Here is a 57,671-nt window from a genome sequence, read left to right on the forward strand (position 1 = left end):
TGGCTGACCGTGGCCACCCGGGCCAGCTCGGCATAGTGCTCATCAGATCCCTCGGCCGCCCCATGCGCGATCACCCCCACCTGATCCAGCGACAGCCGGCCCTCCTTCATCCCCTGCGCGCAGCGCGGGAACGCCTCCAGCCGCCCCGCCACGGTCGCAATCGTCGCGGCGTTTCCCGGCGACACCCCCGTCTTCCAGGCCACCAACGCCGCCACCGACCGCGCACCGGTAGACCCCCACAGCTCCTGGCGATCCACCTCGGCGACGATCTCCACAATGCGCCCATCAATCGCATTGCGCTGACCCGTCAACTCCGCCAACTCTTCGAACAACACCTCAAGATGCTGATCAGGGCGCAACCCCGCAGTGCCACACGATGCGGTCGAAGACATAACCGCATCATTACAGCCACCTACGACAAATCCGGGCCGCCTCGTCCGCACCAGCGGATACGCTGCCCGCCTCGGCGAAAGATGCCTGGCAGCGGCCAGAGGCGGCCTGCACGGTGCGCACCTGGCACCCGGTCACCCTCGACCACCGATCAGTGGGCACATGCCTGCAACCCAGCGCCGCAAAGCGACCGCGTTCGGCTCGAACACATTACGGCCGAACGGGAGGAAGAAGCGTGGGAATGGCTTGGCCGACACCACTTTCGCGCTGATGCGAAAAAGACCCTGCACAATGCCTACGGCATTCGATGAAGATTTCGGTGCAGCTGGATTTGTTGAACTGCGACCCTGAGCGTCTAGATGTGGCGTGCTGCCTCTTGCGCAAGCTGGACGCGGGAAGCGAGGCCAAGCTTGGTGTAGACGTGGGTGAGGTGAGTTTCGACGGTGCGTGGTGAGATGAAAAGCCTTGCGGCGATGTCCTTATTGCCCAAGCCCTCACGGACTAACCGGACAACGTCCAGCTCGGCCGGCGTCAGCGAGGCCCAGCCGGTCGACGGGCGTTTGCGTTCGCCTCGGCCGCGCTGCGCGTAAGCGATCGCCTCTTCGGTGGACAGTGCGGCGCCCTCGGCTCGAGCAGCCTCGAAGTGGTCGTGACCCATGGCATCTCGTAGCGATGCGACCAAAGCTTCGTGGTCGGCGCGGTAGATCTCGTACGGGACCTCGCCGGTGCGCTCCCGAACGGCATCGGCCGCCCCGACGAGTCGAGCGGCTTCGGGATAACTCCCGGCTTGTGCGGCAAGGAGAGCGAGGCAGTCGAAGGCGTCGGGCACCCCAACCTGTGCCTTGATACCGGCAGCACATGCGAGCGCGTCGTGCACGCCACGCTCGGCCACCTCCACCTCACCATCGGCCAACGCCACGCGGGCACGAGCAATCAGCGCCTTCATCCGAAAGAATCCTGTGGTTGATGACACGGCTTGATCGGCATACGGACGAGCCGCCTCGGCATCGCCTGCCGCGAGCTCGGTTTCGGCTCTCCATAGATTGTTCGTCGTCACAAAGCCGACGTCCGGTATGCGGCTATAGGCCTGTGTGAGTGCATCCTTCGCGGCGCCAACGTCGCCCGCCGCCAAATGTGCACTACCCAAGGTCAGATAGCCGAGTCCCTCGATCACCACGCTGAGATCGGCCGCGGTCTCGATGGCCGTTTCGGCGGCGGCTCTCGCCGCGATCGTCTTGCCCTGCCATCCCAACACAAAGCTTTGCGTCATGAGGGCGTTGAACCTACACAATGCGTCGCCGGCTGCGTCGGCGTCGGCGATTAACGCTCGTATTTCTGCATCGGCGCCCGAAAGGTCGCCCAACACCGCCCGCCCGCCGGCGATACCCCATAGGCGGCACTGGCCGGACGCGAATCGGTCACCGATCGCGTCCGCGAGGTCGCGCCCTTCCTCGGCCGCGCGCTCGGCTATCGGCTGGCCGGCCATCATGGCCGCGTACGCCTGGAAGCCCAGCAACTGGCTCAGTCTCCATTTGTCGCCCAGGTCGCGTGCCAACTCGATGGCCTCGGCGAAGTACGTTGCCGCTTCTTCGGGTTGGAACGCGGCCGTGCCAAAGCAGGCGGTGAGGGCGCGGACTAACAGGGATGGGTCGTCGAGTCGGCGGGCGATCACCAGCGCTTGGTTGGCCTGCTCTATCCGTTCCGGCACGCCGACCCAGCCGTCGAGTAGGGCCGCGTCGGCCAACGTCCGCGCCAGCACCGCCGGCGCCACCTCGCGGTCGACATTGTCAAGGTCGGCCAGCGCGGCGTCGATCCAACTCAGGCCCTCGTTCAGCCGGCCCCGAGTCAACCACAGGGGCTGCAGCGACGACGCGATCTGCAATGCCAGCTCGACGTCGCGATTTTCGCGGCTCCAGGCGAACGCCGCGCGCAGGTTGTCGATCTCGGTCTCCATTTGCTCGACGCGCTGCTGGTGACCGGTGGCCGCCGGGGCGTCAAGCAGGGCGGCCATCGCGGTGTAGTAGTCGCGGTGACGGCCCCGCACGATATCGGCTTCACCGGACTCGCCGAGCTTTTCCAAGGCGTATTGGCGCACGGTTTCAAGTAACCGATATCGCATTCGGCCGCCAGTATCGTCGGCTACCACCAGCGACTTGTCCACGAGCAGGCTGAGTTGGTCGAGGACCTGGTAGCGCTCGACGTCGGTTTCGCCTGCGACCGCACGTGCGGCGGCGAGGTCGAAGCCACCGACGAATGCCGCGAGCCGCCGAAACAGGACTCGCTCGGGCTCAGTCAACAGCGCATGCGACCAGTCCACCGACGCATGCAACGTTTGCTGGCGGCGCACCACCCTGCGGCCACCGCCGGTCAATAATCGAAAGCGGTCATGCAGGCTGTCCACGATCTCGTCCAGCGACAGCGCGCGGACCCGGGCCGCGGCCAACTCGATGGCCAGCGGCATGCCGTCCAGGCGACGGCAGATCTCCTTTACCGCGGGAAGGCCGTCGTCGGTGGCGGTGAAATCTGATCGTGCCCGACGGGACCGGTCGACGAACAGCTCGATGGCATCGTCGTCCAGAGAGAGCGACGGCACCCGCCAGGTCACCTCGCCGGCCACCCCGATCGGCTCGCGGCTGGTCGTCAGCAGCGTCAGCCCCGGGCAGCCGCTCAGCAGCGCGGTGGTCAGTGCGGCAACCGCGTCGAGCAGGTGTTCGCAATTGTCCAGCAACACCAGCATTCGCCGGTCCCCGACGAACCGGATGAGCGTTTCCGTTGTCGAACGGCTGGGCTGATCCGGCAGGCCGAGGGCACCAGCCGTGGCGACTGGCACCAGGTCGGGCTCGGCGATCGGCGCCAGGTCGACATACCACACGCCCGCGTCGAAATCTGCGGCCATCTGGCTCGCGACCTGGACGGCCAGACGGGTCTTGCCGGCACCACCAGCGCCGGTCAAGGTGACGAGCCGGCTGGCGGTGAGTGTCTGCCGCACGTCGTCGATCTCGGCGTCACGGCCGACAAAGCTGGTGAGTTGCACCGGTAAATGGTCAGCCGCAACGGGTTTCGCGGTACGAAGCGGCGGAAAGTCGTTGCGGATGTCAGGGTGGCACAGTTGCATCACTCGTTCGGGGCGTGCGACACCGCGCAGTTCGTGACTGCCCAGATCCGTCAGCCACGCATCGGCCGGAAGCGCATCGACGACCAAATCCTCGGTCGTACCCGAGAGCACCGTCTGACCACCGTGCGCCAGATCGCGCAGGCGTGCCGCCCGATTGATTGTCGGGCCAATGTAATTGCTTTCGTCGCGTAGTTGCACCTCGCCGGTGTGCACACCGATACGCAGCCGGATCGGCGATAGCGGTGCACGCTGCAACTCCAGGGCGCACGCGGTCGCCTCGGTCGCGCGGGTGAACGCGACCACGAAGCTGTCACCCTCGCCCTGCTCGACCGGACGCACCCCGCGGTAAGTGGCAAGCAGCTCGCTAAGCGTGCGGTCCAGGCGTGCGACGGCGGCCGTCATGCCCTCTGGCTGGGTCTCCCACAGCCGCGTCGAGCCCTCGACATCGGCGAGCAGCAGTGTCACCGTTCCGGTTGGCAGCTCGCCCACGCCTAACTCATCCCAGTTCATCGGCGGCATGTCCGCGCGTGGATCCGTTTCGGTCATGCTAGCCAGCATCTCGGGGCGAGAAGCCGCAAACATCAGGGAAATCCCGTACTTCTGCCTCGCTGAGCGATCGGTTCGATGCCACATCGCGGACACCCCGTATTTCGAACGGGCGTGTTTAGTTCCGTGTTCTCCCCGATGGTCTGACGCTGTTGAAAAGCCACCCTCGAGTGGACAACCCGACCGAGGAGGCCCACCATGACTGCAACCGTCGACGGATCCACCTGCCCGAGCGTTTTCGACGCCGGACTCCCGACGCTCCATTACGAGCATGCTCAGCACCCCGACGAGGCCCACGCAATCATCAGCCAGGCCCGCGAGAAGTCGCCGATAGCGATCGGCTCATACGGTCCTGAGCTACTGACGTACGAGCTTGTTCGCACTGTGCTCCGCGACCCGCGATTCAGGGTGCCGCAAGGGATGTTCCTTGCCGCGCAAGGCATCACCTCTGGCCCGTTGTGGGACCGCGTCGCAACCAACATTGTCAGTCTCGACGGGGACGAGCACCGCCGGCTACGGCGACTGGTATCCAAAGCCTTCACGCCGAAAGCGACCGCGCGGCTGCGCACGGTGATCACCGACATCATCACGGCACTGGTTCACCGCCGCATCCCCGTCGGACGCTGCGATGTGGTGAGCGACATTGCCCGCAGATACCCGATCGCAGTCATCTGTGCGCTGCTCGGAGCGCCGCCTGAAGATTGGGAACTGTTCTCTGGCTGGGCGGATGACATCTTGGAGGCCTTCGGCTGGAACGCCGCCAACCAAACGCCGACGATCCTGGCTGCATGGGATGCCCTGGACACCTACATCGACGAGATGGTCGCGCGGCGGCGTCACGCATTGACCGACGACCTCATCTCCGAGCTAATCCGTGCCGAAGACGATGGCGATCGACTCAGCGCCGGCGAGCTCCGTATGCTCGTCGCCGCGCTTCTGCTGGCGGGAACCGACACCACCCGCCTGCAGCTGGGCGCCGCGGCCCACGTGCTGTGCGATCACCCTGACCAATGGGCGCTCTTGGGCCGCAATCCGGAGCTCGCGGTCAATGCCGTCGAGGAGCTGATTCGTCATTCCCCGATCACCTTCGTCACGTTGCGGGCGGCCGTCGAGGACGTCGACCTCGCCGGCGTCACGATTCCGGCCGGCGCCATCGTCGTCGTCAACACCGGTGCGGCCAACCGGGATCCCGCGGTGTACGAGGATCCCGACCGTCTCGACATCAGTCGGGCAGGCGCACCGCCGATCCAGACCTTCGGCGGCGGCATGCACTACTGCCTCGGCGCCCATCTCGCCCGTCTTGAGCTGGCTGAAGCGCTGGCAGTCATGACACGGCGCATGCCCAACGCCCGCCGCACCGGTCCTGCGCCGTGGAAACCGGTGACCGCCCTGGGCGGCCCGATCACTGTGCCCATCGAATTCGACGCCGCCACTGACTCCACGCGCGCACTGCGTCCTCGTCCCTTGGGTGCGGCAGGCAATCATGTTCCGGCGGCGCCTGATCCGACTTCAACCAGGCTCACTCCGAGCTGCAAATCCACGTCGAACCGGTATACATCACTAGATGTATGATGATGTATGATGATGTCATGCGCACGCAGATCATCCTCAGCGATGAAGAGGTCCAACTCCTTGAGCAGGCCGCCAGGGCAAGTGGCGCGTCCAGGTCAGAGCTGATTCGCCGGGCAATTCGCACCACCTACGGAAGCCGAAGCAAGAATGAGCGGGCGGCGGCCCTGAAGCGCAGCGCGGGCTCCTGGCGGGGACGGGACTTCACCGGCGCCGATTACGTCGACGCAGTTCGCGGCGACCTCAACGAGCGTTTGAGCCAACTCGGTCTGGCGTGAAGCTGATTGATACCACGATCGCTGTTGACCACTTGCGGGGCGAGCCCGCAGCCGTCGATCTGCTCGCGGCGTTGATCGACAACGGCGAGGATATAGCGGCAAGCGAACTGGTCCGATTCGAGCTCCTCGCCGGCATACGAGACAGGGAGCTCGGCGCTCTTGAGGAGTTTTGTTCCGCCTTGCATTGGGCTGACGTGACCGAGGACGTAGCCCGCATCGCTGGACGACTCGCCCGGCGATACCGAAAGAGCCACAGCGGAATCGGTGCTGTCGACTACCTAATCGCCGCGACTGCGATCGTCGTCGGCGCTGACCTGTTGACGACAAATGTGCGGCACTTCCCGATGTTTACCGAGCTTGAGCCTCCCTACTGATTGGTTGGCGGCGCGACGGCGCCCGGGGCCATTCCCGAAGAGGACCAGGAACGCATCTTCCTCGCCGACTGTGACTACAACGGGCCGCCCGGCCATCTGCTGAGATTGCGGAACCGCGATACTGGTAACCATCGCTAGAACGCCAGGCCCGTCAACACCTGAAGCCACGGGAGAATCGCCAATGAGCGACGAGCAGCCGACCATCATCTACACGCTGACCGACGAAGCGCCGTTACTGGCGACTTACGGTTTTCTGCCGATTCTGCGGGCTTTCGCCGAACCGGCCGGCATCAAGATCAAAACCAGCGACATCTCGGTGGCCGCACGCATCCTGGCGGAGTTCCCCGACTATCTCGATGAAGACCAGCGCGTGCCGGACAACCTCGCCGAACTCGGCAAGCTGACGCAGGAGCCGGACACCAACATCATCAAGCTGCCCAACATCAGCGCCTCGGTGCCGCAGCTCGTGGCCGCCATCAAGGAACTGCAAGGCAAGGGCTACAAAATCCCGGACTACCCGGAGAACCCGAAGACCGACGAGGAAAAGAAGATCAAGGAGCGCTACGCCAAATGCCTTGGCAGCGCGGTGAACCCGGTGCTGCGTGAAGGCAACTCGGATCGTCGTGCGCCGAAGGCGGTCAAGGAGTACGCGCGCAAGCATCCGCACAGCATGGGCGAGTGGTCGATGGCGTCGCGCACTCATGCGGCGACGATGAAGCACGGCGACTTCTATCACGGCGAGAAGTCCATGACCCTGGACCGCGCCCGCAAAGTGAAGATGGAACTTGTCACCAAGAGCGGCAAGACCATCGTGCTCAAACCCGAAGTGTCGCTCGACGAGGGCGACATCATCGACAGCATGTTCATGAGCAAGAAGGCGCTGGTCGAATTTTACGAAGAGCAGATGGAGGATGCCCGCAAGACCGGCGTGATGTTTTCACTGCACGTCAAGGCCACGATGATGAAGGTCAGCCATCCCATCGTGTTCGGCCACGCAGTGAAGGTCTTCTATAAAGACGCCTTCGAGAAGCACCAGGCGGTGCTCGACGAGCTGGGCGTCAACGTCAACAACGGGCTGGCCGACCTCTACGACAAGATCGAGACGCTGCCCGCGTCTTTGCACGACGAGATCCTCCGGGACATGCACGCCTGCCACGAGCATCGCCCAGAGCTGGCCATGGTCGATTCGGCCAAGGGCATCTCGAACTTCCATTCGCCCAGCGATGTGATCGTGGACGCGTCGATGCCTGCGATGATCCGCGCCGGCGGAAAGATGTACGGCGCCGACGGGCGCCCCAAGGACACCAAGGCCGTAATGCCGGAATCCACATTTTCCCGGATCTACCAGGAGCTCATCAACTTCTGTAAGACCAATGGCGCCTTCGATCCCACGACAATGGGCACGGTACCCAACGTCGGGCTGATGGCCCAGAAGGCCGAGGAGTACGGCTCGCACGACAAGACGTTCGAGATTCCCGAGGACGGCGTCGCCAACATCGTGGACATCGACACCGGCGAAGTCCTGCTGACACAGAATGTCGAGACCGGCGACATCTGGCGCATGCCCATCGTCAAGGACGAACCGATCCGCGACTGGGTCAAGCTGGCCGTCACCCGCGCCCGCAACTCCGGCATGCCGGTGCTGTTCTGGCTGGATCCCTACCGGCCACACGAGAACGAGCTGATCAAGAAGGTCACCACCTACTTGAAAGATCACGACACCGAGGGGCTCGACATCCAGATCATGTCGCAGGTGCGTTCCATGCGTTACACGCTCGAGCGTCTGATCCGGGGTCTGGACACCATCGCCGCCACCGGCAACATTCTTCGCGACTATCTCACCGACCTGTTCCCGATCTTGGAGTTGGGCACCAGCGCCAAGATGCTTTCCATCGTTCCCCTGATGGCCGGCGGCGGAATGTACGAGACCGGTGCCGGCGGTTCGGCGCCCAAGCACGTCCACCAACTGGTGGAGGAAAACCATCTGCGCTGGGATTCGCTCGGCGAGTTCCTCGCGTTAGAGGCATGTTTCGAGGACGTGGGCATCAAGGCCGACAACCCGCGAGCCAAGATTTTGGGCAAGACGCTGGACGCCGCGATCGGCAAGCTATTGGAGAACAACAAGAGCCCGTCGCGTAAGACCGGCGAGCTGGACAACCGGGGCAGCCAGTTCTATCTCGCCATGTACTGGGCGCAGGAGCTTGCCGAGCAGACCGATGACAAAGAACTCGCCCAGCACTTCGCCCGGCTCGCCGACACCTTGGCCAAGAACGAAGAGAAAATCATTGCCGAACTCAACGAGGCCCAGGGCGAAGAGGTCGACATCGGCGGGTACTACTTCCCGGATCCCGACAAGCTCGCGGCGGTGATGCGGCCGAGCAAGACGTTCAATGACGCGCTGGCGCACGCCAACGACTGACGCCGGGCTTTGGCTGTGAATCCTTGGCTTTCGGTGTGAATCCTTGGCTTTGGGTGGGTAGCCTGGGCGGAAATTCGCGCCGATTCCCACCCTAGATTCACACCGAACGCCATCAGTTCACGCTCAAACCCCTCAGGTCGCGTTCAACGCCGTCAGTTCGGGGCGTACGCCGACTGCCGTGAACGAGCTCTGGTGTGCGGGATTAACCGCAGGGATAGAACGCGCCGGCCTGGAAGTTCAAGTATCCGAGTGATACGATCTCGAATCGTGTTCGAAGTTCAGGCACTGGGCCCGACGGGCCGATCGGCGGTGGTGCAGCGCCGCGGCGTGGAGCGCTTGCAGGCCATCCTCGATGCCGCCGAGAAGCTCCTTGCCAAGCAAGGCTACGAGGCTGCGACCCTCAAGGCGATTGGCGAGCTGGCAGGTATCCCGACTGCGTCGCTCTACCACTACTTCGCTGACCGGCATCAAGTCGACGCAGAACTCGTACGGCGCCATCTTTCTGCGCTCGATGCCCGACTGACTGCTGCGGCGACCAAATCCAAGGCGCGCACTCTGAACGATGCCATCGACGTAATCATCGACGAGTACCTTGCCTACTTCCGTGAGCACCCAAGTTTTGTCCAGCTGTGGTTCGCGGGGCGCAGCCCCGCACTCGAAGCGATGGCGCTTGCGTTCGATGAGGCACAGGCGAAGCGGTTCTGGGAACTACTAATCGAGCAAAAGCTCATCGGTAGCGATACCCCACAACTCGTCGTGCAGCTCGCATTCGAGGCCGGTAACCGCTTGTTCGATGTCGCCTTCCGGCGCTCACCGAAGGGCGACGACACCACGATCGGTGAGGCGCGCCGGCTGATCACCGCCTACCTTCTCACCTACGCGACACCAGCTTCAAAGCGAGGCAAGCGCAAGTAGCGGTGTGGTTCTCGTCGTCGCTCGGGATGTGATCTCGTCAGTGGCGTGCCAACCGGTCAGATACGCGGTCGCCGAACCAGCCCAGCGTCAATGCCGGTGAGCTGACCAGGCTGGGCCAAAATCCGCCACGGCCGTGCCAGATGGCCTCGAGGTCGGCGGGCATAGGTTCGCCGCACAGTCTGCCGGCGAGCATGTGGCCGACATACTGGGCTTGCGCAAAGCCATGTCCGTTGCACGCCAACGAATACAGCACATTTGACGACGCCTCCCCCGCGGCCGGCAGCCAGGTGGAACTCATGCCGATCCAGCCGCCCCACGCCCGTTGCGGCGCAACATCGTGCAAGCCGGGGAAGCGTTCGCGGAAACCAAGAAGTAGATCGTTGACCACGAGAGTCGAAGGCGTGCGCGGGATTAGCGATCTTTTCGTTGTCTCGAGACGCCGGGTGCCGAAAACAATCGTGTTTCGCTGGGTGACCCGATAACTCTCTAAGATCATGTGTGCGGTCACCATCGGCGCGCGACTGGTCCAGCCGATAGCATCCAGGCGTTCGGGGGCGATCGACTCGGTTTCCACTAGTGAGGTCCACACCGGGGACACCAACCGGCGCGGTGTGATGGCGAGGTCCTTGCTGTAGGCGTTGGCGGTGAGCAACGCCTGCTTGGCATGCACCCGGCCATCGGTCGCCGCGATGGTCACCCCGGTACCGCTGTCGGTGACATCATGCACTCGAGTGTGCTCGAATACCCTTGCCCCCGAAGTCAGTACAGCGCTGCGCAGCCCGAGCACATACTTCGCCGGATTCAAGGTTCCCCCGACACCTTCTCGCATGCCGCCGAGGAAACCTTCAGGAAGGCCCGCGTCTGTTCCGTCGACGAACTCGGCCGACGACCCTGCTTCGGCCATGATTTTCGCGTTTCGTCGCGTTTTGCGCAGTTGCCCCTTCGACACCGCCGCTTGCACGATGCCCACCTTTTCGAACTCGCAATCGATAGACCGTTTCTCGATGGCATTCTGCGTGAATTGCACTGCAGCCTCGGCGAACTGGAACAGTGCGCGGACCTTGCTGCGCCGGAGCAGCAGTGCCAGCAACGCGGGGTCAGCGGCGATCGAGTTGGTCACGTACCCCGCGTTACGCGAGCTCGCACCCCACCCGCAGGTTTCGGCCTCGAGCAGCACGACGTCTGCACCGGACTCGGCGAGCCGCAGCGCTGCGGTCATACCCCCGACGCCGCCGCCGATGACGGCGACGTCGCACGCAGCGTCCTCGGCGAGCGCAGGCTCACCCGTGGTGGGCAGCTCGGCCCAACCGGTCGTCGTCAAAATGTCCATATCTTGCTCGGCCCTAAGAGCTCAAGCTGCTCGCCCGCTGCGTCGTCACTGCTGTGCTCGGTGTGACCACTGCCTCGACGACCTCGTTGAGAGGCGATCCGCCGGCGGCTGCGAGCGCCGTGTAGAAGTTCTCCGGGTTGGCCCAGTCCTCGGGCGCCAAGACCCCCGACTGTGCGCCCAGTTCGCCGATGGCCAACACCATGAACGCCGCGGTTGCGGAACCAGTGAGCGATGCCATCGTGGTCCATGCGGTGCCGGGCCCACTCACAGGCGCCCGACGCACCGAAACCACTTGCATCCCATCGCGTTTGCCGGTCACCCGCACATAGTTGGTTCCGCGGAACGGGGGATGCTTGCGAGCAGCCGACATCGCAAGGAACTTCAGGACCTCGGCCGCGCTGATCTCACCACGACGAATCGTGCCCCACAGCCCCGACAACGCATGCCTCCACACCTTGAGTGAGCCGGTCTTGTCGGTCAGCAGGTCGTTGATGAAGTCGATGGCCTCGTCCATCGAGATCTGGCCTTCCTGCACGGCCACTGCGACGCCACGCATGATGCCGTTGGTAGGGGGCGGATCGAGTGCGCCCAGCACTCGAATCCGGTCGGCGCCCGGCCAGCGCCGTGGCATCGTCACCGGCTCCGGGTGCGCACACTCGTAGAGACGGTAGTTATCACCGAGGGTGTTGCCCAGCGCGAACACATCCGTCTCCAGAAAGGTCTGATGAGTCACCGAGCGACCGTGCTCCCACGTTTGACACGGTCCGGCAAAACCGCGGATCGCGTGATCGAGGACGGCACGCCCAAACGGGACCGGACCCTCGTCACCAGTCACCCAGCACACATCGATGCGTTCGACAGTGTCCATATCGCGGGCCGCATCGGCCGCCATCACATTGGTAAATCCGGGAGACGCACCGCATCCGATGAGGATCGGCACGCCGGCGGCCTTCGCCTGGGCATCGAGTGTCAGCGCCGCGCGCGTGCTTGCCTCATCATCGTCGAGGTCCAGATAGGGCACCTTCTTCTCGATGCACGCCTCCATGACCGGCTCGGCGGTGCGGTTGTACGGTCCCGCGCCGAGCACGACGAGCGCGGCACCGTCGATCGCGTTACGCAGCGCCGCCGCGTCGAACAGGTCAAATGAGCCGGCCGTCGCTGACCCTGCGGGCAGACTCGCGACCAGGGCGTCAAGGGATTCCGGCCGGATGTCGTAAAGCTCCAGCTTCCAGTCCTGGTCGCCTGCTGTCTTTGCGAAACGATCGATCGCGACGCGACACATGTCGCCGGCCGCCCCGATGAACACGATCCGCTTGGCCGTGGTTTGGTTGTTGCTCATTTTCCGCCCGCCTGCGCTTGTTATTAACTCGAACTCGATTCGTAATCGACAATACGCGAAGCCGTCGGATATGTCAACGCCCGCCGTGGCCGCAGGCATGGTCGAAGCGACGTTGACGCCGTTCGGCAAGCAATTTGAAGCCGATTACGATTGATTCGATCTACGGCTGGCAGCGGGCGTGTGGACCCGGGGTATCTCGAAGGCGCACAAGGCGGCCCGCCTGCTGAAGGTGGCTACAAGCAGTGCGGGTGGGGACGGGAAACTGGGCTCGTCGGCTCTCGACGTCTAGACCCAGACCAAGGCCGTCAACGTCTCGCCGGCGGGGAGTCGATGATCATGAAACCAGCCATGGAAGCTTCAAGACCAAACGGCCAGTCCGCCGCCGCTCGGCCTGAGATCGGAGATGAATATCGGCTGCCCGCGCGGGATCGAGGACGCGCGTGAGGAATTCGAGCTGATCGCCCAGCACCTGCTGCCGCCATGGGTCTTGGAAGACATCCAAGTGGTCGATGGGGTATTCGCGCAGCAGTGCCCAGTATCCGGCCTTCTTCGCGGCGCGGCGCGCCGCACTGGGTGGTACGACAGCGTCGTTTGTGCCGACCTGCATGAGCATCGGGCAGCCCAGACGGCTGGCAGCGGTGGTGGGCCGGTTCGCTGCCACCTGAAGCGCGTGACGGGCGCAGATTTCGTTGCGCGCGGTTGGGCCGGCCATCGCGTAGTAGGCCTCTTCGAGGCCAGGAGCGGTGATAATCGCCGTCGATCCAGGCTTCCCTACCACGGGTACGTCATGCGGTGCCCGCTTGGTGAGGGCGCGAGCCATGTCTTGCAATCCGCGTCCGGTCAGCCGCGCCAGTAGACCGCCTTCTCCCCGACGTACCATCCGCGCCAGCGTGGCCAGCCCGTCGGCGGCGGGATTCATCGAAACGATTGCCGCGACACCTGGATCTTGCGCTGCGACCGCGATGACATGGCCACCGGCATAGGAGAATCCCCACAACGCGATCCGGTCGCGATCGACGCCGGGCAGGTGCCGGGCCGCCGCGATGGCCGCGTGATAGTCCTGCCGTTGACGACGGACCGAAACATCTTGGCGGGGAACGCCTTCAGAATCGCCGAAGCCGCGGTAGTCGAATACGAACGCGTCGATACCGGCATCGGCGAAGGACTCGGCGAAGTCCAGCAGCCCGCTGTCCCGGGTGCCGCCAAAGCCGTGTGCCATGACCACGCACGGCCGACCGGCAGCATCGGCCAGCGCGTCGGTGCTGGCCGGGAGATGCCAGGCGGCGCAGCGCACGCCGTGGCTGGGGAAGGTGAGTTCTTTCGTCATCGCGCGCTCACTTCGATGCCGACGCCAGCGCAGCCGGCTTGGCGGGGGTGAATTTCAGCGCGTCGTCTTCGACCGGGCCCTCGCGCAGCCGTTCGGCGTCGAGTTCGTAGGCGTGCTTGAACGCCCACGGCCCGCGGGTGCCTCCCCGGGGGAACTTCGCGATCGCCCGCTGGACATAGCCCGAACTCATGTCCATCGCCGGCACCCGCTCCATATCCGGCTCGTTGAGCACCGGTTCGACGGTTCCGTGGCCGTGGGCGTCCATGTAGTCGAGCAGGCGGCAGAAGTGCTCGCACACCAAATCCACCTTGAGCGTCCAGGAGATGTTCGTGTAGCCAACGGCGAACGCCAGGTTGGGCACACCGGAGAGCATCATCGCCTTGTAGATCGTCGTGTCCGGCAGATCCACCGGTTCCCCGTCGACACGGAGCTGGATCTTGCCGAACGGCACCATGTTGAGTCCGGTTGCGGTCACGATGATGTCGGCAACCAACTCCTGGCCCGACTCCAGCAGGATGCCAGTCTTGGTGAACCGCGCGATCCGGTCGGTGACCACCGAGGCCTTTCCGGACGAGAGCGTCTTGAACAGATCGCCGTTGGGCACCATGCACAATCGCTGGTCCCACGGGTCATACCGCGGGGTGAAGTGGGTGTCGACGTCGAAGTGCTTCGGCAGCTGCCGGCGCACGTTGGCGATCAGCAGTCGGCGCATCAGCTTCGGAGCGCGCTTGCAGGCCTTGAACAAACCGCGGCCCATCGCGATGTTCTTGCGTCGCACGATCCGGTACGCGCGCTCATGGCCGAGCACCCTGTTCAGCGTGTTGGCGATCGGGTCCTCCGCCGGAATCGAGAACACATAGCTCGGGGAGCGCTGCAGCATCGTGATGTGGCCTGCCTTGTCGGCCATCGACGGAATCAGCGTGACTGCCGTGGCGCCGCTGCCGATCACGACAACCCGCTTGCCGGTGTAGTCCAGATCCGCCGGCCAGTGCTGCGGGTGGATCAGCTCGCCCTGGAAGTCCTCGGCACCGGTGAACGTGGGCGCAAAACCCGCCTCGTGGTCGTAGTACCCGGTACCCAGGAATAGGAAGCGGGCGGTGAAAGTCGTTGACCTACCGGACCTGTCGTGGTCAGCCGTGACCGTCCACAATCCCTGTTGCGAGTCGAACTCTGCGCTGAGGACCCGGTAGCCGAAACGGATGTGCTCGCCCAGGCCGTTCTCGGTGACAGTCTGCTGAAGATAGTCCAGGATGATGTGCCCGTCGGCGATCGACTTGCGGTGTGTCCATGGCTTGAAGCTGTAGCCGAAGGTCGGCATGTCCGAGTCCGATCGAATACCGGGGTACTGGAATAGATTCCACGTACCGCCGATCGAGTCGTGAGCCTCCAAGACTGCGAACGTGGTGCCCGGACGGCGGGTCTTGAGGTGATACGCCGCGCCGATACCCGAGATCCCGGCGCCGACGACCAACACATCGAAATAGGTCGCCTCAGTCGGACTGTCGGTCGTCGTCATGGATGCCTCCTGTGGGGTGATCGGCCACCAGAAACCGATCCCGAGTCGGGTTTGATGCTAGGGTGTGCCGCCATACCTGTCAACAACTGATACGATCTCGAGTCGTGTTCGAAAAATCGCATTCTCGCCAAGCGGCCGCGCGTAGGATCGCCGTGCAGCGCCGCGGGCTTGCACGCATGCGAACCATCCTCGACACCGCGGAGTTGCTTCTCGCCGACCAAGGCTACGCGGCTGCCACCATGAAGGGGATCGGCGAACACGCCGGCATCCCGACCGCGTCGCTGTACCACTACTTCGTCGATCGCCAACACATCGAAGTCGAGCTTGCGCGCCGCCATCTTCACGTGCTCGACGAGCGCTTCGCCGCTGCACTGAACCATCCAGAGGTGCTGACCATACGCGACGCCGTCGAGGCGACGATCAGTCCACTACTCGCCTACTTCCGTGAGCATCCAGGCATCGTCCAGTTGTGGTTCGCGGGCCGGAGCTCACCGCTCAGTGAGCTGGCGGACGGCTTCGACGAGTCGTGGGCAGAGCAGCTCTGGCGCTTCCTGATCGCACGATGCCGTATCCGCCGCGATACCCCGCTCGTCGTCGCCCAGCTTGCCGTCAAGGTCGGCGATCGAATCTTCGATATCGCGTTTCGGCAGTGCCCGACAGGGGATGACGCCACGATCGATGAAGGGTGCCGAGTCCTCACTGCATATCTCGAGACCTACGCGCCGAGTTAGGAGCCGTTGCGCCGGCAGGATGTTGGCCACCTTTCGACGCGGCTCCGAGGGAGTTCTGCCATCGCGCATTGACATCGTTGATTGCCGAGCCTATATTCGATTACGATTCGAGTTCGGATTAGACCATGAGCGTGGTACCCAACGGCGACCGCAATAGATCGGAGAGACTAGTGGCCAAGCGCGTGGTATTCATCGGAGCCGCCGGCGAGATGTGTCGACTGGCCATCGAGCGGTTCGTCGTTGCCGAGGGCGACTGGGAGCTGGCGCTCTACGACATTCGTCCCGAGCTGCTCGATCCGCTGCTACAGCGGCTCCCGGTCGGCCTGGCCACCGCAGCACGGCTCGACCTGTACGACGCCGAGGGGCTTCGAAACGCCATAGAGGGGGCCGCGCTCGTCGTGCTCGGCGCCGGGCCGTACAACCGCACCGCCGGCCCGGTGATGGAGGCGTGCCTCGAGGCCAAAGTGCCGTATCTCGATTTCGACGACGATATCGAGAGCACCCTGCACGCGCTGACTCTGCACGAAGAGGCCCGGACGGCCGGGGTGCCGATGTACGTCGGCTGCGGTGCGTCGCCCGGCATCACCAATGTGCTGGTCGCCGACGCGGTTGGCGAACTGGACAGTGTCGAAAACATCGATGTGTATTGGGTAGTCGGCGATGAGCGCGGATCCATCGGCCGCGCGGTCCTCGACCACATGCTGCGCGTCGCCGCCGGCCCCTGCATGACCTGGCAGGATGGCGGACCGGTCATGCACCAGTCGTGGCTGGAGACCCGCTGGACGGAGTTGGGTGGCGGGCTGGGGCTGACCATGGTGCACGAGACCGCTCACCCGGAGCCGGTGACCTTGCCACGAAAGTACCCGAATGCCAAAAACATTCGCTGCTTCGGCGGTCTGGATCCGGCACCCTACAACGGCCTTGTCCGTGGCGTCGGCCTGGCCGTGCAGAAGGGCACGATGCCCATGGAGGAGGCAGTGGACTTCTTGGAGGCTCTGCTGACAAACAAATTCGGCAGCGTGAAAGGCTGGCGCCACGCACTATCCGGAATGCGCAACCTCGTGCGCACCGGGGAGGCGACCCGCACCGAGCTGATCAAGTTTCTTGCCCTGGCGGCGGCGGGTCATACCTTCCCCTACAAGGCGGGCCTGAAGGTCGAGGTGACCGGGCTCCGGAATGGCATACCCGCCGTGGTCGGCCGCCGTACCCCGGTGAGCGGCCCTGGCACCTACCTGTTCACCGACATGGCAGCGGCGACAGGAACGGCGTGCGCCGCGTTCATGGTTGTCGCACTCGACGACGGGTCCAAAGCCCGCGCAGGGGTCTTCACGCCTGAAGAATGGGCCGAGCCGCAGCGCTTCTATAAAGCACTCGAACGTGTCGGCACCCCGCGCGACGAAATCCTCGACGCCGCGCACTAGGCGCCGGTTCATCGACACGCCAATTACCAAGCCTCGACACAAGGTTGACCATGGATCTCAAAACCGCACTCTACGCACTCGCCGATCTCTTCATGATCTTCGCCGGGCTTACTTACGGCTGGAAGTTCATCCGCAACTATAGAAACTACTTGCTCGGCCTCGAATGGATCATCGTCGGAACGTCTGGGACCAACTTCCTGGTGTACGGGCTCATCGGCGCCAACGAAACCAGTCCGATGTATCACCTGGCTTTCTTCTTGGATGCGTTCTCCCGGTCAATCGGGATCACCGTGATTCTCGTCCTGGGTCTGATGAAGGTCACCCACGGGTTCAAACCGTCGCCGGCCTTCGATATCGGCGTCTTCGCTCTCGCCATCGTCGCGGGACTGGTCATGTTGTTCTTCGCCCACGATCTCGGGCTGACCGCAGCGGTCTTCTATGTCGTGATGAATGCGCTCACCACCTTGTTCCTGCTCTATTTCGCGTGGCGGCTATGGAGAATCGGCGAATACGGTAACGCGATAGCCGTAACGGTCGTCACGGCCGCAGCGGCCGCGATCGCAGGGATGTACGACTTCTATCACATACCCGGCGACGATCAACACCACACGATCTTCTACATCTTGGCCCTCACCACCTGGGCCGCCCAGCTGACCGTGTACTACTTCGGATATCGCGCGCTGCATAACAGCAACGAACGAATCTCGGCTGTTAATGCACCCGCTTCACAAATGCCCACACGACCATCGCCCGCATGAACCAACTCGATCTCACCGGCCGCACAGCCATCGTCACCGGCGCCTCACGAGGCATCGGTTTGGCGGCCGCGCAGGCGATCGCGACAGCCGGCGGCAACGTTGTACTGACCGCGCGCCAACAAGAATCCGCGGATGCCGCGGCGGATGCTGTGTCCGGCAACGCGATTGGGGTCGGTGCGCATGCCGTCGACGAAGAAGCCGCCCGACGCTGCATCGAGCTAGCTCTCGAACAGTTCGGTAGCGTCGACATCCTCGTGAACAATGCCGGCACCAACCCGTCGTTTGGTCCAGTCATCGATCAAGACCATGCCCGCTTCACCAAGACCTTCGACGTGAATCTCTGGGCCCCCATCCTGTGGACCTCGTTGGCAACGCGCGCGTGGATGGGCAAGCACGGCGGTGTTGTCGTCAACACCGCCTCCATTGGTGGGATGGGGTTTGAGGCCAATCTCGGGCTGTACAACGCTTCGAAGGCGGCGCTGATCCACCTCACCAAGCAGCTAGCGCTCGAACTGTCCCCGAAGATACGGGTCAACGCCGTCGCGCCAGGTGTCGTCCGCACGAAACTGGCTGAGGCGCTGTGGAAATCGCATGAGAAGCAATTGACTTCGGCTACCGCGCTGGGCCGCATCGGCGAGCCGCAGGACGTCGGCGCGGCCGTGGCGTTCCTCGTCTCGGATGCGGCGAGCTGGGTAACGGGCGAGACGTTCGTGATCGACGGCGGACAACGACTCGGGAATGCCGAGCTGTTCCGGTCAGTCCCCGACATGAGCGCAGCGATAGTGCGGTCGCACTACTCGCCGTAGTCACCGAATGTGGGTGATATGGATGAATCCTCCACGTTCGACGGATAACTGGGGGACGTAGTCTCGCGGCTCACGCCATGCGTGCCGTGACCTGGATCTCGACCAGTGCTCCGGGAGCGGCCAATTCGGAAATCCCGACGGCCGTCCACGCCGCGTACGGAGCGGGCATGAACTCGTCCTTGACGGCGGCGAACGCCCGCAGGTGCGCCTGCAGGCCGACGTGGTAGGTGGTCATCTCCGTCACGTTCGCAAACGTCAGACCCGCCTCTTGCAGCAGTCCGCGCAGGTTCTCGAAAGCCAGGGTGAACTGTGCCGTCGGCTCTTCCGGGACGCTCAGGTCAGGTCGAAAACCGATCATTCCCGAGCACCGCAGATAGTCGCCGTCGATCACCGCAGGCGCGAAATGATAGGCGTCGTATATCGGCTTCATCCACTCCGGGATGACTTCTTTCATGGCAACGTCTCCAGATCAGCGCAGTTGGGCAAAGTAGCTGGACCGGTAGGGCTCACCCGGTTTCAGCGACGGGTCGTTGAGCGCGCTTGCGTCGGTCCCGTAATTCGGCTTCGTATTGGGGAGCGGCCGGTAGAACAGCTTGTCGCCGAAGAATCGCAGAACCAGAGTGTGGCGAGTCGTGCAATCCGGCGTCACCGGAGCGCCACCATGCAAGGTGCCGGAGTGGAACACCAGCGCATCGCCCGGCTCGATGTCCCACGAAATGACGTCCCACGACTTTGGGTCTTTCTTACGATCAGCCTCGATATCCGGGAGTCGCGGAAAGTATTCGCCACCCCAGGCCGGCGCCGTGGGGTCGGACGGATCGAGGTAGGAAGTGCCGTCGTACTGGGTGCCGAGATGCGAGCCTCGGACGATTTCCAGCGAATTACGTTTGGGCAGTTGCTCAAAGCTGATCCAGATGTTGACCAGATGCGGCCCGTTGGCCGGCATGTAGGAGGTGTCTTGGTGCCAGGGCGATCGCCCGGCCTTCCCGCCCGACTTGATGAACAGTTCCTCGCCGAGGAACCAGACGTGCTCCGAATCCCACAGGGATGCAACGAAATCGTGGAGTCTTAGCTCATCGATCAAGGCACAGTACTGGTCCACGTTCGCGGGATTTCCGTATTCATTGAAGTGCTCGTCGGGTGTTCCTTTGTACACCTTACTGGGCTGGCCCGGGTGGGCGATTCCGTAGTCGAAGCACTGCCGAACGCGCTCGAGTTGCTCGGGTGTGAACATGCCCCGGATGAGTACGGCACCGTCGTTCGCATAGTCGCGCTTCATCTGTTCGGTCACCACCCGCATGTTCGCCCTCCTCCCCTCACTAACCGCGTCTGTTCAGCAGGAGCCATTGGCCAACGCCGTGGCGACGTTGCGGGCGGCGTGCGCGCCCGTGTCCATCGCACCTTCGATCGCGCCAGCTTCTACGCCGGCAATGTCGCTGCCGGCGAAGTGAATTCGTCCGTGCGCCCGCCGCAGTTGCCGCGCGCCATTGGTGAAATGACCCGGCCGATGCAGCATGAACCCCCCTTTTGAGAACTCGTCGCTGACCCAGTCATGGCAGGCGGTCTCGAGCACTTCGATGTCGGGGGCGAACCCGCAGCGCACGCTGCACCGCTTGACGATCGGCCGCGTCGATATCGGCGCTGTTGGAGCACAGGCACATGATGAATGTGTCACCGTCGGCGTGGTATTCGACGCGTGCGGCGTTGACCGGGTTCTGGCCGACCGGCGTCATGATCTGAAAGGGTTCTAGCTCGCCCCTGGCCCGCACCCAGATTTTGGAGCCCATGATCGGGTTCTTCTCGTCGATCATGGTGCGCGCCGCCGGCGGGACGTCCGGAGTGATCATGATGTCGCCAAGCGTATTCAGGGGTAGTGCGATAACGGTTGCGCGAGCCCGGATGGTTTCGCCCGCCCGGGTGGTCACGGTGACGGCCGAGTCGCCGTCCGCGACGGACGCGACGGGTGTGGACAGGCGCAGTTTGGCGTTTGATTCGGCCAGGATGGCGTCGACGAGCCGCTTGGTGCCACCCTCGATCGGCCACGTCCCGGCGCTTTCGAAGAACGCCGCCCAACTGCCGAAGTAGGTCGCGACACAGGAAAGGAATTGCGCGACACCGTGTTCCCGGTAGTCAGTGACCAGCCCCGCCATTGCCCCGTCCAGCAGATCGCGCTCGTACGGGGAAAGCTTCAGCGAGTTGAGCCGGTCCGCGATCGTCTCCTTCTCGACAGCGCTGGTGTCGACCACCTCGATGTCAAAGGGCTGCGGGAAAGCTTCCCGCGCATCGGCGAAGAATCGATCCATCAACGGCGCGACCGCCGCGCCGTATTCCTCCGGCGTGCCCGAATGCACAGCGCCCTCGGCGAGCCAATACGCCTTCGTCGGCACGACGGGCAGCATCAGCGGAATGTCGTATCGCTGCAGCTCATTCCAGATGTTCGGCTGGGTCCAGTGCACGTAGGTGCCGCCGAACTCGACCTGGCGACCGAAAGCCTCGCCCGTATATGTGCGGCCACCCACCCTGTCGCGCGCTTCCAATAGCACCACCGAGTGCCCCTTAACGCTGAGGTCTCGTGCCGCGATGAGCCCCGCGAAGCCGGCACCGACCACCGCAGCGTCATAGCTTTTCGCCAAGGTCTTCTCCGTCAGATTTGGGATGGTCGGATTTGTAATCAAAGTCGAATCGTGTTTGAGTTTATGCATGGCAGTGGCTCCTGTCAACGCGCGATCGCCACGTGTTCGTCACTGAACGCATTCACAAGGCAATATGGTTGACCGCATGGCGGCAGACGTCGATATCGAAGCGTCCGGCCTGCTCGATGGCCTCGAGGGTGCCGCTCGCCAGGACCGCGTGGAGCTGATCAACTGGTTGCTCGACCGGGGCTTCAGTCTCGACCACATTCGTGAATCCGGCGCCGCACCCATGATGCTGCCCGCCTACCGTGTGCTCGGCGACGATGGAACGCTGGTCTCTGCACGCGAAATCTGTGAGTCAACGGGGATCGAGCTCGGTGTGCTGCAGCGCATGCAACGTGCCATTGGCCTGCCCCGGATCGACGACCCGGACGCGACCGTATTGCCACGAGCGGACGCCGAGGCAGTGAAACACGCCAAGGTCTTTCTGGATATCGGCTATGACCCCGAGGACGCGGCTGCCGTAATGAGGGTGCTCGTGGAAAGCCTGGGACATGCCGCAGCGATGATGCGCGAGGCAGCCCTCAAGACCTTGTTGCGGCCGGGTTCGTCCGAGATCGAGCTGGCCCAGGCAACCGAGCAACTGGCCCATGTGGCGGTGCCGTTACTGGCACCGATGATGGACGACCTGATGCGTCTGGAACTGCGTCATTCGGTCGAGAACGAGGCCGTCAACGCGGCGGAACGAGCCGCCGGGACGTTGCCTGGCGCGCGTCCTGTCACTATCGCGTTCGCCGATGTGGCCGGCTTCACCCGGCTCGGCGAAGCGCTGCCGCCCGAGGATCTGGAACGCGTGGCCAGCCGGCTCGCCGATTTGGCCCATGACGTCGTAGCAACACCGGTCCGGTTCGTCAAGTCGATCGGCGACGCGGTGATGTTGGCCTGCCCGGATCCCCGGCCACTGCTGGACGCGGTACTGGATTTAGCCGCTGCGGCGGCGAACGACTTGCCGCCCTTGCGGATTGGTGTCGCTTCGGGGTCAGCCGTCACCCGGGCGGGCGACTGGTTCGGCAGTCCCGTCAACCTGGCCAGCCGAGTCACCGCCGCTGCACAACCCGGGACGGTTTTGGCCGCCGAGTCGACGCGTGATGCGGTGGGCAATGTCGGTGACTTCGAGTGGTTTTCGATCGGCGCACGACGGCTGAAAGGTGTGCGCGCCGAGGTCAAGCTCTTCCGGATCCAACGCGCCGACAGCTGACCCGAGCTTATTGACAACGCCGTATTCGACAGCTTAATATCAAACCCGATTTGAGATCGAGTCGCTGTCACGTCGCCCTCCGAGCACGTCCCAGTGCAGGTATTCCAAGGAGGTCTGGGTGAAGACAACAGCCGCAGTGCTTTTCGAGGCGAGCAAGCCGTTCGAGATCATCGAACTCGACCTCGACGGACCCCGTGAGGGCGAAGTTCTGATCAGTTATACGGCAGCTGGCCTTTGTCACTCCGACCTGCACCTCACCGACGGGGATCTGCCACCGCGTTTTCCTATCGTCGGCGGGCATGAGGGCGCGGGGATCATCGAGGACGTCGGTCCGGGCGTCACGAAGGTGAAGCCTGGTGACCATGTCGTGTGCAGCTTCATCCCGAGTTGCGGTCATTGCCGGTATTGCTCCACCGGTAGGCAGAGTCTGTGCGACATGGGTGCGACGATCCTCGAGGGGTGCATGCCCGACGGCTCCTTCCGGTTCCACAGCGGGGGCCAAGATTTCGGCGCGATGTGCATGCTGGGAACCTTTGCGAAGAAAGCCACCATCTCACAGCACTCGGTCGTCAAGATCGATGATTGGCTGCCGCTCGAAACCGCGGTCCTGGTGGGCTGTGGAGTGCCGACCGGGTGGGGTAGTGCCACCTACGCCGGTGACGTTCGCGCGGGCGACATCACGGTCATCTACGGCGTCGGTGGTATCGGTATTAATGCCGTGCAGGGTGCGGCGCATGCCGGCGCCAAGTACGTCGTCGTAGTCGACCCGGTAGCGCTCAAGCGTGACACCGCGCTGAAATTCGGTGCGACACATGCTTTCGAGAGCGCGGCCGCGGCGGCCGCGAAGGTCACCGAATTGTCCTGGGGCCAGGGCGCGGACCAGGCGATTGTTACCGTCGGCATCGTGGACGAAGCGGTTATTTCGGCTGCGTTCGACGTGGTTGGCAAGGGCGGCACAGTCGTCGTGACGGGCTTGGCCGACCCGGCGAAGGCAACCATACATGTCTCCGGCGCCATGCTCACCCTCAACGAAAAGACCATCCGAGGAACTCTTTTCGGGTCGGCGAACCCGCAGTATGACATCGTGCGGTTGTTGCGGCTCTACGACGCCGGACAGCTGAAGCTCGATGAGCTCGTGACGACGAAGTACCGCCTTGAGGACGTCAACCAGGGCTACCAGGACTTGCGCGACGGCAAGAACATTCGCGGGATCATTATTCACTGACAGTGCCGGGCTCATTGGGAGCGATCGGTGGTGTGCAGCCAAGAGAACGGAGGGTTATGTCCCTTTTCGAAATCTCCGAGCGAGCCCAGCAGTACCAGACAGAGCTGCTGGAGTTCATGACTTCGCATGTGTACCCGGCCGAGGCCGTCTACGACCAACAGATGCGGGAAGCAGGCGATCCGCACTTCCATCCGCCCGTTCTGGAAGATCTCAAAGCAGAGGCGCGAAAGCGAGGGCTGTGGAATCTTTTTCACCCACACCCCCAGTGGGGCCCGGGATTGACCAACCTGGAATACGCGCCGCTGGCCGAGATCATGGGCCGCAGTCACATCGCATCTGAAGCGTGCAATTGCAGCGCGCCGGATACCGGCAACATGGAAGTCCTCACGCTGTTCGGCACCGACGAACACAAGGAGCGCTACCTCAAGCCTCTGCTGGACGGCAAGATCCGGTCGGCCTTCGCGATGACCGAGCCGGCGGTCGCGAGCTCGGATGCGACCAACGTCGAGATGTCGATGGTCCGCGACGGTGACGAGTATGTCCTCAGCGGACGAAAGTGGTTCGCGTCCAACGGCATGCACCGCAACTGCAAAGTGCTGATCGTGATGGGAAAGACAGATCCCGATGCGGCCCCGCACCGCCAGCAGTCGATGATGGTCGTGCCGATCGACGCTCCCGGCATCACGGTGCGGCGCAACCTACCGGTCTTCGGCTACCAGGACCGAGAAGGGCACGCCGAGATCGATTTCGACGACGTGCGAGTACCGGCGAAGGATGTGCTCAAGGGTGAGGGAGAGGGCTTCGCCATCAGCCAGGCCAGGCTGGGACCTGGTCGCATCCATCACTGCATGCGCGCAATCGGCATGGCCGAGCGGGCGTTAGAGCTGATGTGCAAACGAGCCCAGGCGCGCGTCACCTTCGGCAAGCCGGTCAGCGACAACGCCAATATTCGAGACTGGATCGCCGAGGCTCGCATCGATATCGAGATGATCCGCCTGCTCACGTTGAAGGCCGCGTATTTGATGGACACGGTCGGCAACAAGGAGGCTCGCACAGAGATCGCGGCTATCAAGGTGGCTGCGCCCGACATCGCGCTGAAGATCGTCGACCGGGCCATCCAGGTGCACGGCGGAGGCGGGGTCACCGACGACTTCCCACTCGCGATGGCGTGGGCGCACCTGCGCACGTTGCGGTTGGCGGACGGCCCCGACGAGGTGCACAAGCGGGCCATCGCCAAGCAGGAGTTGCGCAAGTACCGGGTAGGCGGGTCGGCGTGAGTCATGACTGAGACGCAGGGCGTTGTCGGCGTCGACCCGGATGCGGTGGCGCGGTGGCTCACGAAGCTGGGGCTAGAGGTGGAGACGCCACTGGATTTCCGGCGGATCGGCCTCGGCCAATCGAACCTGACGTACCGCGTCACCGATGCCGCGGACCACGCCTGGGTACTGCGCCGCCCACCGTTGGGTCATCTGTTGGCCTCGGCGCACGACGTGCTGCGGGAGGCCCGAATCATCGCGGCGCTAGAGAATACCGACGTGCCGGTTCCCCGAATATTAGGCACCACAACAGATTCGGAGTACTCCGAGGCGCCGCTGGTGTTGATGGAGTTTGTCGACGGCCGGGTAGTCGACACCATGGCCGTCGCGGAGGCGCTGACGCCGCAGCAGCGACGCCAGATCGCCCTTGACTTACCGCGCACCCTGGCCAAGATTCACGCCGTCGACCTCGCGGAGGTGGGCCTCGATGACCTGGCCAGCCACAAGCCCTACGCGCAGCGCCAGCTCAAACGGTGGGCCGGGCAGTGGGAACTGTCCAAGACGCGTGAGCTGCCCGAACTGGACGATCTCACCCGCCGTCTGGTGGCCGCCGCCCCGGAGCAAAGCGAAATCAGCTTGGTGCATGGGGATTTCCATCTGCGCAACCTGATCACCTCGCCCGAGTCCGGCGAGGTGGTAGCCACCCTGGACTGGGAACTGTCCACGCTCGGCGAACCGCTCGCCGACATGGGCAGTCTGCTCACCTACTGGCCCGAGCCCGGTGAGACGACGGGAGGTGACTTCGCGCCGTCCACGCTCGAAGGTTTTCCCGATCGTGCCGAAATGACTCGGCTTTACCTGGAAGCGACCGGCCGTGATCCGGCCGCTTTGCAGTATTGGCACGTATTGGGCCTGTGGAAGCTCGCGATCATCGCCGAAGGCGTCATGCGCCGGGCACGGGACGAGCCGCAAAACAAAGCTGCCGCAGGAACTCCCACCGTTGCGTGGATCGACGCGCGGGTGCACAAAGCAACCGAAATCGCCGACGCCGCAGGGATCGGTACCCGTTAGGTGGTCTCGGCCGTCGCCTCGACCAAGGTCGGCCGGGCTGGGCTGGGTTCGACGTTGGTCGCCTCCGGCACTTGGGGTTCCACCAGGTCCCGCACCGCCCGATGGGCGAGCCGGCCCGTCTGCACCCCGCCGAGAATCCGGACCGTGCCGCCCGTAGCGACGTGCTGCCGCTGCCAGTCGCTGATCGCCTGATGCGCAGCGTGGTCGAGGTAGTTTACCGACAGCTCGACGGTGACTATCGCGCCCCGCGGCACCGAAGCCAGCGCGTGCGTCAGCCGGGGCAGCGCCAGAAATGTGCAAGCCCCCTCGACGACCACATGCCACTCGTCGCCAACCTTTTCGGTCTGCACCCTGGCCCGTATCACCCGCCATCCGGTCATCGCGATGGCGAGGGCCAGTCCGATCATGACGCCGTGCAGGAGATTGAGGAAGATGACACAGACTACGGTCACCACATAGACGGCGAGATCGCCGTTGCGCAAAGCGGTTTCGACGTGCGCCGGCTTCAGCAGCTCGATTCCGATGACGATCAGCAGGCCTGCGAGCGCTGCGGTGGGAATCCGTTCGACCAACCCCGCGAAAGGCAGTGCAAAGACCAGGACCCATAAACCGTGCATGATTGTGGACGCGCGGGTCTTGGCGCCCGCATTGATATTTGCCGAGCTGCGAACGATCACACCGGCGATGGCCAAACCGCCGATGGCGCCCGACACCAGGTTTGAGGCGCCTTGTCCGATCAACTCGCGATTCAAGTCGGTGCGCGGTCCGTCGTGCATTCTGTCGGTCGCAACCGCGGTCAGCAGACTCTGGACGCTGCAGATGAGCGTGACGGTGATTACTCCGACGGCGATAGCTCCCCAGCTTCCGTGGGGCAACGTCGGCAGGTGAATCGCCTGCAGGATCGAGCCATCCAGCCTGATGCGAGACACGTTGAACGGAAACAACACCGAAACGACGGTCACGACCACGATGGCGACCAACGGCCCAGGAATGCGGGCAAGTTTGCGAGGGGCCTTGCGCCAGAGGACCATGATGGCGATCACAAGCAGGCCCAGGATGAGACCTGGCCGGTGGGCCCCGAGAACCTGTGCGGGCAGACCGGTGACGTTTTCCCAAGCGGTGCTTCGTGACTCGCCGCCGAGCAGCACGTGGGTTTGCTGCAGTGCGATCGTGATTCCGATGCCTGCCAGCATCGCATGCACGACGACGGGTGAGATGGCCAGGGCGGCTCGTGCAACGCGACTGAGCCCCAACAGGATCTGCATGACGCCTGCCAGCATGGTGATGAAACACGTCATCCCCCAGCCGAATTCGGCGATGAGGTCGGCGACGACGACGGTCAGACCCGCTGCGGGCCCACTGACCTGCAACGGCGACCCCCCGATGGCTCCGCCGACGATGCCCCCGACGATCGCGGCAATCAGCCCCGCGAGCACCGGTGCGTTCGATGCGATGGCGATTCCCAGTGACAGCGGGAGCGCGACCAGGAAGACAACCAGTGATGCGGGCAGGTCGTGGCGAATCACCGAGCGCAGGCGGTCTGTTCGCGACGCCGGGCGGGCTTCGACGTCTTGGTTGCCCGCCTCATAGGCGTGCTGCATTGATCGCTCCCTCGTTTGGTGGTAGGGGACGTTGCGATAACCGCATATCGTATGGCGGTAGGTCGGTGTAACCTGTTGGCGCACTGGCATTTACACGCAGCGCGAACTTCGTTGTCCGGCTGATAAACGCCTCGCCCCTTCATCCGAAGGTATGGGTGCTGTGCTGCCCGGTCAACTTGGCGGGCGGGGTGCATAGCGAATCCAAATCTTTCCGCGCGGCGAGCTGGGCCCCCTCCCTTTCGCGAGCAGACATAGAATCGCCTAAAAGACCGCGGTTTTGGGCGATTTTGCGTCTGCTCGGCCTATCTACCGCACGACCTCGCGGTGGCCGGCGTCCAATCGGCGGGTCCAGCCGCGTGCGTCCAGGTGTTCCAACAACGGGATCGCTACCCGCCGTGTGGTGGAAAGCGCCTGCCGCGCTTGGCTTGTGGTGAACGGCTGCTCGAGCCGCGCCAGCTCCCGCATGGCCAGCGCAGGTGCCGTGGGCAGCAGCACCACGCCGTCTCGCAGCCGCAGCACGCGGCCGGCGCGCTCGGCCGCAGCCAGTTCCCGCACACCAAGGTGCAGCGCCGACAGCTCGTAGGCCTCCGGCGCGCGGAACGGCTCGGCCCGCAGCCGGGTTTCCAGCTCGCCCACCGCCACTTCGGCGCGGCCGAGGTCGTCACGAGCACCGGCCACCCGGATATGGCCGCCATCCTGCTCGAGCCCGGCGTCGCGGGCGACTGCGTCGAGCAGCGCCTTATCGGGCAGCGCGAGCAGGTCACATGCCGCGCCGCGAGATAGCCCCGCAGCCAACGGGTCTCGGGTGTGCAGTTCGTCTACCGCTGCCCGCAATCGCTGCTGCCACGCGTCATACGCCGGCCGATGCACCCACCAGCCCCCCACCACCCGCACCTCGGCCGGCACGGACTCTCTTGACAATCCCAGCCGGCGAAGGTGGCTTTCGGGCACCGCACCCCGGCGGGCGACCTCTGCCACGACGTCACCGCGGGCGTCCATCGCGGCCAGCACAGCCGCACGGCGCGCGCTGTCGCCGCGCCGGCGCAACACCGGTGGATCGGCGTCGAGCACCTGAGCGCCGCCGAGCACTCCAGCGCTGCCAGGCACACGCCACACCAGCCGATCGCCGAGAACCAGCGGCAGTCGCCTGTCGAGGGTCAGTCGCCCGTGATCGTCGTCGAAAGGTCGCAGCCGCGCGGGCACAGCCGCTGTCCCGACGTGAACCACGATTTGCGTCGCGACCTCGGTCAACGGGCCGCCCGTAGTACGGCGCACATCGAGCGTGCGGGTGCTCGGCCAGGCGTCCGGAGTGACAAGGGCGTCACCGCGGTGGATCGCATCGCGTGAGACACCGCGCAGGTTCAGCGCCACGCGAGCCACCGGTCCGAGGGTGGCGTAGGGCTGGCCGCAGCTCTGCAGACCCCGGATAACCGCCGAGCGCATGCGCTTCGCGCCGACCACGTCCAGCCGGTCACCGCAGGCCACGGTGCCGGCAGCGAGCGTGCCGGTCACGACGGTGCCCGCGCCGGTGATGGTGAACGATCGATCCACCCACAGGCGCAACCGCGAGGTGGTGTCGGGGACCGGCAACCGATCCAGGACGCCGTCGAGGGCGGCCCGCAACTCGTCCAGGCCGGTGCCGTCGACAGCGGACACGATCACCCCGGGCGCATCCCGCAGACCCGTCTCGGCCAGCTCCGCACGCGCCTGCGCCAGAACCTCCGCCCCGCGCTCCGGCGCCCGGTCGGCGCGGGTGATCGCGATGAGGCCATGACGAATTCCCAACGCCGCGACCGCATCTCGATGGTCGCTGGATTGCGCTCGCCAACCCTCGTCAGCGGCAACGACGAAGCAGACCACCGGCGCCGGCCCGAGGCCGGCCAGCGTGTTGGCCAGGAAGCGCTGGTGTCCGGGCACGTCGACAAACGCGATCGAGCGGCCCGACGGCAGCGTCGTCCAGGCGAAGCCGAGGTCGATGGTCAGTCCCCGGCGGCGCTCTTCCTCCCACCGGTCGGGCTCCATACCGGTGAGGGCACGAATGAGGGTGCTCTTGCCATGGTCCACGTGGCCGGCGGTAGCGATGACGTTCCGGACGGGCACGATCTAGCGGTCCGTGCCTAACGCTGCGCGTACAGCGTCCAGCAGGCGATCGTCGTCGGACTCGGGTATACAGCGCAGGTCCAGCAGGCAGGCGCCGTCGTGCACCCGCGGCAGCACTGCGGGATCCCCCGCGCGCAGCAGGGCGGCGGCGGACTCGGGGAGCCGTACCGCCCATCCGGGCAGGGGAACGCCGGGCGCTCCCCCGCCACCGATCCGCCCGTCGTGTGCGACGACGGGCGCGCCGACCGCCGCGGCCAGCCGCTCGGCCCGGGCGCGCAGCCGTTCGGGATCGGCGTGCAGGGACTGCGTCACCGGCGATACCCCGGCCCGAACGGTCGCCTCGAGCGCGGCCAGGGTGAGTTTGTCGGCGCGCACGGCGCGTGCCAGCGGATGCCGTGCCATCCGGGCCACTACGTCCGCGCGGCCGAGCACCACACCAGCCTGGGGCCCACCGAGCAGTTTGTCGCCGCTGGCGGTCACGACGTCGGCGCCGTCGGACAGCGCGGTCGCGGCGTCGGGCTCGTCGGGCAGCAACGGGTCGGGCGCGAGCAGTCCGCTGCCGAGGTCGGCGACCAACGGCACCTCCCGCTCCGCGGTCAACGTCCGAAGCTCGGGCAGCGAGACGCTGGCCGTAAAGCCTTCCACCCGGAAGTTGCTCTGGTGCACCTTGAGCACGCACCCGGTCTGCGGGCCGATCGCCTCCGCATAGTCCTTGAGATGCGTGCGGTTGGTGGTGCCCACCTCACGCAGCCGGGCACCGGTAGACGCGATCAGGTCGGGCAGCCGGAACCCGGCGCCGATCTCGATCAGCTCGCCACGGCTCACCACGACCTCTCTGGCGCCAGCTAGCGCGGTGGTCGCCAGCACCAGCGCCGCGGCGCCGTTGTTCACCACCAGCGCGTCCTCGGCTACCGGACAGGCGGTGAGCACGGCCTCGCGCACAGCGACGCCCCGCTTGGAGCGGGTGCCGGTGGCCAGGTCGAGTTCGACGTCGACGTAGCCGCTAGCCTCGACCAGCGCTTCGACCGCGCCCGCGGCCAGCGGCGCACGGCCCAGGTTGGTGTGTACGACGACGCCGGTGGCGTTGAGAACCGGCTTCAGTGACGTGGTGGTGCGGGCGGCCAGGGACGCCAGCACGCCGTGCTGCACCTGGTCGGGCGCCAGGTCACCGCGCCGGGCCTGGTCTTGGATATCACGCACCACCGATCTGACGACGTGCTCGCCCAACCGCGCCCGCGCGCGCTGCACCGCCGGCAGCGCGAGCAACTGATCCGTGCGCGGAATCAGCCGGCGCGGGTCGACCTGCGTCACGTTCCTCCTCGGTCTCGTCCCCTCGGTCTCGTCGGCCCCTCGGTCTCGTCGGCAGAGGGTGGCGGAGACGGACGGGAATCGAACCCGCCAGACCGAGCTGCTCGATCTCACCGGTTTTGAAGACCGGGGGGACCACCAGGAACCCAAACGTCTCCATCGGTAAACCTAGCTTCCAGCACCGCGAAAGTGCGATTGGCGACGCGTTTGCCGAGTGGCGCCGTCGGTAGTTGCACCTTCGCGGACACGTACGCTCGGCCCATGTCCCAGACGCGGCTCACGGGGTATGCGCACGGCGGCGGCTGCGCGTGCAAGATACCGCCCGGCGAACTCGAAGAGGCGGTGCGTGGCCTGGTCGGGCAGCCGAGCGAGAACGTCCTCGTCGGGCTCGACGACGGCGACGACGCGGCCGCGGTGCTGGTCGGCGACCTGGCGGTGCTGTCGACGGCGGACTTCTTCACGCCGGTCGTCGACGACGCCTACGACTGGGGCCGCATCGCCGCGGCCAACGCGCTGTCCGACGTGTACGCGATGGGCGGACGCCCGGTGGTCGCGATCAACCTCGTCGGGTGGCCGCGCGATCTGCTGCCGCTCGAGCTGATGACGGAGGTGCTGCGCGGGGGACTGGCGGTGGCGTCGGAGGCGGCCTGCCCGGTGATCGGTGGCCATTCCATCGACGACCCGGAACCGAAGTACGGCATGGCCGTAACCGGAGTCGCCGATCCCGGCAAGCTGCTGCGCAACGACGCCGCCGAACCGGGTCTGCCGCTGACCCTCACCAAGCCGCTCGGTGTTGGCCTTCTCAACAACCGGCACAAGCAGACCGGTGAGGTCTTCAAAGAGGCGATAGCAACCATGACCCAGCTGAATCGCGACGCTGCCACAGCTGCGGTGGCCGCCGGCGTGCGCGCGGCCACCGACGTGACGGGGTTCGGTCTGCTCGGACACCTGCACAAAATGTGCCGGGCCTCCCAGGTAGGGGCGGTCGTCGAGCGTGCCGCGGTGCCGGTGCTCGACGCCGCGCGTGAGGCGCTGCGCGACGGGTACGTCTCGGGCGGCACCCGACGCAATCTCGACTGGGTGCGCCCGCATCTACGGCACAACGTCGCTGAGGACGACCTGCTACTGCTGGCCGACGCCCAGACCTCGGGCGGCCTGCTCGTCGTCGGCGAGATACCCGGCTATCCCGTGATCGGCCACACCGTCGCGGGCGCAGGCATCGAGATCCGCTGAACCCCGCGTCAGCCACCTGTCGTGATCGAGTCGTCGGTGATGCCCGCCGCCCGGCGGGCAGCCAGCCGGCGCTTCTGCGGCTCGATCGTGTAGCGCGGATCGCGGGCGGACTCCAGCCCCGCCTCGAACACGCCGAACCGGGTGAGTGCCGACGCCGCCATCAGCGCCAGGCCCGACACCACCGCGACGCCACGATGCCGCCCGCCGAGCAGCGTCCCCAATCCGCCCGCGATGACCAGCCGCTCGCTCCACCGCAGCATCCGGCCCGGGGCGCCGTGATGCAGCGGCTCGGCGGCCACCGGGTCCATCCGGCGTTCCAAGACCTTCGTCGCGACCAGATCGCCCACCACGCCGAGGACGGCGAGGCGCCGCGCCGGACCGGTCTCGGCGACGGGCGTGGTGATCATCGCCAGACCCGAGGCGGCAAGGCTGGCCGAGCTGACGAAGACGAACGGCAGGTGCTCGTGGGCGGCGTTCCACGTCGGGGTCGCGGTGTCGCCGAGCAGCACCGCGGTGTAAACGGCCAGCGGTGCCGCGAACAGGCCGGCCTCCAAACCGGCGGGCCCTTCGACCGCCCGCAGCACAGGCCGCAACGGCCCCAACGGAATTCGCTCGCCCGTCAGACGGTCTACCTCCGCCGCCGCGGCAATGCCGGTCCCCGCGCTGAAGGCGCTGAGAATCCACGAGCCTAGGCTCATCGGCGACGTGAGCTTGATGGTCCGCATCATGTTGACGAATCGCTCGGGCCGGCCCAGATCCTTGACCAGGGCGGCCGCGCTGAGTATCACGGCCACCAGCGCCGAGAGCCGCGCGTTGCGGCGCAGTGCCGGACGCCCGGTGAGCTGGGCGCCGGCGGCGAGCAATCCCGACCCGCCGGCCACGCCGCCGAGGAACAGGTACGCCCCGACCTCGTGTCCCCACGGTGCCGGCTTGACCACCGGGCGTCCGTAATAGCTGGTGAATTCCGCCTCGGGCACCATCAGGGTCTCGTCGCGGCGCCTCTTCCCCCGCTTACGACGACCGCCGCCGGCTTGCGGCGGTCGTAAGCTGTCGAACTCCGACGTGCTCACGGACGCTTCCAAAAGGCCAGCGCCGCGGCCGCGACCATGCCGGCCCCCGCCATGCCGGCCCGTTTGAACATCTGCATCAGGTCGGCGGTAGGTACCCGAGGGTCGGGCGGCAGGCCGTAGACCTCCGGCTCGTCCAGCAGCAGAAAGACCGACCCGGTGCCGCCGACGCCGTCGTGCTCGTTGGCGCCGTAAAGGCGGGCCTCGGTGAGCCCCTGCGCGTGCAATTCGGCGACCCGTTCGCGGGCCTGCGCCACGAGCTCGTCGTGGTTGCCGAACTTGATCGACGTCGTGGGGCACGTCTTGGCGCAGGCGGGTGTCTGGTCTTCGACGAGCCGGTCGTAACAGAGCGTGCATTTCTGGGCGACACCGGTGACGAACTTTTCGGCCGGCCGATCCGACCGCTGAGCCGGCGTCGTGTAGGTCCCGTCGCTGCGGCGTTCGACCACGCCGAAGGGGCAACCGGCAACACAGGTGCCACACCCGTTGCAGACGTCGTCCTGCACGACGACGGTGCCGAACTCGGTGCGGAACAACGCGCCCGTCGGGCAGACGTCCAGGCAGCCGGCGTGCGTGCAATGCTTGCAGACGTCCGAGGCCATCAGCCAGCGGAACTCCGGAGTGTCGGGCGGTGTGGTATCCAGCGGGCCAGGCAGCTTCGGCATACCCAGGTTCACCAGCGCGCGTCCCGATTCCCGCGCCTGCTCGATGCGGTCGCGGCCCTGCTCGATGAACGCGACGTGCCGCCACGTGCTGGCACCCAAGTGCCCGGTGTTGTCGTAGGACGAGCCCAGCAACTCCAGCTCGCCGTCGAGCGGATTGCGGTTCCACTCCTTGCAGGCCACTTCGCACGCCTTACAGCCGATACAGATCGACGTGTCGGTGAAGAAACCCTTGCGCGGCTTGGGATCTGGCCACCGCGCGTCGGCGGTGGGATCGGTCGGTCCTGCCAGCTGGCCCATCAGCCCTCCCGTTCCGGGTCGGTGACGCGCGCCTTACCCGTCTCGACGGTCGCACCCGCCCGCGACTGATACTCCTCGACCAGGCGCAGCAGCGCCTCGCCCTGCGGCCGGCGGCCCGGACGGATGTCGCACGAGCCGGCTTTGGACTCCTGGATCTGTACGTTCGGGTCCAGGGTGACGCCGAGCAGGTCGTTGGCCGCGTCCCCGCTCACCACCGCGTCACCGCCGACGCCCCAATGGTAGGGCAGCCCGATCTGGTGAACGGTGCGACCGCCGATCACCAGGGGCGTAACACGTTCGGTGACAAGCACTTTGGCCTCAATGGCGGCCCGCGGAGAAACAATGGTAGCCCAGCCGTAGGGTTCCAAGCCCCGTTCGGCGGCCAACTCCGGAGAGACCTCGCAGAACATCTCGGGCTGCAACTCGGACAGGTAGGGCAGCCAGCGACTCATCCCACCCGCGGTGTGATGCTCGGTGAGCCTGTAGGTGGTGAACACGTACGGGTACACCTCGGCTCCTGGCTCGTCGGCACTCGGTGCGCTCAGATTGTCCTTGCGCGGGAACATGATTCGCGACGGGTTCTGCTGCTGCGGGTAGAGCGCGTTGGCGACCGGCGACTCCTGCGGTTCGTAGTGCGTGGGCAGCGGGCCGTCGACCATGCCCTTGGGCGCGAACAGCCAGCCCTTGCCGTCGGCCTGCATGACGAACGGGTCGTCGCCGGCCAGGGCGTCGGGTCCGCCGACGTCCGGGTCCGGCCGCGCGTGCGGCGCGCGGTCCACCGGAAAGTCGGGCACGTCGTCGCCAACCCAGCGGCCCTGCTGCTCGTCCCACCAGATGCACTTCTTGCGCTCGCTCCAGGGCTTGCCGTCGGGGTCGGCGGACGCCCGGTTGTAGAGGATGCGACGGTCGGCGGGCCACGCCCAGCCCCACTCCGACTGACTCGGGCTCGGGCCACCGTGTGGCACCCGGCGGGCGGCCTGGTTGACCCCGTCGGCATACACCCCGGAGTAGATCCAGCAGCCGCACGACGTCGAACCGTCGGCGCGCAGTTCGGTGTACCCGGACACGGGCGTGCCGGCGTCGGGCCCGGACAGGTGACAGCCGTTGATCTCGGCCACTATCGATTCGGGATCCGGCTCGCCGTGCTCGTCGACGGGATAGTCCCACGTCAGATCGAGCAGCGGGCGGTCGCGTTCGTCGGTCGAACCGGCCAGCCGGGCGCGGATTCGCTTGCCCAGCTCGACGAAGAACTGCAGTTCGCTCTGGCAGTCGCCGGGCGGTGCGACGGCCTGATGCCGCCACTGCACCAGCCGTTGCGTCTGGGTGAACGATCCGGCCTTTTCGACGTGGGTGGCCGCCGGGAAGAAGAACACCTCGGTCTCGATGTCCTCGGTGCGCAACTCGCCGGACGCGATTTCCGGACCGTCCTTCCACCAGGTGGCCGACTCGATGAGGTTGAGGTCGCGGACCACCAGCCACTTCAGGTGCGACATGCCGAGTCGCTGCAGGCGGCCGTGCGCCGATCCGACGGCCGGGTTCTGGCCCAGCAGGAAGTACCCGTCGACGTCGTCTTCCATCATCGACATCACCGTCTGATACGTGCCGTGCGGACCGTCGATCCGCGGCAGGTAGTCGTAGACCCAGTCGTTGTCTTCCCGCGCGGCCTCGCCCCACCAGGCTTTGAGCAGGCTGACGATGTAGGCGTCGGCGTTGGCCCAGAAGCCTTTCTGGCTCTTGGGCCCGACGGCGTCGACGTACTCGCCGAAGCTGTCGTGGACGCCGGCCATGGGCATCGGCAGGTAACCGGGAAGCAGGTTGAACAGCGTCGGGATGTCGGTGGATCCCTGGATGGTGGCGTGTCCGCGCAGCGCCATGATGCCGCTGCCCGGGCGTCCGACGTTGCCCAGCAGCAGCTGCAAAATCGTTGCGGTACGGATGAATTGGGCGCCGAGCGTGTGCTGTGTCCAGCCCACCGCGTACGCGAAACACGTGGTGCGGTCGCGGTTGGAGTTTTCCACGATAGTGCGGGCCAGATAGTCGAAGTCCCGGATGCTGACGCCGCAGACGTCGCGCACCATCTCGGGTGTGTAGCGGGCGTAGTGCCGCTTGAGGATCTGGAACACCGTCTGCGGATGTTGCAGCGTCTCGTCGCGCAGCACACGGGCATGCGGCAAGGGCGGTCCGCCGCTGCCGTGCACATCGCCCGCGGCACGGTCCGAGGCGTCGGCTCCGTGTTCGTGATCGGTGTCCTGCTCCGCTTCCTGCTCCGCATAAGCCCATGTCGACGGGTCGTACTTTCCGGTCTCGGGGTCGAAGCCGGAGAACAGACCGCCTAGATCCTCAGCGTCCCGGTAGTTTTCGTTGATCAACGTCGCGGCGTTGGTGTAGGCCAGTACGTACTCCTTGAACCACAGCTCGTGGGTGAGCACGTGGTTGATCAGCGCTCCCAGCAGCACCACGTCGGAGCCGGCCCGGATCGGAATGTGCTTGTCGCACACCGCCGAAGTGCGGGTGAACCGCGGGTCGACGTGAATAACCTTGGCGCCGCGGGCCTTAGCCTCTTCGACCCACTGGAAGCCGACCGGATGGCACTCGGCCATGTTGGAGCCCTGGATGACGATGCAGTCCGAGTTGGCCATGTCTTGCAGTGACTGGGTGGCGCCGCCGCGCCCGAAGGAGGTTCCCAGACCGGGAACCGTGGCGGAGTGTCAAATACGGGCTTGGTTCTCGATCTGAATGGCACCCGCGGCGGTGAAGAGTTTCTTGATGACGTAGTTCTCTTCGTTGTCCAGCGTCGCGCCGCCCAGGGCGGCGATCTTCATGGTGCGCCGCAGCGGATGGCCCTTCTTGTCGATGTCCTGCCAGGCGTGGCGGCGGGCCTCGACGAAGCGATCGGCGACCATGTCGATGGCGGTGTCGAGGTCCAGCGATTGCCATTCGGTAGAGCGAGGGGCGCGGTAGAGCATCTTGATCTGCCGCCCCGGCGAGTTGACCAGCTGCTCACTGGCCGAGCCCTTGGGACACAGCCGGCCGCGGGATATCGGCGAATCGGGATCGCCCTCGATCTGAACGACCTTCTCGTCCTTGACATATACCCGCTGCCCGCAGCCGACCGCGCAGTATGGGCAAACGCTTTGCACCACCCGGTCGGCCGTCGACGTGCGCGGGGCGATGGCGCGAGTCTGCTTGGAGGTGACCGCCGGCCCGCGCCCGAGCACATCCCCCGAACGCAACTGACGGATGACGGGCCATTCCAGGAAAAGTCGCGGGATTGCCATGCTGCGAGCCTAGTGCGCCGCACTTGCTAAAGCGTTGTAGTTATGCACGGTTATCGGGTCGGCATTTGGTGCCCGAGTCTGCATTGGCGGCGCCGAGCGTTCACGGCGCGGGTTTCGCAGATCAGGACGCCCTGGACGCAGACTCGATGCTGGACGAGCGGGCGGTTTGCCTTTCCGCACGGTGAGTGAGTACTCTCTCACCGTGGCCGCGGGTGCCGTTGGGGGACGTGACCGCCTGCTGGCTGCAGCACTGAAGCTCTTCGCCGAGAAGGGGTACGCCGCGGCGTCGGTGGCTGACATCCAACGGGCGTCAGGCTTGGCGCCGGGGTCGGGTGCGCTCTACAAGCACTTCGCCTCGAAGCGCGAATTGTTGGAAGCCGCAGTCGAGTACCGGATCGACAGCATCGTGTCCGCCCGAGAGCAGTACGACGCCGAGGAGCCGGGCAGCGTAGAACACGCGGTGCGCACCGCAGGCCGGCTGATCTGGAACAACCTGAAGCAGAGCGAGGACTTGCTGAAGGTCATGCTGCGCGAGCCGGACGAACTCGGCGATCTGGACGAGAAGACTTGGCAGGTCATCACCGACAACGCCTATCAGCGTTTCGCCGACGAATTGAAGAGGTCGAACAGCTCCGGCCGCACTCGCATCCCCGATCCCGAGGCGATCGCAGCCGTCGCGATCGGGTCGCTGTCATACGCCGCCACGCTGCAAGCGCTGACCGGTCGCTCCCCCGGCAACATCGACGACGATCGCTACTTCGAGGCCTGGGTCAACCAGACCACCAGCGTTCTGGGCCGCTACACCGTTAAACACCAACCTATTTCAGGAGCAGAACTGTGACTTATTCGCTACAACTGAGCGACGACGTGATCGAGGTCCGCGATTGGGTGCACCAGTTCGCGGCCGAGGTCGTCCGTCCCGCCGCGGCGGAATGGGATGAACGAGAGGAAACTCCGTGGCCGGTCATCCAAGAGGCCTCGAAGGTGGGTCTTTACTCGCCCGACTTCTTCGCGCAGCAAGCCGCCGAGGAGACCGGGCTGGGCATGCTCGTCGCATTCGAGGAGATGTTCTGGGGTGATGCCGGCATCGCGCTGTCCATCATGGGCACCGGGCTGGCCGCAGCGGCCTTGGCGGGCAACGGAACTCCCGAACAGCTCGGCCGCTGGTTGCCGGAAATGTTCGGCACTGCCGGCGAACCAAAGCTTGGGGCGTTCTGCTCGTCGGAGCCCGACGCGGGTTCTGACGTCGGCGGCATCCGTACCCGTGCACGCTACGACGAAGCGGCCCGGGAGTGGGTGCTCAACGGCACCAAGACGTGGGCGACCAATGGTGGCATTGCCAACGTGCACATCGTCGTTGCCTCGGTCTATCCGGAACTCGGTACCCGCGGCCAGGCGTCATTCGTCATCGGGCCAGATACCAACGGGCTGGCTCAGGGTCAGAAATTCAAGAAGCACGGAATTCGCGCGTCGCACACGGCCGAGGTGGTGCTCGACAACGTCCGCGTGCCCGAGGACGCCATACTCGGCGGCCGCGAGAAGTTCGAAGCGCGGATCGCCCGGGTGAAGTCCGGCGCTTCGGCGGGCGGCCAGGCCGCGATGAAAACCTTCGAGCGCACCCGCCCGACCGTCGGGGCAATGGCCGTCGGCGTAGCCCGGGCCGCATACGAGTATGCCCTCGAATACGCCTGCCAGCGTGAGCAATTCGGTCGCAAGATCGGTGAATTCCAAGCTGTCGCGTTCAAGTTGGCGGACATGAAGAGCCGTATCGACGCGGCGCGGTTGCTGGTGTGGCGCGCCGGCTGGATGGCGCGCAACAACCAGAACTTCGAATCCGCAGAGGGCTCGATGGCCAAACTGGTGGCAAGCGAGACCGCCGTCTATGTCACCGACGAGGCCATCCAGATCCTTGGCGGCAACGGCTACACCCGCGACTATCCCGTCGAGCGGATGCACCGCGACGCAAAGATCTTCACAATCTTCGAGGGTACGAGTGAGATCCAGCGTCTGGTGATTTCGAGGGCGCTGACCGGACTGCCGATCCGGTAACCAAGTACGGCGAGCAGACGCAGAATCGCATGCGAGAGCGCCGATTTGTGCGATTCTGCGTCTGCTCGGCCTATTGGACGGCCAACTGCAGACGGTCCAAGCGCCTGACCAAGATGCTTGGTAACCAGTCGCCGACCTCGGTCGCCGTGATCCAGTTAGTGGATTCCAATAGCATCCCTAATACGATCCGAGCCTCTAATCGGGCCAGCGCTGCTCCGATACAGAAGTGCACGCCCTTACCGAAGGCTAAGTGGTCTTTCGGGCCGATTCGGTTGAGGCGGAATTCATTTGGCGCATCGAAGTGCGCCGGATCGCGGTTGGCTGCTCCCCACATCAGCAGGAGGTGTGAATTGGCGGGCAGCTCAACCCCGGCGAGGGTCGCATCCTGCCACACGTGGCGGTAGTGCCCACGAAACGGCGATTCAAAACGCAACGTCTCCTCTATGAACGCTCCCAACACTTCTGGATGCTCACGGATCTGGGCTTGCACCTCAGGACGATCCGCGAGGATCCATGCCGCGCTGCCCAACAACGACGCGGTCGATTCTCCCGCAGCGCTGAACAGGGTGAGCATCATTCCAAGCGCAGGAAGCTGATCCAACTCACCCGATGCGTAGCGCACTGCCAGATCACCAATCAGGCCATCTTCAGCACCAGCGCTTGCCTTTTCGAAATGTTCCAAGACATATGCCGACAGTTCTATCGCCGCCATTCCGGCCGATTCGAGCTGGTCGGAGTTGACTATGCCGTCGAGCAGGGTGGTCGTGGCGTAGCCGAGCCGAATCAGCCGGTCGACGTCATCATCAGGCAGACCCAGCAACTTGGTCACGACCATCATCGGGAGCCGGTTTGCCATAGCGCTCATCCACTCGACCTGACCGTCATGCAGATTCTCCCGCCACAGGCGTTCGGCGGTCTGGGCGGCGAATTCTTCGATCCTCCGCACGCGCTTGGCCGATAAGTGCGGCAACAGGATCTTGCGGTGGATGGCGTGCACCGGATCATCCGCGGTGGCTAGGGCGTGAGCAGGACCGCCGGGTGGTCCCATGTCGAACGGGGTGACACTGCCGTCGTCGTGAAAGACCATGGTCGCCGTAAGGTTCGACGAGAAGTCTTCGACTCGCTCGACGGCTTCCAGCACCGCGTCCCAACCGCATACGGCGTAAAACGCGGAATTTCCAATGCGCTGCACCGGCGATTCTGTGCGCATGCGGTCGTAGAGCGGGTACGGATCCTGTATCGCGTCGGCGCAGAAGAACTGGGTCGGGTCATCTACGACCGTCATAGGTTTCACGCTGACGCGGTTCACGTGCAACGTCAACGGCGCCTGACAAAGTTGAGGGGCTGCTCTGAGTGAGCGCGAGTCTTGCCGAAACTGCCTATGGTGACCTACCAGCGGATTTTCTTGAGAAAGATCTGCTTATATGTCTCAGTGTGAGAGAAGAATTTCAACCGCGCTGGCGAAATAGGGCCTGGCCAGATGTCACGTGATGACTGGCTGGTGGGTCGGGACCGCCGCAGCGAAGCCGCCGAACGGATCTACGCGGCGGCTGCCGACCTAATCTCTCGACAGGGGTATGAAGCCTTCACCATCGAGGCCTTGGCAGCCGAGGTCCACTGCTCGCCGGCGACGATCTACCGTCATGCAGGCGGCAAGGCCGCGATCCGCGACGCCGTGGTTGCTATCCAATCGGTTCGGATTGTGGAAACGGCACGCGCCGCAATCAAGGACCTGCGGGGTCCGGATCGAGTCGTCACCGCCACCATCGTTGCTCTGCAGAGCCTGCAATCTGATCCGCTAGCCCAACTCATGCGGACAATGCACACGACTCCCGTCAGCGAGTGGATCACCAGTTCGCGCACCGTTACCGGCTTCGCCCGCGAGATGCTCGGTGAAGAGAACCCTGATCCACTCGCCGCGCAGTGGCTCATCCGCGTCTTCCTCGCACTGTGGTGTTGGCCCGTCAAAGACCCCGCCACTGAACGCGCCATGTTGCAACGGTTCCTCGCACTTGGGTGAGGAGACGCAAGCGGAGGAGAACGGCGAGCAGACGCAGAATCGCATGCGAGAGCCCCGATTTGTGCGATTCTGCGTCTGCTCGCCCGACCTCGCTCCACCCCTTGACAACTTTACGTTACGTGATGTAACGATATTGGCATGTCTGCGCGTGCTGCCGTCCGCGGTCGTCCACGCGACCCGCGAACGGAGCGCGACATCATGGACGCCACCCGTCGGCTGCTCGTCCGCGACGGCTACGAGCAGGTGACCATCGACGCGATCGCCCGCGAGGCCGGGGTGAGCCGGCCCACCGTTTACCGGCGCTGGCCGTCCAAGGCACATGTGGTTTTCGAGGCAGCGTTCGGCCAGCCGTCCGATGCCGCGCTGGTCGAGAACTCTGGCGACTTCGAAACCGATCTGCTGGTGTTCGTCCGCGAAGTGTTGCGGTTCTGGCGCGAACCCGTCGTCGAGGCCGCCGCGCTCGGCATCCTCGCCGACCGTCACCGCGACCGGGACCTGCATATCCGCACCCAGCAACTGCTCGACGAACGCACGCTCACCGAGTTCACTGCCCTGGTCCGCAGCGGCGTCGACCAAGGTCTGGTGCGCCGGGATGTGGACGTCGACATGCTCTACCAGATGCTCGTCGGCACCGCCTTCTACGCCGCGCAAATACAGCAAAACGACGATATAGACATCCTCGCAGAACGCCTGTGCGCCATGGTTATTCGCGGCGCAGCGAAAACGAAAGTGAGAAAACATGCCTGACTCAGTATCCGAAGCGTTCAACGGCCTGCTCGACGAAGTCCGCGCCATCGAGCAGAAGATCCTCGCCGCCGACCCGCCGCTGGACGAGCCCGACGTACTCGACGGATACCGCCTGGCATTCAGCGTGTTGCGGGTCGCCGTCGACACCTACGTGTGGGGCGACAAGGACAACCCCATCCTGATCGACGTCATCGGCCCCTACCTGAAATGGGGCGGCGACAACTCCGATGCGTTCTACCAAGTCGCTCCGATCGACCCGAACCGCACCTACCGGATTACCGGGAACCGCGGCGACGCCGTCTACCTGTCGATGACGGTTTACGGCGGACCTGACGACGGCCGCTACAGCAACCGCATCGTCGGCACGATCAACGACCGCAACCTCGAGTTCGACGACGACGGCAACTTCGAGTTCACCCTCAGTCCCGATCCGCAGCCGGGAACGTGGCTCAAACTCGACCCCGACGCCGTGCACGCGCTGACTCGTGACTACCTCACCGAGCCGGCGACGGGGCGTCGCACGCAATGGAAGATCGAGGCCATCGATCCTCCCCCGCGGAAGTCCGACAGCGCCGAGGACCTGGCCCGGCGGTTTCGTGCCGCACGCACGTGGCTGCGGGAGCAGATGTCGTTCCTGCCCACCCGCGTCCAACCGCCCAACCAGATCGCCGAGCCCTTCCCGGTACCGCAGCACGCCTACGGTTGGTCGGCGGCCGACGCCGCCTATGCCATGGGCGCCTACGACCTGAAACCCGACCAGGCCCTGGTGATCGACGGCACGTCACCGAAATGCGTGTTCTGGAACCTGTGCCTGTGGAACCCGTTCCTGCACACCTACGACTACACCTACGAACGCGTCACCATCAACGGCGCGCACATCGCCGACGAGACGGACGGCTCGTGGCGAATTGTGGTCAGCGACAAGGATCCTGGGCACCCCAACTGGGTGTCCACCGCGGGCCGCGCCCGTGGACTGATCTGGTTGCGCTGGTTCCTGCCCGAGGAGACGCCCGCGCGGCCCACCTGTCGGGTCGTCGATGTCGCCGACTTCGACAAAGATGACGCAGGACTAACGTCGTGACCGACCGCCCCGCCGACATCCGGCTTACGGATCTGGCCAATCCCGTCTATCCGGCTGCGGCGCAACCGATTCGGGACGGCCTGGCCGCTTACGGCGCGACGCTGCGGCTGCAGCCCGAGGAGATGCTCGCGGCGGCCGAACAACGCACCGACCTGAACAATTGGGGTGATCCGGGATTCCGGGAACGGCTTGACGTGTTGTGCGCATCGCTGCGCGACGAGGCGGGGTTGTCCGACACCGGCGTCGCGGTCGCTTACGAGCAGGTGGTGCAGAACCTGGTCAATCGGTTGCGGCTGGAGGCGCTGCTCGCCGAGCATCCCGAGATCGAAGACCTCCCCGTCGAACGACCGATCATCATTTGCGGACTCCCGCGCACAGGCACCACCCATCTGCACAACATGCTGGCCGCCGACCCGTCGCTGCGCCACCTGCCGTATTGGGAGAGTCTGGAGCCTTTCCCCTCGCCCGACGAGGTCCATGACGAGCAGCCGCGCCGCGACCGGTGTGCGACGGCACTGGAACTGACCAACACGTCGATGCCGGAATTCAAGCGCATGCACGACATGACGGTCGATCATGCGCACGAAGAGATCCAGCTGTTTGCCAACGACATCTCCGGGATGTTGCTCGAAAGCGTCTACCACATACCAAGTTTCGCCGCCCACTACAAGGCGCACGACCAGGGGCCGAGCTACGCCTACCTCAAGCGCATGTTGCAGGCCCTGCAATGGCTGCGGGGTGGGACCCGCTGGGTGCTGAAATCACCGCAGCACCTGGAGCAGTTCCCGACGCTGCTCGCCACTTTCCCCGACGCGACATTCGTTTTGACACATCGGGATCCGGTGGAAGTGACATTGTCGATGGCGACGATGATCTGCTATTCGTCGCGGATGGCCATGGCGCGGCCGGATCCGGTGAAGACTGCGCGCTATTGGCTGGACCGAGCCGAGGACCTGCTGAACGGATGTTTGCGCGACCGCGACCTGTTGCCGCACGATCAGTCGATCGACGTGCGGTTCACCGACTTCATGGCCGACGAGGAGGGCACCATCGCGCGCATCTACCAGCTGGCCGATCAGCCGTTCGACCACTCCGTGCGCAAGGCCATGGCGGAATTCCGCGCAGAGCATCCGCGCGGACGCTACGGCGGTGTGCTCTACAGCGCCGAAGACTTGGGACTGGATCGAGAGGAGATTGCCACCCGGCTATCCCCGTACCGGAGGCATTTCATCGATGACGCCGAATGACGGGTGGCAGGATTTCGTTGCCGGCTAGTCGACCAGTTCCCGAAGGGCCTCGATGAGCTTGACCCGCTCGGCTGGCGTCGCCGCGATGGGTGCCACGGTCAGGGTGGTCACCCCGGACTCGCGGAACGCCGCGACCCGTTCCTTGACGAACCCGGTGGGTCCGATCAGGTTGACGTCACGCACCAGCTCGTCGGGTACCGCCTTGGCAGCGCCGTCCTTGTCGCCGGCCAGGTAGAGCTCTTGGATCCGGTCGGCTTGCGGGCCGTAGCCGTATCGGGTGGCCAGGGTGTGGTAGAAGTTCTTGCCCTTCGCGCCCATCCCGCCGATGTAGAGCGCCAGGTGTGGCTTGACGAATTCCCTTAGCGGCTCGACGTTTTCGCCGATCGCCAGTACCGGCGCGGCGTAGACCTCGAGCTCGCCCAACGCAGGGTCGCGCTTGGCGTGACCGGCGGCCAACGCCTCGCCCCACACGTCGCGTGCCTTCTCGGGTAGATAGAAGATCGGTTGCCAGCCCTCGGCGATTTCGGCGGCGAGCTCGACGTTCTTGGGGCCCAGCGCGGCTACCAGGACTGGGATGCGTTCCCGGACAGGTTGATTGATGAGCTTGAGCGGTTTACCGAGGCCGGTGCCGGATTCGGGCGGCAATGGGATGGTGTAGTGCTTGCCTTGGTGTTGCAGGGTCTCGCGGCGCCATACCTGACGGCAGATCTCGATGACTTCGCGGGTGCGCGCAATCGGAGCGTCGTATGGCACGCCGTGAAATCCTTCGATGACCTGTGGGCCGGAGGCACCCAGGCCGAGGGTGAAGCGCCCGTCGGAGACGTAGTCGAGACCCGCGGCGGTCATCGCGGTCAGGGTGGGCGTGCGGGTATACAGCTGCAGGATGCCGGAAGCCAGTTGAACCCGTTCGGTGCTGGCCGCCAGGTAACCGAGTGCGCTCACCGCGTCGAACGAATACGCCTCGGGGACAAAGACAATGTCCAGGCCGGCGCGTTCGAGGTCGGCCACTTCGGCGGCCACCTCCTTGAAGCCACCCGCGTAGTTGATGGCCAATCCGATCCGCATGGTCAGCGCTGCCCCGCGTTGGCGAGTTCGAGGGCTTCCTGTTGGATGCGGTCGAACTGCGCGCCCATTGCCTCCGACAACGCCGTCGCACCCGACAGCGGTCGCACCATCACCATGAAGTCGTCGATCAAACCGTCGTCGTTGAAGTGCAGGAAGTCGCACCCGGTGATTTTCTTTCCCGCCACGCTGGCTTCGAATACGAATGCATGATCGTTGGCGTCATGGATCTCCCGGACGTAGCGAAAGTCCTCGAAGACCCGCAGCACGCCGCGCAGGAACGCCGCGGTTATCGGCTTGCCGACATATGGTTTGAAGGCGATCGGGCTGGTGAAGACGACGTCGTCGGCGAGCATCGCCTGGATGGTTGCCTCGTCGCGATCTTCGACTGCTTTGCGAAAGGGGTGCTTATTGCTCACGAGAGTTGACGGTAGAGGCTGTCGCGGCGTATGTCCATAGGTGATTACTCACTTTGTTGAATAGGTGTCTTGTTGTACGATGCGGCTATGTCGCTTCGCGATGCCGTGTTGGCCGCACTCCTCGAAGGCGAGTCTTCCGGATATGACCTGGCCAAAGGCTTCGATGCCGCCACGGCGAACTTCTGGATGGCCACGCCGCAGCAGCTGTATCGAGAGCTCGAACGCCTGGCCGTGCAAGGTCTGATCGAGGCTCGTGTGGTTCAACAGGAACGCCGGCCCAACAAGCGGATGTATTCGTTGACCGAGGCCGGTCGCGACGCGATCCGCCATTTCACGGTAAGTGCGCCAAAACCTTCGGTGATACGCGATGAACTGCTGGTCAAGGTGCAGGCTTCCGATGCCGGTGACCGACAGGCCGTGCGGGAATTCATCGTGGAGCGGTTGCACTGGGCGACAGGCAAGTTGGAACGCTACGAGCGATTGCGCGCCCGGCTCCTTGGCGGGCGAACCGAGCAAGACTATCTTGCCGAGGCCGAGCGTGTGGGGCCCTATTTGACGTTGCTGCGCGGAATCTTGTTCGAGCAAGAGAACATTCGGTGGGCCGAGCACGCTTTGACGGTCATCGAAGGCCGTCTGACGGCGGTGCCTTAATCGCGCGCCGGCCAGTCCGATGGGCTGACTTTCCGCCTGGATCCTTCTGGCGTGCGACGCGTCGTTTCAAATAGGCTCGGTATACCATTGGCCACACCGGTCACTTTCATCACCGCAGAAGAGGCTTGTGTCTTTTCGTCCACCTCGTAGCGACAGATTGGCTTGCCGCGCAACGGTTGTCGCTCGGAGGCGGACAAAACCACATACACCCGAAATTTTGTGGCCGGTGGGACTCATGAGAAACACGCGGCCCACCGGTTCTGTGCACCACAAGCTGCGCCTACCCCGCCGGCAATTTTGAAACAGCCCGTGCAAACGACGCGAGGCAGCACTTGCGATGAACGCTCACCAAGCCGCTCGCGGAGCCGCGACGGCAACGGGACATGATGGCCACATGAACGCCGACATCCGTGTTCTCGACAGCGAGGACGACCTCATCGCCGCGGCCAACCTGTTTCGCACCGCTATGGTCGGATTCCCGCCGTTGTCGAACCTGCCGCCCGGCCAGATCAGCAAGCTGCTCGAACCCGGCCGTACTATCGGGGCATTCGTCGACGGACAGTTCGTCGGCACCGCGGACGCCGTATCGTGCGGGCTCACGCTTCCGGGCGGAACCGTCGTCAGTCACGCCGCCGTGACGCACATCGGGGTGTTGCCGTCGTTCACCCGGAAAGGTATCGCCACCGATCTGGTACGTCATCAACTGCGCGACATCGCCGCGCGCGACGAGGTGGTCGCAACGCTGCGGGCGTCCGAGGCGACGATCTATGGACGCTATGGCTACGGAGTGGCCAGTTCATGCCAAAGCGTCGAGGTTCAGACGGCGCGGGCCTCGCTTCGTCCAGGCATCCGCTCCGGCGGGCCGGTACGACTGCTGGATCCCGCCGACGCGTGGGACGTACTGCCGAGGATTTATGCCGACAATCGGCCGGCCCGCCCCGGAGCCGTTGACCGCACGCCGGTGTGGTGGGAAGGCCTACGACTGCGCGCCGAATCATCAACTCAGCCTTGGTATATCGCGGTGCACGGCGAGCCGGGGTCCGAGTCGGGTTTCGCCCGATACCGGCCCGTCGATACCGAGCAGTGGTTCATCAGTGACCAGCGCACCATCGTGGTCGAGGATTTCTTCGCACCCACCACTGATGCCTACCTCGGACTGTTGCGATTCCTGTTCGGGCTGGATCTCGTTGACCGCGTGATGTTCTGGATGCTTCCCCTCGACGATCCGCTGCCCTTGCTGCTATCGGATCGGCGGGCCGTGAAGGTTCGCGCGGTATACGACGAAACGTGGCTTCGGATCGTCGACGTCCGACAAGCGCTGGCTGCGCGCCGATACGCCGGAGCTGGCTCCGTCACCGTCGCGGTGAATGACCCGCTCTTGCAGAGCAATTCGGCCAGTTTTACGATCACTGGTGACGGCGCCGAACCGACGGAATCGCCCGCTCAACTGCACGTCGACGTAGAGGGCCTTGGCACCGTCCTTCTCGGGGGTGCGACCTGGCACAGTCTCGCGGTTGCCGGGTTGGTCCAGGCCGACGATAGGGCGGCACTGGCCGAGGCCGATCGGCTGTTCGCCGTGCCCGAAGCGCCGTTCGCCGGCTTCTTCTTCTGAGGCCTATGACTGTGATTGCGGTCATCGGTGCGGGGATATGCGGACTCGCCGCTGGGTATGAGCTGTCGCGGCGCGAACAAGACGTGGTCGTCTTCGAGCGCGGCGAGCCGTTTGCCGAACAGTCCAAAGGACTCGCACGGATTTTTCGCATCGCACATCGGCGCCCGGCGCTATGCCGGCTCGCGATCAGAGCGCGCGTCGGTTGGCAGCGTTGGGAAGCAGAGTTCGGTGCGGGACGACTCCTTGGCTCCGAAGGATTTATCGCCGCCGGTCCCAGCCACGACGTCGCGGCCGCCATGACGGACGCTGGTGCCACGTTCTCATGGGTTGACCGTCCGGCGATCGCGGCGCGGATCCCTTTCGCAGCCCCGCCCTGGGAGACAGGCGTTTTCGATCCGCTCGGCGGCAGCCTGCGTATCCGGCGGGCGCTGACTGCCCTGACGAAGCGGGTGCGCATCCGTCGCGAAGAGATCGCCTCGGTTGCCGACGACGGCTCGATAGGGCTTGTGGACGGCACGATAGTGCGCGCCGACCGCGTGCTCATCTGTGCCGGGGTACATACGCCGGCACTCTTCGGCCCGCTCGACGTCGAGTTCCTACCGCACACTCGCATTACCTACGAAGGACCCGATGCCGTTGGCGCGGCGTGCCTTTCCGCGCCCGAAGGCTACGGGTTGCCGCTCGGCAGCACGGGCCGGTGGGCGTTCGGCCAGGTCACGCCAGACCCCGCGACGGTGCACGCGCTGTTCCCCTCGCTAATCCCGATCGACCGGGTGGACTGCGTCACGGTGTGTGCGCCGTGGCTGGACTCCGGCGGCGACGGGTGGACCGTGCGTCGCCGCGGCCGTGTCGTCGCCTTCGTCGGGAGCAACCTGATGAAGTTCGGGCCGCTGCTCGGTGACCTGCTGGCTCAAGCCGTGCTGAGCGACGAGCTACCCGACGATCTGATCCTCAGGTGAGGTTCCGCTGGCGAAAACTCGCGCGCAGCGATTCGAAACCTTGAAGGGTGTTGTTCAGCAACCGAACCGGCCTCTCAACGCTGATGTGCTCGACCTTCGGGAGCATCGCGCGCAACAGCGCATGCATCTCCATCTTCGACAAGTACATGCCCACGCAGGCGTGGGCACCGAAACCCCACCCGAGGTTGGCTCCCTTGCGACGCAACGAGAAAACCTCGGGTTGCTCGAACTGGCTTTCATCCATATTGGCTGACGCGTAGAGCAACACCACGCGCTGGCCACGACGGAGAACCGTGCCGTCGACCTCGGTGTCGTGCTTGATCATTCGCGTGAATCCACGCACCGGTGAGGCGAGGCGGACAGCTTCAACCGCGGCGACCGGCACGAGATCAGGATTACGCCGCAGCTCGCTCCATACCTCGGGGTTGGTGCCCAGGCTCCACAACAGCTGGGCGGATGCCAGGATCGTCGTATCCAGGCTCGGGCCGATGAAGTCGATCACCATCGCCTTGGCCTCCGCCGAGCTCAAGGTGCCGTCATGGCCCGCGGCAAGAATCGATTCCGCCCACCCGCCGCGCTTGACGTTCTCGGTGCGGAGAGTTCGCGCGTAACGCCTGAGGCTCAGTCCGGTAGGCATTGCCTTCAGCGTTCGACCGTTGATCGGTCCCAAGACGTCGAATGCGCCGCGGCCGTAATTCAGCATTCGCTGGTGGTCGATGTCGACACCGACCAGATCGGCGACTACCCGGACCGGGAGGTGCGCGGCGAAATCGGCGACGCCGTCGAACTCGTCACGATGGCACAGATTGTCGATAAGCGTGGAGGCTTCCGCTTGCAGAGTCGGGTCAACCGCGGAGAGCGCTTTGGCCGAAAGCGATTGCAGCAGTTGGCGACGCCGTTTGACGTGGGCCTCGCCGTCGCTGGCGAGCGTGGTACCCGCGGTCAGGACATTCGTGACCGGATTGGCAGCGACACCGTCGCCGCTGCAGTAGGTCTTGTCGTCGCCGAGCGCTTGGCGGACATCCCGGTAGCGGCCCATGACCCAGGACCGGTGCTTTGGCAGCCAGACCGCGGCTCCTGCCTCGCGGATCCGGCGGTAGGTCTCGACGGGCTTGAGCAGCGTCTCCCTGCTGTAGAGGTCTATCGGCAGCGTGGGAGTTCCGGCTGCAGGCCCGCGATCAAACACGCTCATGATTGAACACCCACCGACGTCACGATGAGCAAGCTTGCGCCACCTCAGGCCGCCTTTTCGGCAATTCAGCGCGCCGGGCAGGCCAAGGTCGTTGCGCGCGCTACCTCATCCCCCGGCCGGAGGCTGTGCCACCACCGTCGGCTTGAACCCGTATTTGGGAGCGGCGAACGGGACCGGCGCCCCGCGTCCACCGCCCAACAACGGCAGTCCGTTGAACGCGTTGGTCGCTGGTTCCCCGGCTCCCGCGAGTCCGTTGAGCGTCACGAGAGGCGTGGTCGGCGTCGGCGCCGCGCCGGCCCAGGCCGACGGAACCGACAATCCGCCGACGGACATCGCTCGGCCCACGCCTGCCGCCGCACTACCCATGGCGTTCGGGATGGCATGGGGCGCCGCCCCCACCGCCTCCAGCGCTTTGGCTATCTCCGGGGCCGCCTTGGCCGCCTGCGGAAGCATTGCCTGGCTGAGGCCTTGGATGTCTTTGAAGGAGGTCGTGAAAAGGCGCACCGGCGAAATCAATCTGATGAAGGCGTCAAACGGGGTGCTGGCATCCAATGTCGACGATCCCGTCAAGCCCTCCAGCAGGTCGCCGAACACTCCACCCACGACGATCCCGCTGCCATCGGAGGTGAAGCTCAGCCCCAGGCCACTCAGTACAGCGTTGAGATCGGTCAGCGAGGGCGGCGTGTTCGTGACACCGGCAAGACTCTGCAGCGTGCTCGGAATCGCTTTGAGGCTTTCGGCGTTGACGCCCGTGCTTGTTGCGACAGCCCGGCCGACGGCAGCGGCCTGGCCGGCCAGTCCGGCGGGGTTTGTGGCCTGCGCTGCCGGCCTGAATGGCGTCAACGTCGACGCCGTCGCCGATGTTCCGGCGTATCCGTACATCGCGGCCGCGTCTTGGGCCCACATCTCGGCGTATTGGGCCTCGGTGGCCGCAATCGCTGCGGTGTTCTGACCGAGGAAGTTTGTCGCCAGCAACGCCATCAACAAGGTGCGGTTCGCCGCGATCTCCAGCGGCGGGACGGTTTGGGCGAACGCCGCCTCATAGGCGCTAGCCGCCGCCGCGGCCTGACCGGCGACCTCATCGGCTTGTCCGCCGGTGCCACTTAGCCATGCCAGCTGCGGGAAGGCGGCTGCCGTCATGGATGCCGCGGATGGTCCCTGCCACGGCCCGTCGGTCAACCCGTTGATCAGGGTCGCGTAGGCGGACGCGGTGGTGTGCAGTTCGCTGGCCAGGGCCTTCCAAGCCGCCGCGGCGGCAAGCATCGGACCAGAGCCGGGACCGGAGTACATCAGCGCGGAGTTGATCTCCGGCGGTAACAGCCCGAAATCGACCATGGTTGACTCGCCTACGCCACCGCGGTCGCGTTCGCCGCCTCGGTGGCCGCATACGAGCCGGCGCTGATATCCAGCGTGATCGCCAATTGCTCGCGGATCGATGCGGCCCGGGCACTTATTTCTTGGTAAAGCCTTGCGTGCGAGGCGAACTGCGCAGCGGTCAGAATGGATACCACGTCGGCAGCGGCCGGAACCACTCCAGTCGTCGGGGCTGCGGCAGCCACGTTTTCGGCCCAGACCGATGCGTTCAAGGCCTGCATTTCCGCAGCGGCCATGGCCAGCACCTGCGGATCCGCGATAACCATCGACATGTTGCTCCTCAAAATCCCGTTTCAGCAATGAGTTTCAGCGACGACACTGTCACCGAACCAACTGCGAGGGTAGGTCAGCCACGTCCGGGCATGACAACTTCCCGCGCGCTAATTCATTGCGTCGTCGATAACTGTTCATTTTGCCGATCCATTTGAGTAGATCGTGAATGATGTTGTGAAATAATATGTTTGGAGTTTTATATGAGTTCTGCGAAGGTAGCCGGCCGTTGCGTCTGCCGTGAAATCTGCATCCGGCCGGCTACCGATCCTACTCTGCGACAGCCTATTTCATTTCAAATCAGCTGGGCATGCCGATGGCGACCTGATGAAGGCGCGAGTTTCAAGGGAGTTCATCTCATATACGACGCACATATGTGCCGCCTCGCTGCGCCCACGGCGCCGGCGCTCAGACCGCAGTAGGCGGCCCGAACCAGGTCGTGAGCGCTTCGGCGAGTCCAGCGCGGGAATGATCTCCCGTCCAGGCAACGTGTCCGTCCGGCCGGATCAACACAGCGACGGGAGCGGAGACCACACCGAGTACCGGAAGCTCCCATTCGCCAACGTATTTCGCGTCGACCAATCGGACACGACTGCTCCACCCAGCGATGTCGAAGCCGCCGGGACCGCCGAGGTTGAGCAGCACCGGACGGGCATCGCGCAAGAGCGTGACGACACGGGCCGGGCCGTCCTCGGTGACCAGGTCGAGGTCGGGCATGCGCCGACCCAGCAGCGGGTGTCCGTCACCGAGGTCGTAGCGGATGTCCAGCCCGGACATCATCGCCGCGAAGCGCTTGCGCGGCTCTTCCATGCCGAGGAGTTCGGAAACGACGTCGCGCATCGCCTTGGTGCGATCGTCGGGGCGAAGCAGCGCCATCTGAGCCATCGCGTTGCGCAGGACCCGCGCGGCCACCGGGTGTCGCTCGGCATGGTACGTATCCAGCAAGCTGTCGGGCGAGGTGTGATTGACCACCTGGGCCAGCTTCCATCCCAGGTTCACCGCGTCTTGCACACCGGTATTGAGGCCCTGTCCACCCACCGGGTGATGCACATGTGCGGCATCACCGGAGAGCAATACTCTTCTGTCTCGATAGGTCGCGGCCTGGCGCGCCGCGTCGGTGAATCTGGAAATCCAAGCGGGACTGTGGATCCCGTAATCCGTGCCGTAGACGGCGATGAGCGCCTCGCTCAACTCAGCCACGGTGGCCTCTCCTCCGGTTCGTAGGTGCTGCTCGGTCACCATGAGACGCACCGAGCCGCTGTCCTCGGCGCTCATCGAATGCACGCCGAGGGCATCGTGGCGGATGCCCCATTCGGGCGGGTCGTCGGTATCGAAGTCCATCTCGACCTCGGCGAGCAGGTAACTCGACGTCGGATCCCAGCCAAGAAATTCAATGCCGACAGACTTGCGGACCAGGCTGCGTCCTCCATCGCAGCCGACCAGATATTTCGTGCGGAGGAACTCGCCGCCCGCCAGCGCGACGTCCACGCCGGTGCCATCTTGTGCAACGCCCGTCACCTCACGTTCCCGATAGATCGGCACTGCCAACTCCCCCACCCACTCGGCCAGGATGCGCTCGATGTGTTCCTGCCACAGCGCGAGTCCGTAGGGATGCCGGGTGGGAAAGTCGCTGATGTCCAGTCGAATTTGGGCATATCCGGCGACCTGCGCCACCTGGCCATCGGCCAGGAATCGTTCAGCGATCCCCCGCTGATCGAGGATCTCGATGGTGCGCGAATGCAGACCTCCCGCGCGCGAGCCGACCAAGTCCTGGCTGGGCCGGCGCTCGACGACGGCGACGTCGACTCCGGCCAAGGCCAACTCACCTGCCAACATCAGTCCGGTAGGACCGCCTCCGGCAACAATTACCGCGTGACCGGCTATCGGTTTGCCCGTGCTGCCCGACTCCCCCAACGTCAACTTGCCGCCCCCATTCCGTGAAATATGGCTTCGGCCAGCCATTTTGCGGGATACCCCCGGTCTTGCCGCAAGACCCCGGGTGCGCTATAAGTTGAAGGTGAGAGGTAAATCTTCTCCTTCCCCCTGGATCGCGACGCAAGGCGCTCGTTGCAGAATGGGACAAATGCCGCAGTGGTCGCCGGTGCTGGGAGTGGGGAATGGCTGACATCACCATGCTGATCCTCGCCGACCACGAATGGTTCCGGGAACAGTTCGCCAGGCTGGACTATCTGCAGTCGCAAACGCCCGTCGACCGCGCCGCACTCGGACGGGTGTGGCGTCCACTGGCCGACAAGCTCGACGTACATGCCTATGTCGAAGAGAGCATCTTCTACCCGCAACTGCTGAAGCGGGGCGCCGACGACCCCGAAGGGGAGACGCTCGACGCGATCGGCGATCACAACGACATTCGCGACGGAGTGCGCGACGCGAACGCAAGTCGTGTCGGCAGCGAGGAATGGTGGGCCGCGGTCGGCCGCACCCGCCTGGCGAACGACGAGCACATGGCCGAGGAAGAGCGGGAAGGACTGTCAGACTTCCGTCGCCATGCCCCTATCGGTCTGCGCGAAGCCCTTGGGCGCCAATACAGCACATTTATGGCCCAGCATCCCACCGCGGAAGGGCTGCCGATCACCGACCAGGATCCGGAACGGTACGTGGAGAAGGTCGAGGGAACTCAACGCCCCGAACGCACGGACTTCTCGCTTCGCATCGGCAGCCTCAAAGGTAAGTAAGCCACGCGGCGCTGGCACGATGGTCACACCTGCCACTCAGGTATCAAAACGCAGGGCATGTTGCCTTTTGCAAAGCGCTAGCGCCCGCGCTAGCGCAATCGGCAATCGGATGGTGCCACCCGCGGCGGTACTGGTGTGGCCTGTGTGACTGGTAGGTCCGGCACAGTACATCGCCGATCAATGTCGTCTGTGAAATACCGAGCTCAGAGTTGTTGGCCTTAGCCAATTTTCAACGATTGCCCGTAGTCGTGTCCGGCTTTCAGCGAGTAGTACTGAATGCCGTCAAAACGGTTCTTTCACAGCGTCTCTTCGTAGGCGTTCTGCGCCAACGCCGGGTGGATCGTGCTCGCCGGACTCAGTGTCGCGTGGTTAACTGCGACGGTGGGCAGAGAACCGGGGTTGGCACGACGCTTTTTCGATCGATTCGAGCCGGTACATGCGGTGACCTACTTCGCCCCGGAGGCGCGCGCCGCTTTAGACGAGTTGGGCTATCGCGGGTTTTGGATGGGCTACTTCGCGGCCCGGTCCGCGCCGTTGGGCACGGTGCCGACCGAAGTGGTCACGGCCATCTTCTACAACTTCGCGCCCGAACGGGTCGCGCGGGCCCTGCCGGCGGCGTGGCAGATCGCTGGTCCGGAAGCCGCATTGCGCGCACGCCAGGACGCGGCCGTGGCGGCGCTGCGCCGCTACGGTCTGGAGGCAGACGAAAGCGTCTGTGCCGCAGCGGAATTAGCCGGACAGGCGGCACGCGGTGCGCCGCTGGACGGAAGACCGCTGTTCGGCGCGAATCTGGCGTTGCCCTGGCCGGACGATCCGCTGGCCGCGTTGTGGCACGCCACCACGCTGCTGCGCGAACACCGCGGCGACGCGCATTTGGCGGTACTGGCGGCTGCGGGAATTTCCGGCCGGGAATCCAACGTGTTGCACGCGGCGGCGGGCAAGGTTCCGCGTGAGTACATCGCGCGCACGCGGGACTACGACGAGGCCGCGTGGCGGCACCACGAACAGCGGCTGATGGAGCGTGGCTTACTGAACGCAGACGGATCTCTGACGTCGTCGGGCCGGATGTTGAAGGACGACATCGAAGCAAGAACCGACCTGCTTGCCTTGTCGGCGCTCGACGCGCTGGGCGACGACGAGGTGGAAGCGTTGTTCCAGGCGCTGACTCCGATCACCCGGGCAGTGGTCGCCGGCGGAGACATTCCCGCCGTCACCCCGATGGATGTGCGCCGTCACGAATTACAGGACAGCAGCGCACATTTGGCTGATTCTTCAGTCTGAGCCGCGCGACCGGAAGGATGAGCCCCATGGCAGTTCACTGGGATTCGCCAGATGCACTCGACGGTGAGCCGGTAGTCGGTTCGATAGCCACCATCGACAGCTTGGCAGTTGCCGGTTCGGTCGCGACGGCAAAGAGCGTCGCGGTGGCCGGGTCGGCGTCGACAGCAGCCAGTGTGGCAATAGCGGGTTCGGTTGCGACCGCCGGCAGCGTTGCCGTTGCGGGCTCGGCGGGCACCGCGGGCAGTGCCGGGGTGATTTCGAGTGCGTTGACTGTGCTGTGTGTGGCTGTCCGGGAATGTGTGGCGTGCCTGGCATGTGTCGCCTGCACCCGGTGCGCAGCGTGCGTCGGCTGCGTGCGCTGCACCGACTGCGTCGGGTGCATCGGCTGCGTGAATTGCTCAGGGTTGCGTAACGTCAAGGGCGCCAGAAACATTCACTCGCAACCCACCGTGTGACGAAAACCGTTTACCGCCAGGCGAATACCGGTTGTTCGAGTTCGTCGACCGGGTCGTCGCGGCCCTCGAGGCACAGCCACCGCAGCTGCAGCAGCACAGCGCCTGTCGGCGCGTGAATCAAATCGTTCCCCAACGGGATTTGCACGACCGGCCGCGGGCTTTCCGGGATCGCGATGAATCGTGGTGAATCGGGGCGCTGCAATTGGTGCAGGCCCACCCGATAAACAGCCACTACCTCGTCGGGTGCAGGTTGGGGATCGAGTCGTCCGCCGCCCCAGAGCACCACCGGTGTGATGACGTAGCCGGACCGGGTCGGGTAGTCGTCGAGCAGGCCGAGGACGGCCGCGTCGGACAGCTGGACGGCCACCTCCTCGTCCAGCTCGCGCAGGGCGGCGTCTATCACCGTTTCGCCCGCGTCCAGACGACCGCCGGGCAGCGCCCACTGCGCAGCATGTGACGTGAGCCGAGATGCTCTGCGGCACAACAGGAACGCTGCACCGCCGGAGACGTCGACCATACGACCGTCCAGGCTTTCCGGGATCGGTCGACCGTCGATCCATTCGTCGACCGGCGCCGGGTCGACCCTGTCCTCACCGACCTCGGAGTCGACCAGCACCACCGCCACGGCCGCATGCCGCTTCGTCGGATCAGTCACTACGCGGCGATCGTGCCCCGCCAAACGGGCACGGACCTGGTCGCGCAGGCCATCGTCATAGGTGATCGGCACCGTTCG

Annotated in this window: 50 protein-coding genes and 1 tRNA gene; 26 read left to right on the top strand and 25 right to left on the bottom strand. The window is 64.9% G+C overall.

Going from position 1 to position 57,671, the window contains the following annotated elements:
- Positions 1-392: DUF222 domain-containing protein (locus A5791_RS09980; RefSeq protein WP_156661117.1), on the bottom strand; the 392-nt coding region annotated here is incomplete at its 3' end.
- A 353-nt stretch (positions 393-745) separates the two neighbouring features.
- Complete coding sequence (locus A5791_RS09985) at positions 746-4,051, bottom strand: LuxR family transcriptional regulator (protein ID WP_231995845.1); 3,306 nt, start codon at positions 4,049-4,051, stop codon at positions 746-748.
- A gap of 198 nt (positions 4,052-4,249) precedes the next feature.
- Between A5791_RS09985 and A5791_RS09990 the strand changes: the two genes are divergently transcribed.
- From A5791_RS09990 to A5791_RS10010, 5 genes are all read left to right on the top strand, one after another.
- On the top strand, positions 4,250-5,623 hold the full coding sequence (locus tag A5791_RS09990; protein ID WP_082966845.1) for a cytochrome P450: 1,374 nt from the start codon (positions 4,250-4,252) through the stop codon (positions 5,621-5,623).
- A gap of 17 nt (positions 5,624-5,640) precedes the next feature.
- Positions 5,641-5,898 carry a CopG family transcriptional regulator gene (locus tag A5791_RS09995; RefSeq protein WP_067235251.1) on the top strand — a complete coding sequence of 86 codons (258 nt, stop codon included), beginning with the start codon at positions 5,641-5,643 and terminating at the stop codon, positions 5,896-5,898.
- Positions 5,895-6,272 (top strand): type II toxin-antitoxin system VapC family toxin, encoded by a 378-nt coding sequence (locus tag A5791_RS10000; protein WP_067234786.1) that lies wholly within the window; start codon positions 5,895-5,897, stop codon positions 6,270-6,272. The genes A5791_RS09995 and A5791_RS10000 overlap by 4 nt, the downstream gene beginning before the upstream one ends.
- Before the next feature lie 181 nt (positions 6,273-6,453).
- Positions 6,454-8,691, top strand: a complete 2,238-nt coding sequence (locus A5791_RS10005) for an NADP-dependent isocitrate dehydrogenase (protein WP_067234787.1) — start codon at positions 6,454-6,456, stop codon at positions 8,689-8,691.
- A gap of 309 nt (positions 8,692-9,000) precedes the next feature.
- Entirely contained in the window at positions 9,001-9,606 is a 606-nt protein-coding gene (locus A5791_RS10010; RefSeq protein WP_231995846.1) for a TetR/AcrR family transcriptional regulator, read from the top strand.
- Positions 9,607-9,643: 37 nt separating this feature from the next.
- Here the strand turns inward: A5791_RS10010 and A5791_RS10015 are convergent, their stop codons facing one another.
- The 4 genes from A5791_RS10015 to A5791_RS10030 form a co-directional block, all read right to left on the bottom strand.
- Entirely contained in the window at positions 9,644-10,936 is a 1,293-nt protein-coding gene (locus tag A5791_RS10015) for an FAD-binding oxidoreductase (protein ID WP_067234792.1), read from the bottom strand.
- Positions 10,937-10,949: 13 nt separating this feature from the next.
- Positions 10,950-12,275: a saccharopine dehydrogenase family protein gene (locus tag A5791_RS10020; protein WP_067234794.1), complete on the bottom strand. Its 1,326-nt coding sequence runs from the start codon at positions 12,273-12,275 to the stop codon at positions 10,950-10,952.
- Positions 12,276-12,609: 334 nt separating this feature from the next.
- Complete coding sequence (locus A5791_RS10025; protein ID WP_067234795.1) at positions 12,610-13,602, bottom strand: alpha/beta hydrolase; 993 nt, start codon at positions 13,600-13,602, stop codon at positions 12,610-12,612.
- Positions 13,603-13,609: 7 nt separating this feature from the next.
- Positions 13,610-15,118: an NAD(P)/FAD-dependent oxidoreductase gene (locus A5791_RS10030; RefSeq protein WP_067234796.1), complete on the bottom strand. Its 1,509-nt coding sequence runs from the start codon at positions 15,116-15,118 to the stop codon at positions 13,610-13,612.
- Between the two features lie 176 nt (positions 15,119-15,294).
- Here A5791_RS10030 and A5791_RS10035 point away from each other — a divergent pair, with 176 nt between their 5' ends.
- From A5791_RS10035 to A5791_RS10050, 4 genes are all read left to right on the top strand, one after another.
- Positions 15,295-15,849 (top strand): TetR/AcrR family transcriptional regulator, encoded by a 555-nt coding sequence (locus A5791_RS10035; RefSeq protein WP_082966846.1) that lies wholly within the window; start codon positions 15,295-15,297, stop codon positions 15,847-15,849.
- Positions 15,850-15,974: 125 nt separating this feature from the next.
- A complete protein-coding gene (locus A5791_RS10040) occupies positions 15,975-17,270 on the top strand; it encodes a saccharopine dehydrogenase family protein (RefSeq protein ID WP_197504647.1) in 1,296 nt (431 codons plus the stop codon).
- 50 nt (positions 17,271-17,320) lie between these two features.
- Positions 17,321-18,028 (top strand): transporter, encoded by a 708-nt coding sequence (locus A5791_RS10045; protein WP_067234803.1) that lies wholly within the window; start codon positions 17,321-17,323, stop codon positions 18,026-18,028.
- Positions 18,025-18,834: an SDR family oxidoreductase gene (locus tag A5791_RS10050; protein WP_067234811.1), complete on the top strand. Its 810-nt coding sequence runs from the start codon at positions 18,025-18,027 to the stop codon at positions 18,832-18,834. The genes A5791_RS10045 and A5791_RS10050 overlap by 4 nt, the downstream gene beginning before the upstream one ends.
- 70 nt (positions 18,835-18,904) lie before the next feature.
- On the opposite strand, the gene A5791_RS10055 is transcribed toward A5791_RS10050, so the two are convergent.
- Genes A5791_RS10055 through A5791_RS10065 form a run of 4 tightly spaced genes read right to left on the bottom strand, consistent with a single transcriptional unit; the run spans position 18,905 to position 21,509 of the window.
- The gene (locus A5791_RS10055; RefSeq protein WP_067234817.1) at positions 18,905-19,288 is read right to left on the bottom strand and encodes a RidA family protein; all 384 of its coding nucleotides are present in this window, start codon (positions 19,286-19,288) and stop codon (positions 18,905-18,907) included.
- 15 nt (positions 19,289-19,303) lie between these two features.
- Positions 19,304-20,134 carry a phytanoyl-CoA dioxygenase family protein gene (locus A5791_RS10060; protein ID WP_067234824.1) on the bottom strand — a complete coding sequence of 277 codons (831 nt, stop codon included), beginning with the start codon at positions 20,132-20,134 and terminating at the stop codon, positions 19,304-19,306.
- Positions 20,135-20,167: 33 nt separating this feature from the next.
- Positions 20,168-20,407, bottom strand: coding sequence for an FAD-dependent oxidoreductase (locus A5791_RS27180; protein ID WP_231995847.1), 240 nt, complete (start codon positions 20,405-20,407; stop codon positions 20,168-20,170).
- Positions 20,385-21,509, bottom strand: coding sequence for an NAD(P)/FAD-dependent oxidoreductase (locus tag A5791_RS10065; protein WP_231995848.1), 1,125 nt, complete (start codon positions 21,507-21,509; stop codon positions 20,385-20,387). Before A5791_RS10065 ends, A5791_RS27180 begins: the two co-directional genes overlap by 23 nt.
- A 103-nt stretch (positions 21,510-21,612) precedes the next feature.
- Here A5791_RS10065 and A5791_RS10070 point away from each other — a divergent pair, with 103 nt between their 5' ends.
- The 4 genes from A5791_RS10070 to A5791_RS10085 all read left to right on the top strand — a co-directional run bounded on the left by A5791_RS10070 (position 21,613) and on the right by A5791_RS10085 (position 26,277).
- Complete coding sequence (locus A5791_RS10070) at positions 21,613-22,725, top strand: adenylate/guanylate cyclase domain-containing protein (RefSeq protein WP_067235255.1); 1,113 nt, start codon at positions 21,613-21,615, stop codon at positions 22,723-22,725.
- 118 nt (positions 22,726-22,843) lie between these two features.
- On the top strand, positions 22,844-23,950 hold the full coding sequence (locus tag A5791_RS10075) for an NDMA-dependent alcohol dehydrogenase (protein ID WP_067234834.1): 1,107 nt from the start codon (positions 22,844-22,846) through the stop codon (positions 23,948-23,950).
- A gap of 56 nt (positions 23,951-24,006) precedes the next feature.
- Positions 24,007-25,227: an acyl-CoA dehydrogenase family protein gene (locus A5791_RS10080; RefSeq protein ID WP_067234851.1), complete on the top strand. Its 1,221-nt coding sequence runs from the start codon at positions 24,007-24,009 to the stop codon at positions 25,225-25,227.
- A gap of 3 nt (positions 25,228-25,230) precedes the next feature.
- Positions 25,231-26,277, top strand: coding sequence for a phosphotransferase family protein (locus A5791_RS10085; protein ID WP_067234862.1), 1,047 nt, complete (start codon positions 25,231-25,233; stop codon positions 26,275-26,277).
- On the opposite strand, the gene A5791_RS10090 is transcribed toward A5791_RS10085, so the two are convergent.
- The 4 genes from A5791_RS10090 to A5791_RS10105 form a co-directional block, all read right to left on the bottom strand.
- On the bottom strand, positions 26,274-27,878 hold the full coding sequence (locus A5791_RS10090; RefSeq protein WP_082966847.1) for a SulP family inorganic anion transporter: 1,605 nt from the start codon (positions 27,876-27,878) through the stop codon (positions 26,274-26,276). The two genes, A5791_RS10085 and A5791_RS10090, sit on opposite strands and share 4 nt — an antisense overlap.
- A gap of 306 nt (positions 27,879-28,184) precedes the next feature.
- Complete coding sequence (selB, locus tag A5791_RS10095; RefSeq protein ID WP_067234865.1) at positions 28,185-29,978, bottom strand: selenocysteine-specific translation elongation factor; 1,794 nt, start codon at positions 29,976-29,978, stop codon at positions 28,185-28,187.
- Between the two features lie 3 nt (positions 29,979-29,981).
- Positions 29,982-31,289, bottom strand: coding sequence for an L-seryl-tRNA(Sec) selenium transferase (gene selA / locus A5791_RS10100; protein WP_067234867.1), 1,308 nt, complete (start codon positions 31,287-31,289; stop codon positions 29,982-29,984).
- Between the two features lie 59 nt (positions 31,290-31,348).
- Positions 31,349-31,444, bottom strand: a tRNA-Sec gene (locus A5791_RS10105).
- A gap of 103 nt (positions 31,445-31,547) precedes the next feature.
- Here A5791_RS10105 and selD point away from each other — a divergent pair.
- On the top strand, positions 31,548-32,519 hold the full coding sequence (gene selD / locus A5791_RS10110) for a selenide, water dikinase SelD (RefSeq protein WP_067234869.1): 972 nt from the start codon (positions 31,548-31,550) through the stop codon (positions 32,517-32,519).
- Positions 32,520-32,527: 8 nt separating this feature from the next.
- On the opposite strand, the gene nrfD is transcribed toward selD, so the two are convergent.
- Genes nrfD through fdh form a run of 3 tightly spaced genes read right to left on the bottom strand, consistent with a single transcriptional unit; the run spans position 32,528 to position 37,826 of the window.
- Entirely contained in the window at positions 32,528-33,589 is a 1,062-nt protein-coding gene (nrfD, locus tag A5791_RS10115) for an NrfD/PsrC family molybdoenzyme membrane anchor subunit (protein WP_067234871.1), read from the bottom strand.
- A complete protein-coding gene (locus tag A5791_RS10120) occupies positions 33,586-34,548 on the bottom strand; it encodes a 4Fe-4S dicluster domain-containing protein (protein ID WP_067234873.1) in 963 nt (320 codons plus the stop codon). Before A5791_RS10120 ends, nrfD begins: the two co-directional genes overlap by 4 nt.
- Positions 34,548-37,826, bottom strand: coding sequence for a formate dehydrogenase (gene fdh, locus A5791_RS10125; protein ID WP_082966848.1), 3,279 nt, complete (start codon positions 37,824-37,826; stop codon positions 34,548-34,550). The genes A5791_RS10120 and fdh overlap by 1 nt, the downstream gene beginning before the upstream one ends.
- A 202-nt stretch (positions 37,827-38,028) precedes the next feature.
- On the opposite strand from fdh, the gene A5791_RS10135 reads away from it, so the two are divergent.
- Together A5791_RS10135 and A5791_RS10140 are read left to right on the top strand one after the other, a co-directional pair.
- Complete coding sequence (locus tag A5791_RS10135; protein ID WP_067234880.1) at positions 38,029-38,667, top strand: TetR/AcrR family transcriptional regulator; 639 nt, start codon at positions 38,029-38,031, stop codon at positions 38,665-38,667.
- A complete protein-coding gene (locus A5791_RS10140) occupies positions 38,664-39,875 on the top strand; it encodes an acyl-CoA dehydrogenase family protein (RefSeq protein WP_067234883.1) in 1,212 nt (403 codons plus the stop codon). Before A5791_RS10135 ends, A5791_RS10140 begins: the two co-directional genes overlap by 4 nt.
- Before the next feature lie 70 nt (positions 39,876-39,945).
- Here the strand turns inward: A5791_RS10140 and A5791_RS10145 are convergent, their stop codons facing one another.
- Positions 39,946-41,160, bottom strand: coding sequence for a cytochrome P450 (locus A5791_RS10145; protein ID WP_067234886.1), 1,215 nt, complete (start codon positions 41,158-41,160; stop codon positions 39,946-39,948).
- Positions 41,161-41,355: 195 nt separating this feature from the next.
- Between A5791_RS10145 and A5791_RS10150 the strand changes: the two genes are divergently transcribed.
- The 4 genes from A5791_RS10150 (at position 41,356) to A5791_RS10165 (ending at position 44,970) form a co-directional block, all read left to right on the top strand.
- Positions 41,356-41,895, top strand: coding sequence for a TetR/AcrR family transcriptional regulator (locus A5791_RS10150; protein ID WP_067234888.1), 540 nt, complete (start codon positions 41,356-41,358; stop codon positions 41,893-41,895).
- Positions 41,896-42,033: 138 nt separating this feature from the next.
- Positions 42,034-42,642: a TetR/AcrR family transcriptional regulator gene (locus A5791_RS10155; RefSeq protein ID WP_067234890.1), complete on the top strand. Its 609-nt coding sequence runs from the start codon at positions 42,034-42,036 to the stop codon at positions 42,640-42,642.
- Positions 42,635-43,723, top strand: coding sequence for a DUF1214 domain-containing protein (locus A5791_RS10160; protein ID WP_067234892.1), 1,089 nt, complete (start codon positions 42,635-42,637; stop codon positions 43,721-43,723). The genes A5791_RS10155 and A5791_RS10160 overlap by 8 nt, the downstream gene beginning before the upstream one ends.
- Positions 43,720-44,970, top strand: a complete 1,251-nt coding sequence (locus tag A5791_RS10165; protein WP_067234894.1) for a sulfotransferase — start codon at positions 43,720-43,722, stop codon at positions 44,968-44,970. The genes A5791_RS10160 and A5791_RS10165 overlap by 4 nt, the downstream gene beginning before the upstream one ends.
- Before the next feature lie 24 nt (positions 44,971-44,994).
- Here the strand turns inward: A5791_RS10165 and A5791_RS10170 are convergent, their stop codons facing one another.
- Positions 44,995-46,035: an LLM class F420-dependent oxidoreductase gene (locus tag A5791_RS10170; protein ID WP_067234897.1), complete on the bottom strand. Its 1,041-nt coding sequence runs from the start codon at positions 46,033-46,035 to the stop codon at positions 44,995-44,997.
- Between the two features lie 2 nt (positions 46,036-46,037).
- Complete coding sequence (locus A5791_RS10175; RefSeq protein WP_255397649.1) at positions 46,038-46,451, bottom strand: nuclear transport factor 2 family protein; 414 nt, start codon at positions 46,449-46,451, stop codon at positions 46,038-46,040.
- A gap of 87 nt (positions 46,452-46,538) precedes the next feature.
- Between A5791_RS10175 and A5791_RS10180 the strand changes: the two genes are divergently transcribed.
- The 3 genes from A5791_RS10180 (at position 46,539) to A5791_RS10190 (ending at position 49,673) form a co-directional block, all read left to right on the top strand.
- On the top strand, positions 46,539-47,102 hold the full coding sequence (locus tag A5791_RS10180; RefSeq protein WP_067234899.1) for a PadR family transcriptional regulator: 564 nt from the start codon (positions 46,539-46,541) through the stop codon (positions 47,100-47,102).
- Between the two features lie 394 nt (positions 47,103-47,496).
- The gene (locus A5791_RS10185) at positions 47,497-48,714 is read left to right on the top strand and encodes a GNAT family N-acetyltransferase (RefSeq protein WP_067234900.1); all 1,218 of its coding nucleotides are present in this window, start codon (positions 47,497-47,499) and stop codon (positions 48,712-48,714) included.
- A gap of 11 nt (positions 48,715-48,725) precedes the next feature.
- Positions 48,726-49,673, top strand: a complete 948-nt coding sequence (locus tag A5791_RS10190; RefSeq protein ID WP_067235261.1) for an FAD-binding oxidoreductase — start codon at positions 48,726-48,728, stop codon at positions 49,671-49,673.
- On the opposite strand, the gene A5791_RS10195 is transcribed toward A5791_RS10190, so the two are convergent.
- The 4 genes from A5791_RS10195 to A5791_RS10210 form a co-directional block, all read right to left on the bottom strand.
- Positions 49,666-50,865, bottom strand: a complete 1,200-nt coding sequence (locus A5791_RS10195; RefSeq protein ID WP_067234902.1) for a cytochrome P450 — start codon at positions 50,863-50,865, stop codon at positions 49,666-49,668. The two genes, A5791_RS10190 and A5791_RS10195, sit on opposite strands and share 8 nt — an antisense overlap.
- Positions 50,866-50,970: 105 nt before the next feature.
- Positions 50,971-52,200: a PPE family protein gene (locus A5791_RS10200; protein WP_067234905.1), complete on the bottom strand. Its 1,230-nt coding sequence runs from the start codon at positions 52,198-52,200 to the stop codon at positions 50,971-50,973.
- Positions 52,201-52,211: 11 nt separating this feature from the next.
- Complete coding sequence (locus A5791_RS10205) at positions 52,212-52,511, bottom strand: PE family protein (RefSeq protein WP_067234909.1); 300 nt, start codon at positions 52,509-52,511, stop codon at positions 52,212-52,214.
- A gap of 406 nt (positions 52,512-52,917) precedes the next feature.
- Positions 52,918-54,423: an FAD-dependent monooxygenase gene (locus A5791_RS10210; protein ID WP_067234911.1), complete on the bottom strand. Its 1,506-nt coding sequence runs from the start codon at positions 54,421-54,423 to the stop codon at positions 52,918-52,920.
- A gap of 203 nt (positions 54,424-54,626) precedes the next feature.
- Between A5791_RS10210 and A5791_RS10215 the strand changes: the two genes are divergently transcribed.
- The 3 genes from A5791_RS10215 to A5791_RS25935 all read left to right on the top strand — a co-directional run bounded on the left by A5791_RS10215 (position 54,627) and on the right by A5791_RS25935 (position 56,938).
- Positions 54,627-55,202: a hemerythrin domain-containing protein gene (locus A5791_RS10215; protein WP_067234913.1), complete on the top strand. Its 576-nt coding sequence runs from the start codon at positions 54,627-54,629 to the stop codon at positions 55,200-55,202.
- Positions 55,203-55,583: 381 nt separating this feature from the next.
- Positions 55,584-56,483 carry a hypothetical protein gene (locus tag A5791_RS10220; RefSeq protein WP_067235264.1) on the top strand — a complete coding sequence of 300 codons (900 nt, stop codon included), beginning with the start codon at positions 55,584-55,586 and terminating at the stop codon, positions 56,481-56,483.
- A 26-nt stretch (positions 56,484-56,509) separates the two neighbouring features.
- Positions 56,510-56,938, top strand: a complete 429-nt coding sequence (locus tag A5791_RS25935; RefSeq protein WP_082966857.1) for a hypothetical protein — start codon at positions 56,510-56,512, stop codon at positions 56,936-56,938.
- 10 nt (positions 56,939-56,948) lie between these two features.
- Here A5791_RS25935 and A5791_RS10230 read toward each other — a convergent pair whose 3' ends face one another.
- Positions 56,949-57,665: a CoA pyrophosphatase gene (locus tag A5791_RS10230; protein WP_067234916.1), complete on the bottom strand. Its 717-nt coding sequence runs from the start codon at positions 57,663-57,665 to the stop codon at positions 56,949-56,951.
- Between the last annotated feature and the right edge of the window lie 6 nt (positions 57,666-57,671).

The organism is Mycobacterium sp. 852002-51163_SCH5372311 (assembly GCF_001667115.1).
Lineage (GTDB): Bacteria > Actinomycetota > Actinomycetes > Mycobacteriales > Mycobacteriaceae > Mycobacterium.

What these genes read in the sequence shown, in the direction of transcription:
- A5791_RS09985 (WP_231995845.1), bottom strand. Translation starts at nt 4,051, where the DNA reads ATGACCGAAACGGATCCACGCGCGGACATGCCGCCGATGAACTGGGAT.
- A5791_RS09990 (WP_082966845.1), top strand. Translation starts at nt 4,250, where the DNA reads ATGACTGCAACCGTCGACGGATCCACCTGCCCGAGCGTTTTCGACGCC.
- A5791_RS09995 (WP_067235251.1), top strand. Translation starts at nt 5,641, where the DNA reads ATGCGCACGCAGATCATCCTCAGCGATGAAGAGGTCCAACTCCTTGAG.
- A5791_RS10005 (WP_067234787.1), top strand. Translation starts at nt 6,454, where the DNA reads ATGAGCGACGAGCAGCCGACCATCATCTACACGCTGACCGACGAAGCG.
- A5791_RS10015 (WP_067234792.1), bottom strand. Translation starts at nt 10,936, where the DNA reads ATGGACATTTTGACGACGACCGGTTGGGCCGAGCTGCCCACCACGGGT.
- A5791_RS10020 (WP_067234794.1), bottom strand. Translation starts at nt 12,275, where the DNA reads ATGAGCAACAACCAAACCACGGCCAAGCGGATCGTGTTCATCGGGGCG.
- A5791_RS10025 (WP_067234795.1), bottom strand. Translation starts at nt 13,602, where the DNA reads ATGACGAAAGAACTCACCTTCCCCAGCCACGGCGTGCGCTGCGCCGCC.
- A5791_RS10030 (WP_067234796.1), bottom strand. Translation starts at nt 15,118, where the DNA reads ATGACGACGACCGACAGTCCGACTGAGGCGACCTATTTCGATGTGTTG.
- A5791_RS10035 (WP_082966846.1), top strand. Translation starts at nt 15,295, where the DNA reads ATGCGAACCATCCTCGACACCGCGGAGTTGCTTCTCGCCGACCAAGGC.
- A5791_RS10040 (WP_197504647.1), top strand. Translation starts at nt 15,975, where the DNA reads ATGAGCGTGGTACCCAACGGCGACCGCAATAGATCGGAGAGACTAGTG.
- A5791_RS10045 (WP_067234803.1), top strand. Translation starts at nt 17,321, where the DNA reads ATGGATCTCAAAACCGCACTCTACGCACTCGCCGATCTCTTCATGATC.
- A5791_RS10050 (WP_067234811.1), top strand. Translation starts at nt 18,025, where the DNA reads ATGAACCAACTCGATCTCACCGGCCGCACAGCCATCGTCACCGGCGCC.
- A5791_RS10055 (WP_067234817.1), bottom strand. Translation starts at nt 19,288, where the DNA reads ATGAAAGAAGTCATCCCGGAGTGGATGAAGCCGATATACGACGCCTAT.
- A5791_RS10060 (WP_067234824.1), bottom strand. Translation starts at nt 20,134, where the DNA reads ATGCGGGTGGTGACCGAACAGATGAAGCGCGACTATGCGAACGACGGT.
- A5791_RS10070 (WP_067235255.1), top strand. Translation starts at nt 21,613, where the DNA reads ATGGCGGCAGACGTCGATATCGAAGCGTCCGGCCTGCTCGATGGCCTC.
- A5791_RS10080 (WP_067234851.1), top strand. Translation starts at nt 24,007, where the DNA reads ATGTCCCTTTTCGAAATCTCCGAGCGAGCCCAGCAGTACCAGACAGAG.
- A5791_RS10085 (WP_067234862.1), top strand. Translation starts at nt 25,231, where the DNA reads ATGACTGAGACGCAGGGCGTTGTCGGCGTCGACCCGGATGCGGTGGCG.
- A5791_RS10090 (WP_082966847.1), bottom strand. Translation starts at nt 27,878, where the DNA reads ATGCAGCACGCCTATGAGGCGGGCAACCAAGACGTCGAAGCCCGCCCG.
- selD (WP_067234869.1), top strand. Translation starts at nt 31,548, where the DNA reads ATGTCCCAGACGCGGCTCACGGGGTATGCGCACGGCGGCGGCTGCGCG.
- A5791_RS10120 (WP_067234873.1), bottom strand. Translation starts at nt 34,548, where the DNA reads ATGGGCCAGCTGGCAGGACCGACCGATCCCACCGCCGACGCGCGGTGG.
- A5791_RS10145 (WP_067234886.1), bottom strand. Translation starts at nt 41,160, where the DNA reads ATGACGGTCGTAGATGACCCGACCCAGTTCTTCTGCGCCGACGCGATA.
- A5791_RS10150 (WP_067234888.1), top strand. Translation starts at nt 41,356, where the DNA reads ATGTCACGTGATGACTGGCTGGTGGGTCGGGACCGCCGCAGCGAAGCC.
- A5791_RS10155 (WP_067234890.1), top strand. Translation starts at nt 42,034, where the DNA reads ATGTCTGCGCGTGCTGCCGTCCGCGGTCGTCCACGCGACCCGCGAACG.
- A5791_RS10160 (WP_067234892.1), top strand. Translation starts at nt 42,635, where the DNA reads ATGCCTGACTCAGTATCCGAAGCGTTCAACGGCCTGCTCGACGAAGTC.
- A5791_RS10170 (WP_067234897.1), bottom strand. Translation starts at nt 46,035, where the DNA reads ATGCGGATCGGATTGGCCATCAACTACGCGGGTGGCTTCAAGGAGGTG.
- A5791_RS10180 (WP_067234899.1), top strand. Translation starts at nt 46,539, where the DNA reads ATGTCGCTTCGCGATGCCGTGTTGGCCGCACTCCTCGAAGGCGAGTCT.
- A5791_RS10185 (WP_067234900.1), top strand. Translation starts at nt 47,497, where the DNA reads ATGAACGCCGACATCCGTGTTCTCGACAGCGAGGACGACCTCATCGCC.
- A5791_RS10195 (WP_067234902.1), bottom strand. Translation starts at nt 50,865, where the DNA reads ATGAGCGTGTTTGATCGCGGGCCTGCAGCCGGAACTCCCACGCTGCCG.
- A5791_RS10200 (WP_067234905.1), bottom strand. Translation starts at nt 52,200, where the DNA reads ATGGTCGATTTCGGGCTGTTACCGCCGGAGATCAACTCCGCGCTGATG.
- A5791_RS10205 (WP_067234909.1), bottom strand. Translation starts at nt 52,511, where the DNA reads ATGTCGATGGTTATCGCGGATCCGCAGGTGCTGGCCATGGCCGCTGCG.
- A5791_RS10215 (WP_067234913.1), top strand. Translation starts at nt 54,627, where the DNA reads ATGGCTGACATCACCATGCTGATCCTCGCCGACCACGAATGGTTCCGG.
- A5791_RS25935 (WP_082966857.1), top strand. Translation starts at nt 56,510, where the DNA reads ATGGCAGTTCACTGGGATTCGCCAGATGCACTCGACGGTGAGCCGGTA.